Below are 57,671 nucleotides of genomic sequence, written 5' to 3' on the forward strand. Positions count from 1 at the left end.
ATCCATCCCAGTGCGGTTAGTAGTAAACTTATTAAAAAGGTTACGCCTAAACCGTGCTTCATAAATACGGCCAATGGCGGTAATAAAATATTTAAAATGATCGTCAACATAATTATTTTTTTATTGGTTATTTCAATCGAAATTACATAGAAATATCAGTCCAATAATTAGTTTTAACGAGTTCTTGGTAGGGGTTTAACAAAACATCATGCTTTGAATTTTCTATATCTGGCAAGCATAAAAACATAAATACTATAGCATACAAAACCGGCAGCTACTACCCCCATTAGCCACGAGCCATACTGTGATTCCTGTAAAAACGAAAATGCATCAGTAGTACCTTTCATGTTTGAAGTGTTTGAGGCTAAGGCTCCTCTTATAAAAATATAAGCTAGTACACCAAAAATAATTCCGCGAGCAATTAAGCCCAGATAACCGGTGTTTTTAATGGTTTTTCTTTTCTTTTCATCGCTAATAGAATCATAGCCAAAATCTTGTAAAAACTCTTTGGTTTTCGCTTTTTTAAATTGAAAGATACCGGCTATGGCCAGTCCGGCGCCAATTACTGCAAAAACTACCACCCCAAGCGTTCCCGTGAGTCCGCCTCCAGAACTTCCGCTAGAAGAACCGGCGTTTATCAGCGTCATAAAAGCATAAACAGATAAACCTAAATAAATAACAGCACTTATAAAATATGCTACTCGTTTACCTTTACCTTTTTTATCATCTCCAATATTTTCAGGGTCACTTAAAGACTGAATAAATCTCCAGGCTGCATAGCATAACAAGCCAAGTCCAATTAAAATAAGTAAAGCATTACCAAAAGGTTGCTTTTCCAAAAATTCAATTATCTGTAATTTACTTGATTTTTGCCCGCCCATATTAAAAGCGGCCATAAAGGTAAGTATTCCCGTAATCCCGTATACGGTGGCTTTTGCGACATAGCCAACACGAGCCATTTTTTTCAATTTAGAATCCATATCAAAAATTAAATTTTAAGGTTAGTTTCTTAAAATTAGGATTTTGATCTCAGACAGAAGAAAACTTGGGAAAAGTTTAAACTTTAAACCATTTCAAAAATTACCAATGCATAGAGGTAAAAACGCACAAAACGCAATAGCCCAAACATTAAATAACTGGGGAATTGAAATTTAATAATACCTGCAGCAATACTCGTCATTGCGAAAGGAATAGGTAATAAAGCTCCTACAATAATTAAGAATCCACCCCATTTTCGGGTGTTTTTAATATGTTGCGCCATTTTCACTTCAATAGCTTCGTGTACCGCAGGAATTTTGGTCATCCATCTTCCAATAAAGTAAGATATGACTCCGCCTAAATAGGATGCAAGGGCTAATAAAGAAAGGTATAAAATAGGACTGGCAGATTTACCAGACCAGGCGATGAATAATTCTGGTGGAATTAATCCAAGTAAAGATTCTGAAGCAAAGAAAACACTAATAATACCTAATGGAGAATAAGTTTCGGTAACGGTAACCAGCATTTGTTCTATGTCAAGAACATATCTATCTATAGCCCAAAGTGCAGCTACAAATAGAACGATAGGTAAAATTGCCTTCTTAACGCTTTTCCAGACAAAACTATAAAAACCGGTATAACTATAATACTGGTGTAGCAAGCGTATGCGCGACTTCTTTTTAGATTTCGCATCTTTCTTCATCAAATTCTCCTTTAGCAATTTACTCGATAATCGAGATTGAACGCTCCGAGGCTTACCTCGAAATCAAATTATATTTTTCAATAATAGTGCTTCGTGAGCTTGCTCCGAAGTGGTTTACTTACTAAGTGAGATATAAATGCCCCGACATTTATGCCGAATCGTTTAATTATCTCAACTTAACGTCTTATGGGATTACCCCAAAAATTATTTTTTATCGAGGTATTTCAATAAGATTTTATGCCGATATCATTCAAATATCAGGCCGCAATACTTTTAAAAGTTACGATCTAATTTTCTTCAGCATATTCATTGAATGCGTTTACGTATTCACGCAATTCAATTTCATTTACACGGTTGGAAGGGTCGGCCATAAGAGAAAGTAAATAATCCAGGCTTTCCTGCCCGGTTGTTTCCTCCTGTACCGGTGCTTCTTCTCCTTCTTCTACCGGATCATCCCCGGGGATGGCGATGTTAAAAGAATCGTAAGCATCTACGTGTTCATAGGTTAACCTGATTACTTTAGCCAATAAAGGCTGCCCTTCTTCTACTACAAGGGGTCTTAATTCTTTCAGGTCGTTTACCAAAGTGTTGGTAATAATTCCGTTGCGCATTAAATCACGCTGAATCTTATTGAGTAATTTTTGGGCTTTAATATTATTCAAGAGAAAATAAGTTAATCAGGTTATACTATTTTTTGCAAATGTACTGCTTTCGTGGTTTTATAAAACATTTTAACAAAGAAATTAAGTGCACATCAATTAGGTAATAAGCTTGAGCATTGTAATAAGGATTATTTAAACCGAAAAATATTGAGCGATAAACCCGCACTGGGAAGATCGATTAAAATTAACAATATCTTAGTTCTAAAGATTTCAGCAAAATTGCATTGTTTAGTAGCTTTAACTCAATCAAAAAAATAAGAAATACTATGAGTTCATTAAAAGGAAAAGTTGCATTTATAACCGGTGGAAGTAAAGGAATTGGTTACGGCGTGGCCCAATCGCTATTAGATTTGGGAATGAAGGTGGCCATTACAAGCAGATCTAAAGAAGCTGCTGAAAAAGCCGCCAAAGAATTAAGCGCAACTGATGCCTTAGGTCTTGAAGCCGATGTGAGAAATTACGAAAGTCAGGAAAAAGCAGTAAAAGCTGCAGTAGATAAATTTGGACAACTTGATGTAATGGTGGCAAATGCCGGAATTGGGCATTTTGGATCTATAGACGAATTATCTCCAGAAAAATGGCAGGAAACGATAGATACCAATTTAACTGGAGTATTTTATAGCGTTAAATCGAGTTTAGCCGCGTTAGAAAAATCTAAAGGATACCTTATTACTATTTCCAGTCTTGCTGGAACTAACTTTTTTGCCGGTGGAGCTGCTTATAACGCCAGTAAATTTGGCTTAACAGGATTTACCCAGGCGGTGATGTTAGATCTTAGACAAAAAGGAATTAATGTGAGTACTATTATGCCGGGTTCTGTGGCCACTCATTTTAACGATCATACTCCAAATGCAGAAGATGCCTGGAAAATTCAACCGGAAGATATCGGTGAATTAGTGGTAGATCTTTTAAAAATGAATAAGCGTACACTACCAAGTAAAATAGAGGTAAGACCATCGCAACCACCTCAGAAATAATTTTTTAAATAACATAAATTGAGGCTGTTTGAAAAGTATAATTTTCGTCAAGCTGAACTTGGTTCAGCTTCTAATTTGTTTTAACTATAAACATTTTATATCCTGAAATAAATTCAGGATGACAATTTTAAGAACTTTCCAGACAGCCTCTTTTTTTATCTTCCCTTTTATCGTAATATTGCAATAAACAATTTGAAAAATGGGTCTTACAAAATCTGAAATATTCACTCCATCTCAAAATGAACTTGCGGGAATCGCTAAAGTTTTGGGTCACCCTGCAAGAATTGCCATTCTACAGGAAATTATAAAATCAAAATCCTGCATTTGCGGCGATTTGGTTCAGGAAGTTGGGTTGGCGCAACCTACAATTTCACAACATTTAAAAGAATTAAAGAATATTGGCTTAATAAAAGGTGATATTGAAGGAACACGGGTTTGCTATTGTATTAATACTGAAAAGTGGGCAGCCGTAAAACAGCTTTTTCATAGTTTTCTTGATACTCATATTCCAAACAAAGATGAGTGTTGCTAATTCGCTAAAAGCGCAACAGAACTGAGCAGAATTATTCTTCTGCAAAATTTCAAATCTTTTTACTTGATAAGCGAGATTGAATTCTGCGAGGCTTGCCTCGAAATCAAATTATATTTTTCAATAATAATGCTTCGTGAGCTTACTCCGAAGTAGTTTACTAAATAAAAATTATATCTAGTTATGGCTCGAAAAAAAATGGGTTTTCTTGATAAATTTCTAACCCTATGGATTTTCCTGGCGATGTTTATTGGGGTAGCTATTGGCTATTATATGCCACAAAGTGCCGGTATTATAGATTCTTATAGCGTTGGATCAACAAATATCCCCATTGCCGTGGGTTTAATTTTAATGATGTATCCGCCCTTAGCTAAAGTGAATTATAAATATTTACCTAAGATTTTTAAAAATGTAAAAATTCTTGGCGTATCCTTATTACTAAACTGGATTATAGGTCCCTTGTTAATGTTTTTCCTGGCTATAATTTTTCTTCAGGATCACCCCGAATATATGGTTGGTCTTATTTTAATTGGCCTTGCCCGTTGTATCGCTATGGTTTTAGTATGGAACGACCTCGCCGAGGGCAGCAGCGAATATGGAGCTGGTTTGGTTGCTTTAAACAGTATTTTCCAGGTGTTTTTTTATAGTTTTTATGCCTGGATTTTTATCACCGTTTTACCGCCATATTTTGGATTTGAAAGCGCTATTGTAGATATTTCCATTGGTACAATTGCTAAAAGCGTTGCTATTTATCTCGGTATTCCATTCCTGGCAGGCTATTTAAGTCGGTTTTTGCTGGTAAAAGCAAAAGGAGAGGCCTGGTATAAAGAAAAGTTTCTTCCGGCAATTTCACCGCTAACCCTTATTGCACTTTTATTTACAATTTTAGTGATGTTTAGCCTAAAAGGTGAAACCATCGTGGAAATCCCGATAGATATTGTTTTAATTGCTGTTCCGCTGGTAGTTTATTTTATTTTAATGTTTTTTATAAGCTTTTTTGTCTCTAAATATTTCGGTGCAGGATATAAGCAGAATGCTTCCATTTCATTTACTGCAACCGGGAATAATTTTGAACTTGCCATAGCGGTAGCGATTGCTGTCTTCGGAATTGATAGCGGGCAGGCTTTTGCCGGGGTTATTGGGCCACTGGTTGAAGTTCCGGTTTTAATTGGTTTGGTAAGTGTTGCGTTTTGGTTGAAACAGAAATATTATCCTAAAGAAAAATTAGCATAATGGCTGAAGTTTACGACGTAATAATAATTGGAGGTGGCCAAAGCGGACTCGCCTGTGGCTATTATTTAAGACGAACAAAACTGAAATATTTAATACTTGATGAGCAGGAAGAGTGCGGTGGTGCCTGGCAAAAAACCTGGGATTCTCTACGGCTTTTTTCTCCAGCAGATCAGTCTTCACTTCCAGGTTGGCTAATGCCTAAGAACGAAGATGGGTTTCCACCCAAAGATCACGTAATTAATTATTTGTGCAAGTACGAAGGACGTTATGATTTTCCTGTTAAGCGCCCGGTTCAAGTTGAAGATGTAGAAAAAGAATCAGGTGTTTTTAAGCTTAAAACTTCAGTAGGAGATTTTTCAGCAAAAACAGTGATTTCAGCAACCGGAACCTGGAAGGCGCCTTTTATTCCGAAGATAAAAGGAATAGATATTTTCCGCGGAAAACAAATTCATTCGGCTCAATATAACAATACAAATGATCTTGAGAATAAGAATGTGCTTATTGTTGGGGAAGGTAACTCCGGTGCACAAATTCTAGCTGAAGTTTCTAAAATAGCGGATACCAGTTGGGCCACTTTAAAAGACCCCGAGTATTTACCCGACGATGTAGATGGCAGAGTACTTTTTAATGTAGCTACGGCTAAATATAAAGCCGAAAAGGAAGGGAAGAAATTCGATCCCGCAGCCTATAATCTTGGAAATATTGTGATGGTGCCCACAGTGAAGGAAGCCAGGGAAAGGGGAGTGCTTAAAACCAAAGGGAGTTTCACCGAGTTTACTGAGAATGGCGTAATTTGGGAACATGGAACTAAAGAAAATTTTGACCTTATAATATGGTGTACCGGCTTTCATTATGCTACAGATCATTTAAATAATATAGTGGATCCAGATGCTAAGGGTAAAATTAAAACCGAAGGTACCAGAGCTAAAAATACTAACGGACTTTGGTTGGTAGGTTATGGCGGCTGGACAGGCTATGCTTCTGCTACTTTAATTGGCGTTGGCCGAAGTGCCCGGGCTACAATAAAAGAAATCACCGAATATCTAAAGGACTAAATTTCCCAATTTTTTAAGAGCTTTTATAATCTAATATTGATGCATGTTAGGCTATGCCGTTAAACCCATACTAAAAATCTAAAATTGCTGGGTGGTTACTATACTCTGCGCTAACTTTTGAGTAAAACCAAAAAAATTAGATATGAGTATTAAAGGAAAAACTATAATTATAACTGGAGCTTCTAGTGGAATTGGAGAAGCTACCGCTAAAAAATTATCTCAGGAAGGCGCTAATGTAGTATTAAGTGCACGCCGTGAAGATAGATTGAATTCTTTAAAAGATGAGATCGTAAAAAATGGCGGAATGGCTTTAGTTGTTCCTGCTGATGTTACCAAGAAAGAAGATTTTAAAAAGGTTGTTTCCTCAACTTTAGAAGAATTTGGAAGGATTGACGGAATTATAAATAACGCCGGTTTAATGCCACTTTCTTACGTTAAGAATTTACATACCGATGAGTGGGATAAGATGATTGATGTTAATATAAAAGGAGTAACTAATGGTGTTTCTGCAGTGCTACCAACAATGATGGAACAAAAAAGCGGGAATATAGTGAACATATCTTCTAGTGCAGCACACAAATATTATCCAGGTGGAGCTGTTTATTGCGCTACCAAAGCAGCGGTTAAAATGTTTACTGAAGGACTTAGAGCAGAATTAGCTCCTCATTACGGAATAAACGTAACTTCAATAGATCCAGGATTTGTATCTACAGAATTAACAGATACTATTACCGATGATGAGATCAAGAAAGATATGGAGCCAATGTTTAAAGAATTAACTCCATTGCAGGCAGAAGATATTGCTGAAGCAATCTATTATTCATTAAGTCAGCCGAAAAGAGCTAACATTAATGATGTATATATTATGCCAACAGATCAGGAGCAATAGATTAGCTTCCTTATTAAATAAAAAAGCGTGTTTGGAATTTTTCAAACACGCTTTTTTAATGTCTAATATTTAGAGGTTCTTTCTTAAATTTCAACCACCATTTTTCCGGTGTTTTTTCCTTCAAAAAGATCTAGAAATGCCTGCGGTGTTTCATCGAAACCTTTTACAATAGTTTCATCGTATTTAAGTTTTCCTTCATTTAACCATCCTGCTAATTCTTTAATTGAACTTTCAAATTCGTCAAAATGATTACGTACTAAAAAGCCTTGCATTAACGCACTTTTTTTAATCATAATTCCTTCAAGTCTCGGACCGGTAGGCATTCCCTTTTCATTATAAATAGAAATTGCACCACAATTAATAATTCGGGCAAAACGATTAATATTCATCATAACTGCGTCCAAGGTTTCACCACCTACATTATCGAAATAAACATCTACACCATCAGGACAATTTTTCTCAATCGCTTTTTGCATATTTTCCGTGGTCTTGTAATTGATGCCTTCATCGTAGCCGAATTTCTCCTTTATATGATCAATCTTTTCATCACTTCCGGCAATTCCAACAACCCTACAGCCTTTAATTTTTCCAATTTGTCCGGCTACACTTCCAACAGCACCGGCAGCCCCAGAAACCACGAGGGTTTCACCTTTTTCAGGTTTTCCAATATGTTTTAGCGCTAAATGAGCGGTTAGTCCGGTTAATCCTAAAATGCCCAGGTAGGCACTTGGTTTGGCCAGTTTGATGTCAATCTTATTCAAATTCTCACCCGTGTGAGTTTGAAAAAGTTCCCATTTCAACATTCCGCTTACAACATCTCCGGTCTTAAAATCCTTGTTTTTGCTTTCAATAACTTCAGCAACCAACATAGATTCTATGGGCTTGTTTAATTCAAATGGAGGAATATAAGATTCTTCATCCCGCATTCTTCCGCGTAAATAAGGATCTACCGAAATATATTTCGTCTGCAATAGAATTTCTCCATCTTTTGGTGAAGGTTTTTCAATTTCGGTGATTTCAAAATCTGAAAGGGCTGGTTTTCCTTTTGGGCGGTTTTTTAATAGTATGCTCTTATTCATCTTAAATCTGATTTATTTAATTTTTGAATCCTCTTTTCAGGTTTCAACATTTCATTTACTGTTCAAATTACTGCGAAGATTAGAACCCTGCAACTCACAATTATTAATTTAAACTTAAAATCATTTTTTAAGCTGATTACTTCTGAAAAACAGAAATGGATTAAACCGAAAAGAATAAGTTGGTGGCAAGATGCACAGTAATCTAATTTATGTTTCAAATGTTATCATTTCTTAAAGTATTGGTTTATAATCTATAATACACCGTAACTTTACCGAAAATTAAAGCATAAGATTTGCCCAATATTATCCCTAATTACTGGCAGGAATTCCTCAAATACCTAAGAAGCACCGACTTTTCTAAGGCTATGGTGCTTACGGTGGCAATAGGTTCTCCTGTAGGGATTTTTATTTGGTTGGGAAATTTTGAGATAGGTACCGTCCTGGCAATGGGCGCTTTGTTAAGTTCGCCCAGTGACATCCCCGGAAGCTTTAGACACAGGAATATTGGAGTAATTTTAGCGGCTTCACTTGCAGGAGTTGTCTCAATAATTATGGCTTATGCTTCGACGTACCTGTGGCTGGTTTTACCACTTTTAGGTCTGTTAATGTTCGGTATTGCCTATTTGGCGGTTTATGGTTTTAGAGCTTCCCTGGTGGCTTTTGCAGGTTTATTTGCCATTGTATTGAGTTTTGCGAATATTTCTACTGAAATTCTTCCCTGGGAAAGAGGCCTTCTTATTACAGGTGGTGGTTTGTGGTATTTGCTCTTAAGTAACCTTTGGACTTCCATAAATCCGAAACACCATACAGAGCAACTTTTAGCCGAATGCCTGGAGCTAACTGCCAAATACCTAAAAACAAGGGCGCATTTACTTACGGAAACCGCCGAAAGAGAAAAACTTCAGAAAGAGCTATTCTTATTACAAAGTGATCTTAACGAAAAGCACGAAAGTCTGCGGAATTTACTCATTACCGCAAGACGAGCTTCCGGGAATTCCAATTATGCGCGTAAAAGACTGCTGATTTTTATAGAATTGGTAGATATTTTAGAGTTGGCAATGGCCAATCCTGTAGATTATAAAAAAATGGATGAAGTCCTGGGGGAAGACCGGGAATTACTGGAACGCTTTAAAAAACTAATTAAAAGGATCGCTTTTCAGCTGGATGAAATTTCGGTAGTTATTGAGAAGAAAAAAGAATCTTCCACCAAAGAAATTCGGGAGTATTTAAGAGGGATTGAAGAAAACTTTAAAGAAGTGCGCGTGCTTATTTCTTCGGAAAATACCGAAAAGTCATTTTTGCTTCAAAATTTATTCGATTATTTAGAAAAACAGGGACAAAAGATCAATACCATAGTAAGGGTTTTACATAATTTAGATACTCGAGAACCGGGTTTATTAAAAAATAAGGAAGTTTCACAGTTTATCACTCCGCAGGATTATGATCCTAAACTACTCGTAGAGAACTTTAATTTTGGTTCTCCAATTTTTAAACATTCCCTAAGACTGGCCATTGTAGTTTTAATAGGTTTTAGCATCGGATTATATTTTTCATTTGAAAATGCTTATTGGATAATCCTCACTATCGTAGTGATTATGCGTCCTAATTACGGTCTAACCAAAGACCGCTCTAAACAAAGAATTGTAGGAACACTAATAGGCGCTGTAATCGCCCTGGGTATTGTTTTTGTAATTAAGAACCAGGTAGTTTATGGCATTCTTGGGCTGTTTTCCCTTACGCTAGCCTTCTCTTTGTTGCAGCGCAATTATCGTACAGCGGCGGTGTTTATTACGCTAAGTATTATTTTTATTTACTCGCTTCTAAAACCTGATGTTTTCAATGTAATTCAGTTTAGGGTTATAGATACCATTTTGGGTGCCGGCCTGGCTGCCCTGGGAAATCTTCTTCTTTGGCCGGCCTGGGAATCACAGCATATTAAAAGTGTGATTAAAGAAAGTATTAGCGCAAATAAAAAATACCTGGAAGAAATTGATAATTTTTACCACGAAAAAGGAGCTTTACCAACATCATATAAACTTTCCAGAAAAAAAGCATTTCTGGAAATGGGAAATTTAAGTGCTTCTTTTCAAAGGATGACGCAGGAACCAAAATTCAAGCAAAAAGAATTGGGTCAACTTTATAAAATTGTGGGTTTAAATCAAACTTTTCTTTCTGCTTTGGCATCTTTGGGAACTTTTATTCAAAACCATAAAACTACTGCTGCTTCCAAAAATTTCGAGATTTTTGTTTCTCATATTTGTACAAATCTTGAAAATGCTAAAAAAGGCCTTGAGGAAACTAAGGAGTTAAAAGACCTTGATCCTGCCCGAACAGAAAAGGCGGCTTCAGCTTTGCTTAAAACCTATAAAAAGCTACTTGCAGAAAGGGAAAATCAATTAAAAGAAGAGCCCGAAAATGATCAAAAAGACGTACAATTAAGATTGCAGGAAGCACAATTGGTAAGCAGCCAGGTACAATGGTTATTAGAAATTTCAGAAAATCTTCAAAAAACCATAGCTAAAACAAAATTCAGCTAAATGAGTAAACGCCAGTTAAAAAAATATCTCCAGGATTTAGACAAAGAACAATTAGAGGAACAAATCGTAGACCTTTATGAGCGCTTTAAGCCGGTAAAAGTTTTTTACGATTTTGTGTTTAATCCAAGGGAAGAAGAATTGATGCGGAAGTCTAAACTAAAGATTTCTAAAGAATATTTTCCTGAAACCCGGCGCAAACCAAAAGCCCGAAGATCTATTGCGCAAAAGGAAATCAAACATTTTAAGCAACTTGGTGTAGAACCGCATTTAACTGCAGATCTAATGCTTTTTAATATTGAAATTGCCCAAACTTTTGCCGAAGAAAAAAGCAATTTAAAAGAAGCTTTCTGTAAAAGTATATTCAAATCTTTTGAAGAAGCGGTGAAGTTTATTCTGAAAGAAGGAATTTTAGCAGAATTCAAGCTTAGAATTCTAAAAATTGCTGCCGAAGCCGAAAGCCAGAATTGGCCTAATGCTTACCGGTTTGAAAAAATTGAAATGCAATTTCAGGCTGCACCTTAATTGTGTACTTTTGAAGGAATGAGATTTTTCCTGCTTTTCTTTTTACTTATATTTTGCACTAACGCTTATGCCCAGCTAGGTTTTTGTGAAGGTAGTAAGGGCGATCCCATCTTTCACGAAGATTTTGAAGCTTCTTCAGAACTTCCTCCAGGCACTACCAATTATATCTATGTAAACCAGGATCCGCAGGATGGAGAGTATACGGTATCCAATCAAATTGGAAATTTTATTACTTCCTGGCATTCCAGTTTACCACCCAGCACGGTTTCCAACCGTAACGCATTAATTGTAAATGCTTCATTTAATTCCGGCCGTTTTTACCGAACCGAGATTTCCGGACTTTGCGAGCATACCACTTATGAGTTTTCAGCTTTTTTAATGAATGTTTACGATAGGTCCAGTATGGTTTGCGAAAATGGAGGAATTCCTATAAATGTTCGGTTTGAGATCTGGGACGAAACCGATTCCAATTTATTAAAAGAAGGAAACACAGGGAATATTCCCTCACTAAATTCTCCCGAATGGGAGCAATATGCGCTTACTTTTCAAACCGAAGTAGGGCAGGAGGCTGTGATTCTTAAAATGTTTAATAATGGAGAAGGAGGCTGCGGAAATGACCTGGCCATAGATGATATAATCTTTAGGTCTTGCGGAGATCTTACTACCGTGACTTCAGAAAATAGGAATAACAGATTAGACGTTTGTGCCGAAGACGCTCCGGTAAGTCTTAACCTTGAAGCTACACCAGATTTTTCGGTATACAATTCTCATGCTTACCAATGGCAGGAAAGTATTGATAATGAAAACTGGAGCGATATACCAGGTGAAAATGATGAAGTTTACAATACTTCAGCTTTAAATTCAACTCGATATTTTAGGGTAAAAGTTGCTGAAGATCCTGTGAATTTAAACACTAATTTATGCAGTTCTGTTTCAGAGATCTTTACCGTGAATATTCTAGAAACTCCTGAACCACCGGAAAGTGATGGCAATGTTAGTATTTGTAGCGAAGATGAAATTCCTGAATTAAATGTGCAAGTTGAAAAAAATGAAACCGCAAATTGGTATGATGAAAATAACAACCTTATTGCCGAAAATACCGATTCCTACTTGCCGGAAACACCAGGAATATATTATGTTGAAGCTATCAATGAAGGTTTTGATTGTGAACCCAGTTCACGTATAGCTATAATTTTTACTATAAATGAAAGTCCTCAGGTAGATGATGAAGTTTTACAGCTTTGTGATGGTGGAAATCTTATTCTCGATGCCGGTTTATCCAGACTTACTTATGAATGGTCTACCGGCGAGACTACAGAAAAAATTGAAATAGATACACCCGGGAATTATAGTGTGATTCTTACCACTGCCGAAGGTTGTTCTACCACGAAGAATTTTGAAGTTAAGCAGGTAGATATTGCGGCGATAGAAAGCGTAAATTCCGATTTGCGGAATATTATTGTAACCCCGGCTAACGAAGGGGATTTTGAATATTCTTTAGATGGGAGTTCTTATCAAACTTCCAATATATTCACAGCTGTTCCCGGTGGAATTTATACGATTTACATGCGTGATCTTTCTGCCTGTAATACGGTAACCAGGGAATTTCCGCATATCGTGATTCCAAAATTCATAACCCCCAATGGGGATGGTTATAATGATACTTTCAGCATCAACGGGCTTGAATATTTTCCTTCTTCAGAAATAAAAATTTTTGATCGCTATGGAAAATTATTAAAAGCGGGCGCAGGGGAAACTTTTAATTGGAATGGCACCTTAAAAAGTCGCGCTCTTCCCTCTAACGATTATTGGTATCACATTATAATTGAAGGCTTTAAAACCCTTAAAGGATCCTTTAGTTTAAAGCGTTGAGACTTTTGTAACATTCTTTATTCGTTGTGAGTTTAGGCTAATTAATAGCATCGCAGCAAATAAGAGAAGAATGATAGTGCTAAAATCGAAATTACCATCAATCATAAAACCAACCAGTAAAGGGCCTAAGGCGGTACTAATTACCATAAACATAGTAAAGACACTTCGTATGGCGCCCATTTTTTCGGTTCCGTAAATTTCGGCAATAAGGGATGTTTTAACCGTGCCTGCCATTCCCGTGGTAATTCCGGCAGTGATTAAAAATAGAAGCGCTCCAATAATACTATCCATTAATGCAAAAGGGATCAAACCTAATGTCATTGGGATAAGATAAACCCTGAACATTTTTTTCGCACTAAATTTATCAACCCAGGTTCCGCCGAGTAGTGAGAATAAAAATCTCGAAATCGCATAAACCGTGAAAAATGTAGCGTAGAGTTGTGGTGACCATCCTTTATCTTCAACAAAAACATATTGATAAAAGAAGATAGCCGTGTTGGTGAAACTCAGAATAAAACTGGCAGGCATCATAATTCCAAAGCGCTTATCGAAAACTACGCCTTTGTAATCTTTTAAAAGCGACCAGGTAGATGGTTTTCCTTCGGTAGAAAGTTGCTGGTCAAAATCCAGTAGATTAGTAAACTTCAATCTTATTAAATATAGTAGTAGTGCAACACCACTAACAATTGCAGCAATTCGCCAATCAAAAAAGGCGATAATAGAGGTAATAATTATTGGGAACACAGCTTCTCCCATAGAATAGCCTAGCGAGGAAATACTAAGCGCTTTTCCGCGGTTTTTATCAAAATACTTAGAGATAATGGTCATACTTATATGACTCATTAGCCCCTGGCCGCAAAGCCTAAGCCCGATCAAAGCCACAAAAAGTACCGCTATATGATAGGAAAGTCCCAGCAAAATACTGGATAGTCCCAGGCTCAAGACGGTAAAGGCCGTAACTTTTTTTACCGGTTTGTGATCTACGGTATGGCCTACACTTAACATAATTATTGAAGCCGCTACGGTACAACCGGCATATATGGCACCAAAGGTACCTTCGGTAATGGCAAAGGCTTGAACAATTTCGGGAACATACAGGGAAACAAGAAAGGTTTGGCCAAAACTTGATAAAAAGGTGAGCAACCATCCAAAACTGACTTTCTTAAAATTTCCGCGTAAAAAATTAAAATATTCCTTCAAAATGTACTTTTCAAATTTTCAAAGGTGCAAAGGTAAGCTTACAGGGAAATAATGTAATAGCCAGTAGCTGTAAATTCTTTAAAATATAAAAGCCACCCTTTTGAGGTGGCCTGGAATTTTTTCATTTAAAAATTAATCCAATTTATTTTTTGGATTTTTCGTGTTTGGCTGGTTGCTTTTTAGGTGCTGCCTGTTTTTTAGGCTCCTTCTTTGCATCTTCCATTTTGTGTTTTCCTGGCTGTGCCATTTTATTTAAAATTAATTGATTAATCTTATAAAGGTATGACTATAATGAACTGGTTTTTAGTTAATTGTGAAAATGTTAACTTGGCTTTAAATTTCTAAAAAATGATAAGCTAATAGAAATCATATAAGCTTATTGAAAGCATTTATAATAAATTAAATGCAATTTGATTTGCTATTGTTTACATTTGAAATAAAACAAGGAATATCATTCTAAAATTGCAGTTTTAAATGAGTCAGAGTGAAGTTATAGAGAAGATAAAAGCACAGAAAAACCTACCGAATTTAAAATTCAGTATAAAAGATAAAACCGAAGCTTTTACCAATAATCTTTTTTACACGTTGTTTGATGAAGAGACACCGGTAGAGGAAAATATTAAGAAATTAGGAAAAGACTTTGAAGAACTGGCAGATTTGGTTTGCTGGAAGCCAGAGACGCCCTGTAGAGATATTTGGCAGGATTATCTAGATATGTTACCCGGAATCTTAAAAAAACTCAATAAAGATGCTGAAGCGATCTCACAAAACGATCCTGCGGCAAATTCTATAGAAGAGGTTATTCTTTCCTACCCGGGATTTTTCGCCATTGCTATTTATCGTTTTAGCCACGAGTTTTATAAATTTGGGCTTCCACTTGTGCCGCGTCTAATGGCAGAGTGTGCCCACGGTCTTACCGGAACCGATATTAATCCCGGGGCGCAAATTGGCACTCCATTTTTTATAGATCATGCTACAGGAGTAGTTATTGGGGAAACTGCAGTTATAGAGGATAATGTAAAGATCTACCAGGGAGTTACACTTGGAGCACTTTACGTAGATCGCAACTTAAAAAATATTAAAAGGCATCCTACCATAGAAAAAAATGTGACAATCTACGCTAACGCCACTATTCTAGGTGGGGAAACAACTATAGGAGCCAATAGTATCATTGGAGGAAATGTGTGGTTAACGGCTTCTGTGCCAAAAAACTCTATGGTTTCCCACACTCCTCAAATCAATATAAAAAATACGAGTAAGTAATGAACGATTCGATATTAGATCTCATAGGAAATACACCTTTAGTAAAAGCGCAAACTTTAGTTGATAACCCAAAGGTTCAGCTTTATTTTAAACTGGAAGGCCAAAACCCCGGCGGAAGCGTAAAGGACCGCGCAGCTTATAATATGATTAAAAGCGCTTTAGATAGGGGAGATATCACTCAAGAAACCAAGCTTATTGAAGCTACCAGCGGAAATACAGGAATAGCCCTGGCTATGGTAGCCAGAATTTTTAAGCTTGATATTGAATTGGTAATGCCTGAAAATTCCACAATAGAGCGCGTTCAAACTATGCGTGCCTATGGCGCTAAAGTTACACTTACCGATGCCGAAGGAGGCATTGAAGGTGCCCGTGATTATGCTGAAGAAAAAATGGCTAGTGGCGATTATTTTATGATCAATCAGTTTAGTAATAACGATAACTGGCAGGCGCATTATAATACTACCGGCCCGGAGATTTGGAACGATACCAGGCATAAAGTAACTCACTTCGTTTCTTCCATGGGAACAACGGGGACCATTATGGGTACTTCTACGTTTTTGAAGGAAAAGAATAAAGAAATTCAAATTGTAGGGGTGCAACCAACCGATAATTCTCGAATTCCAGGAATTAGAAAATGGCCGGAAGCTTATTTACCTAAAATATTTACGCCAAAAAAGGTAGATCGTATTATGGAAGTAAGCGAAGATGAAGCTGTGATAATGACCAAGAAGCTTGCAACAGAAGAAGGCATATTTGCTGGAATGAGCAGTGGAGGCGCAACTGCCGCCGCTGTTAGATTATGTAACGAATTGGATGAAGGTATTGTGGTAAGTATAGTTTGCGACCGTGGAGACCGTTATTTATCATCTAATATTTTTGACTAAAAAAATACTCCGGGAGTTGTGTTTATCAACTTCCGGAGTAAAATAAAAACCCAGTTTTATTCTAAAGTAGCAACAGCCACACCTGAGGCGTTTCTGCTAATATTCATTTTTACATTTTTCTTATTTTTTCCATTTTCAAGTTTTACTTTGTAAAATTCCTTATCCACAGTCCATCCAGATTTTGAATAGGCTAAATGTTTGGTGCCTACAATTCTATATCCTTCATTAGCTTTTAAAACTTTTACAATAGATTTATTAGGAAGATTAACATCTATAAAGCGCTGACTACTGGAAGTAATTTCTCCATCTTCATTATAATTCACCCTTAAAGTCCCCTTATTGGTGACAAAGGTCACGGTGTATTTATTATAATCTTTGCCCTGGTTGGCTTCAATAAAATCTTCAATACTGAAGTTTTGTTTTGCATATTTCAAAGGGTTTGCGTGAAATTGCCCTATATAGTCTTCACTAACATTAAATGTTAGGGAATTTGAAGACTCATCAATTTCTAAAGATGTAGGATCATATTCCATCTTTAATTCGTCTAGCTTAATTACACCTTGTGCATAAACCATCCCCGCAATGGTAAAACATAATAAGCTTAAGATTAGCTTTTTCATAATAGTTTCATTTAAAGATTAATAAATAATTGAATACCAAAGATAATCTAGCATTACTCGAGGCAAAACTACTTAAGTAGCATTAAACCAGAGTTTAACGATTTTTAACTTATTTATTTAATTATTGATTGGTTGCCTTTTTGAGCAATAGTGGAAGGTTGATAACTTCTACTTCTTTTCTACCTATTTTTAGAATTCCTTCCTTTTTGAAATCCTGAAAATGCCTGTTTACGACTGCCCGGGTAGATCCTATTAAATTCGCAATTTCTTCATTAGAGAGGTCATTGATATACTCTAATTTCTGTGATTTATGATTAAGGTTTTTTAAAATAAGCTTCGCAAGCCGGGCTGGAATATCGAAAAAAGTATGATTAACAGCATAATCTTCTAAGCTTAAAAGTTGCTGACTTACGTAGGTAAGTAATCTCTCATTAAGCTTAGGATACATTTTTAACCACTTGCGCATGGTAATGGTAGGAGTAGAAAGCATTTTTACTTCCTCCAGAGATTCGTAATAGCTCTTATGGTTGCAGTTATCAACTAAAGATATTACATCAAAAAATTGATTTTGAATTAATAAGAATAGCGTGAATTCGCGGCCGGTATCTTTATCGGTTTGGAATACCTTTAAACGTCCCGAAATTATAATATGAAATTTGTGTCTTAACTGGTAGCAGTTGCTACAAGTGCGCGCCGGCCATTTCTCTTCAACAAAGTTTGAAGCAATTTCCGCCAGGATACTTTCATCAAAATCCTTAAAAAGAATATTATTGCTTATGGTATTATAACCAATTCCGTTTGCTCCTCCTTTCAGCTTCATAATCACGCAGTTTGAAAAAAATGGGACCTACCGAAGGGAGTGAAAATGAAACTTAAATTTAATCATTTTTGAGGTGCTTATTCGTATTTCTATCCTAAATATTTCTTTAAACCTAAGAAATCAGCTATTTTTGCAAACTTGCAGTTTTGAACAAAAATTATGGCGGTGGAAACCTTTGGAATAGAAGACAAAAAAGTTGATAAGGAACTTTATGACTATCAGCAAAAAGATATAGACAAAATCTTTAATGTGATAGATGAGCATCCTGAGCATTATAACCTGCTTTACCAATTGCCTACGGGTGGAGGTAAAACGGTTATATTTTCGCAAATGGTGCGGGAATATATTCAGCGAACTCAAAAGAAAGTACTTATCCTTACCCACAGGATAGAGTTGTGTAAGCAAACCTCTAATATGTTAGATGGTTTTGGAGTGCGCAATAAAATTATAAACTCTAAGGTAAAAGAATTACCAGACCAGGAAGACTATATGTGCTTTGTGGCCATGGTAGAGACCCTTAATAATCGGTTACACGACGAGAAACTGGAAATTAAGGATATTGGGTTAGTTATTATAGATGAGGCCCATTATAATTCATTTAGAAAATTATTTAAATTCTTTGAAAAGTGCTTTATTCTTGGCGTAACAGCTACGCCGCTTAGTTCTAATATCAAGTTGCCTATGAAAGATAATTACCGCGAATTAATCGTTGGTGATTCCATAGGTTCGCTTATTGAAAAAGGCTTTTTGGCCAGGGCAAATACATATAGTTATAATGTAGGTCTTACCAGTTTAAAAGTTGGAATGAATGGAGATTATACCGTAAAATCTTCTGAAGAATTATATTCCAATATTTCCATGCAGGAAAAACTGCTAAGCGCCTATTACGAGCGTTCTCGGGGGAAGAAAACACTAATATTCAATAACGGTATTAATACTTCTATAGAAGTTTATGAAACCTTTAGAAATGCCGGTTTACCTATTCGGCATTTAGATAATACTACCAGTAAACAGGATAGAAAAGATATCCTGAAATGGTTTAAGCATACGCCAGATGCCATTGTAACTTCGGTAAGTATTCTTACCACCGGTTTTGATGAACCTACGGTAGAAACCATTGTATTAAACAGGGCAACAAAATCACTAACCCTTTATTTTCAAATGATTGGACGTGGCTCAAGGGTTCTCCCCGGAAAATCTGAATTTAACGTGATAGATCTGGGTAATAACCTGGCTCGATTTGGAGAATGGAGTGCACCGGTAGATTGGAAGCAAATCTTTAGAGCTCCAGATTTCTATTTTGAAAACCTATTGAGTGATGAAGAAATAGAGCGGGAATTTAAATACGTGATGCCTCCGGAAATTAGAGAACAATTTTCTAATACCGAAGATGTAGATTTTGATGTGGAAAAAGCTTATGATAAAGTGATCAAAAAAGGATTAAGATCTAAAGCAGTTTTAGAATGGTCTATGGATCAACACGTAAAAATGTGCGTGGAGAATTCTGAAGATGTTTTTGATGCTCGTATCCTGGCAAAAGAACTTAAAGACGATATTTCTTCAAGAATTAAACAATACTCTTATTGCATTAGTAAAAGTACCAAGAATTATCGCGATTGGCTAGAAGAAGATTATTCCCGAAAATTAAGAATGGCTATCAATAAGGAATTCTAAGAATAATCTCCCCAAAATTATTTAACCGGTGCAATTGTAAAATTCACCGGTTTTTTTATGTGTACTCACCGTAGATTTTCATGGGATAACTGTTTTTCGTAACAGAAGTGCCTTTCTCTAATATTCTGTTAATCAAATTGCTTTAATTATAGGAATTATTTAACAGCCCTAAATTTTTAAACCGGCATTTATTTATCAATTTTAGAATAACCAATAAATAAATGATTATGAAAAATGAAGGTAGCAAAAAAGCTTCAGAAAATGAGAAGCTTAAGGATTTGGAAAGAAACCGGGAAATTAGCAAAGATCAGTTTCTAACCACTAACCAGGGAGTAAAAATTAACGACGATCAAAATTCACTTAAAGCAGGAGACCGTGGCGCTTCCTTGTTAGAAGATTTTATTCTTCGAGAAAAAATTACGCATTTTGACCATGAAAGAATTCCGGAAAGAATAGTACACGCTAGAGGTTCTGCTGCTCATGGTTACTTCCAGGTCTATGAATCTATGGAAAAATATACCAAGGCAGGCTTCTTACAGGATCCTTCTAAAAAAACACCGGTTTTTACCCGCTTTTCTACTGTGGCAGGATTTAGAGGTTCTACAGATTTAGCCAGGGATGTTCGCGGCTTTTCGGTTAAATTTTATACTGAAGAAGGAAACTACGATTTAGTTGGGAATAATATTCCAGTATTTTTTATACAGGATGCTATAAAATTTCCAGATCTTATTCACGCAGTAAAGCCAGAACCACATAACGAGATTCCGCAGGCTGCCTCAGCACACGATACCTTTTGGGATTTTATTTCTCTAATGCCGGAGTCTGCGCATATGATCATGTGGGCAATGTCAGATAGAGCTATTCCAAGGAGTTTAAGAATGATGGAAGGATTCGGGGTGCATACTTTTAGATTTGTGAATAAAGATGGAAAGGGAACCTTTGTAAAATTTCATTGGAAACCACTGCTGGGAACACACGGGGTGACCTGGGACGAAGCACAAAAGATTTCGGGTAACGATTCAGATTTCCATAGAAGAGATCTTTGGGATGCTATAGAAAGTGGGCAATTTCCAGAGTGGGAGCTTGGCGTACAATTAATTCCTGAAGAAGATGAACATAAATATGATTTTGACATTCTGGACGCAACAAAATTAGTCCCTGAAGAATTAGTGCCGGTTAAGAAAATAGGGAAAATGGTATTAAACCGAAACCCCGATAATTTCTTTGCGGAAACGGAACAGGTTGCTTTTCACCCGGGCCATATTGTTCCGGGAATAGATTTTAGCAACGACCCACTATTACAGGGGAGATTATTCTCTTATACGGATACACAATTAAAACGACTTGGCGGACCAAACTTTCACGAAATTCCAATTAACCGTCCAATCGCGCCGATGCATAATAACCAGCGCGACGGGCATATGAGACAGGAAATTAATAAAGGTCAAACCAGCTATCAGCCAAATTCATTACGAGGCGGCTGTCCTTTCCAGGCAAAAATAGCCGAAGGAGGTTTTGATAGTTATCCTGAAAAAATAGATGCAAAAAAGGTAAGAGAACGCAGTGAAAGCTTTAAAGATCATTTTAGCCAGGCAACTTTATTTTATAATAGTCAGACCGAAGTTGAGCAACAACATATTATAAATGCTTTCAGCTTCGAATTAGGAAAAGTGGGCGAAACCGAGGTGCAGGAAAGGATGCTGGGCCTATTGAATGAGGTAAATAAAGATTTAGCAAAAGAAGTAGCTTCCAACCTGGGAATTAAAGTGCCTAAGAAGAAAGAACAATTAAATCACGGAGTGCCCGCAGATTATGATCCGGAACGTTATGAACCAACTAAGAGTAATCCTTCTATAGAAAAAGATCCTGCATTAAGTATGATGCATAATGGCTTCGGAAATATTGCAACCCGCCAGGTAGCTTTTTTATGCGCCGATGGAGTAGATGATAACTCGGTAAACGATATGAAGAAAGCTTTGGAGAAGGAAGGTGCTATGGTAAATATTGTGGGTCCAAATTCTACCGAAGTAAAAACCGCAGGCGGAAAATCTTTAAAAGTAGATGCTGCTTTTAGAACCACAGCTTCGGTTGTTTTTGATGCCTTTTATGTACCTTCTGGTGAGAAAGCGCATAAAGCCTTGAAGAAGATTCCAAAGGCTATTCATTTCCTGAATGAAGGCTATAAACATTGCAAGCCAATTGCAGTTGCACAGGAAAATGGTTTACTGGAAGAAACCTATTTCTGGAAAGATCTGGATAAGAAAAACCTTGAAGAAGATGGTGTAATTGTAGGTGAAGGTAAATCGTCAGAATTTGTGAAAGCCATAGGAAAACACCGTTTCTGGAAGAGAGAAGAAAAGGATAGTATTCCTGCTTAAAATATCTCAAAAGCCACACTGGCTGAGATAAGTATTGAGACTGTTTGAAAAATTTAGTAAATCGTCATTCTGAACTTGTTTCAGAATCTAAGGTTTTAGATAATTAAAACTTGTTAGAAGCTGAAACAAGTTCAGCTTGACGAAAGTTAGACTTTTCAAACAGTCTCTTTTAATTTTTGTCTTTTCCGCCAAATAAACGTTTAAAGAAACCTTTCTTTTTCTTTTTTTCCTCTTTCTTTTGCTTTTTGGGTTCATCTTTATCTCCGCCACCAAATAAGCGTTTAAAGAAGCCATCTCTCTTTTCAGGATCACAATCCATCATTTCTTTAATTTCTGAAGAAACCGGTGAAAATCTCACCTGGGTTATTTCATTAAAAGCTGGATCGCTATTCATTTTTTGCATGAGTTTTGCGAAAACCGGTAGCGCTGAATTTGCTCCCTGCCCAACATAGGTATTTCTAAAACCAATTCTATGATCGTCAGACCCAACCCAGGTTACGGCCAATAGGTTAGGAGTAATACCTACAAACCAACCATCTTTATTATTTTGGGTTGTCCCGGTTTTTCCGGCGATATCATTTCTTAAACCATAAGTTGTTCGTAGCCTGGTAGCCGTACCTTCGTTTACCGTGGCGTTCATCATTTCTATCATGATCTTCCTGTTGGTCTCAGAAATAGAACGATCTTCTGAAATTTCAGGTTTGAATTCGGCTAAAATATTTCCTTCGCCATCCTCGATTTTTGTGATATAAAACGCGCTACTAGTTTTTCCTTCATTTACAAAAGGAGTATAGGCTTCGGTTAGTTCGGTTAAACTTAAGGAAGCTGTTCCCAAAGCGATTGACGGTACCTGCGGTAGCTCTGAATCAATTCCCATGGCTTTAGCCTGGTTTACCACATTTTCAATCCCGGTTTCCATGAGTACTTTTACCGCAATGGTATTCATAGATTTACTTAAGGCCTCTTTTAAGTTGTAATTCATATGAGGATCATCCTCATTACTACCTGAATTTGAAGGCGTCCAGCCATTGGCATAAGTCACTTCCCTGGCGGAAAAGTATTGACAGGGTTCAATGCCATTTTCCAGGGCGGCCGTATAAACAAATGGTTTAAAAGTAGAACCAACCTGGCGTTTACTTTGCGAAACATGGTCGTACTGAAAATATTCAAAATCTATCCCCCCAACCCAGGCTTGTACTGCGCCGGTTTGTGGTGTTACGGCCAGCATCCCGGCATTTAGGAATTTCAAATAGTGAGCAACACTGTCTTTGGTACTTACATTTTTTGTCTCAACTTTATCGTAATCAAATAATTCGGTAGGCTTTGTCTTATTAAGTTCTGCCATTATTTGACTATCGTTTTTCCCTTCTTTTTCGAGCCTTTTCCAGGCCGATGTTTTTTTAAGGGCATCTTTTACAATTTGCTGGTTGGTTAACCAGGGTGCAGCCTTTCCCCAGGCTGCTTCGTGTTGTTTTTGTAAGTTCTGTAGGTGTTCTTTTAGAGCTTCTTCAGCTAAAGTTTGCATTTTATAATTTAGGGTAGTGTGCACACTTAAACCATCTCTATAAATATTGAATTTTTTTCCGTCTTTATTTTTAAGTGTATCCAGGATTTGACTTACATCTTTTCTTACCTGTGCTCTAAAATATGGAGCTAAACCTTTATCATGACTGTAATTCTTATAATTAAGTACTAATTCTCTTTGCTTTGCTTCCTTAACTTCAGCTTCAGTTAAATATCCATATTTTCCCATTTGCTCCAGCACTACATCTCTTCGCAAGCGGCTTCTTTCAGGAAAAATTCTGGGGTTATACGAATGGGAAGCTTTTAATGTTCCTACTAAAACTGCGGCTTCTTCAAGATTGATCTCTGAAGTATGTTTTCCGAAGAACTTCATAGACGCGCTCTCTATTCCAAAGGTATTATCACTAAAAGGAACCGTGTTGAAATAAAGCCTGATAATATCTTCTTTTGAGTATACATCTTCCAGTCTTTTGGCAATAATTACTTCCTGGAATTTATTAACCACAATGCCTAACGGGCCGTAATCTTTTCTTCCGTAGATATTTTTAGCCAACTGAAGGCTAATGGTACTACCACCGCCGGCTGATTCGTCCTGAAGTAAAATAGATTTAAAAAACACTCTTAAAAGACTTCGATTATCTATTCCATCATGTTCAAAAAACCGGGCATCTTCAGTCGCTACAAGTGCATTAATTAAATGGGTTGGGAGTTCTTTATAGGTAATTGGCTGCCTATCGAAAACGTAAAACTTTCCAATAAGTTCACCGTTATTGGCTAAAACTTCGGTAGCCCTGTTTTGTTTAAGTTCTTTTAATTCGGTAGAGGAGGGGAGTTCGCCCCAGGCTCCAAAATAAATACTGGCAAAAAACAATACGAAGATGGTGAAAAGGCTTGCCAGCACTATTAAAGCCCATTTTAATTTGGGATTTCTTTTAATCTTGTTTAGCATAGTAGGTTTAATTGCTACAAATAAACAAATACCATGCAAATAGGATTATATATTTAAAGATTATTTAAGTTTTTTAAAGTTCAGACTTTCAGAGAAATTGAATTTTAAAGGACATAAAAAAAGCCGGTCACAAATTAAGTTGTCCCGGCTAAGTTTTATAAAACTTCATAGTGGATCTGTTTTAAGATTAACTAATAGGTTGATGGTTTAAGCACCAGTTGTTCCGTGTAAAGTTCTCCTGGAATTTACTACTCGGTTTCTTGCCATATAATTGGGCTTCCCGAGTACTTGCAAAGTTTCGATTTATATATTCATGAATTTTCATAATATTAAGTTTTAAAGTAGCGACGTTTGATATCCCGGTTGCTACGATTATTGGTTTTTACCTGATTTAAAAATGGACGGGTGGTCTGTAAAGTTTTCATGGTTTCTAATTTTTTTCAGATTATTTTAAATAGCGTCTTTTGCTGCTCCAGCTTTTCTTGGTGTTGTTTTTTTCCTGGTTAAAGAATGGTCTGCTGATGGTTTCGAAAGTTTTCATGGTTTCTAATTTTTTGAGATTATTTTAAATAGCGTCTTTTTCTGCTCCAGCTTTTTTTAGTGCTGTTTTTTTCCTGATTAAAGAATGGTCTGCTGATGTTTTCAAAAGTTTTCATAATTCATAAAGTTTAAAGGTTATATCTAATAGACTATATTGAATCTTGTTTGTTACAGTACTATGTTATAAATAGTACTAAATTAACTTGTTTTTAACAATTAAGTGGTTTTTGGCGCGATTTCCGGCAAGTTTATTAAGCTAATTTTTAAAGCAACCTGTTAATAATATTTAATTATGCTGGCAAACCTTGAGAATAAACCTATTTTAGAAATCTACTTTAGGATAGTTATGAAAATGAATAGAATTATTTTTGGGATTATAGCTGCAATCTTTATCCTGGCCGGACTTATTTACTGGACTTTTAAAGACAACAGTTATATATCTTTTGATGAGGATAATAAAACCTATACTATTGAAGAAAAATGGGAATTACCGTCTATACTTAATGAAATTTCGGGCTTAAGTTATTTAGGGAATAGTGAAATGGCCTGCATTCAGGATGAAGATGGTGTAATTTTTATTTTCAATTTAGAGAAATCAAAAATAACTTCCAGGATTGAGTTTGGTGGATCTGGCGATTACGAGGGAATAGCCGTGGCAGAAGATACGGCTTACGTACTTCGCAGCGATGGTAAAATTTATGAGATTAAAAACTTTAGAAGTGAAGCTCCTAAAATTGATACTTATCAGATTTCCGGATTAGACATAAATGAAACAGAAAGCCTGGAAATTGATGTAGCAAATAATCGTTTACTATTTGCGGTAAAAGAATATAATAATCGAAAAGATACTAAAGGAATTTATGCTTTTGATCTTTCTACTAAAAGCTTAAAAAAAGGAAGGTATTTCACTCTAGATGGTAGTGATGACGTTTACAGAAAATTAGTAGGAGGGAGGTCCTCTAGAATAATTAGGCCTTCTGCCATTAGATTTCATCCTAAAACCGGTGAATTATACGTTTTAGAAGGAAACCAGCCTAAATTGATCATTTTAGATGAGGAAGGTAATGAGGTTAAAATTCATATTTTAAATACCGAAACTTTTCCCCAACCTGAAGCTCTGGATTTTGATGAAAAGAATCGTTTGTATATCTCTAATGAAAGCCGAAGACAACCCGCGAATATTTTAAGAGTTAAATTAGAAAATAAATAGACTTTATGGCTGAATCTGTAGAAACTACTTCAGTAAAGAAAAGTAAAGCCCCGCTAATTGTATCAGGAATTATTATAGCTGCTCTGGTTGCAGCTTATTTTTTTGTTCCCGGTGTTCGGGAATTTTTTACTGAAGCCTGGGCTGTACTAACCAGCAATGACGAGGAAAGAATCACTAAATGGGTTTCAGATTTTGGATGGATGGGGCCAACTATGCTTATCCTGGCTATGGTTGCGCAAATGTTTTTAATTGTGATCCCATCGGTAGCATTAATGGTAGTTTCCATTTTGGCTTACGGACCTATTTTTGGAAGCCTAATCATTTTTGCCGCTATCTTCACAGCTTCAAGCGTAGGTTACTTTATTGGGCGCTACTTTGGTCCTGTGATCGTGGAGAAATTGATTGGGCCTTCAAACAAAATTAAAATTGAGGATTTTATTGAAGATTACGGCTTTTGGGCAGTTATTGTAACCCGGATAAATCCGTTTCTTTCTAATGATGCCATAAGTTTTGTGGGGGGAATTCTTAAAATGGGTTACTGGCGGTTTATTGGAGCCACGCTTGTAGGTATTGCCCCACTAACTATCTTTATAGCAATTATAGGAAAGAGTACAGATGGTTTAAAAACTGGGCTTCTATGGGGATCCTTAGTTAGTTTGGCTATTTTTATATTATACGTTTGGTGGGATAAAAAGAAACGTAAAAAATAGGAGAAAAGGGCAATCTGCGAAATCATAAATTATTTATCCCCTTCAAATTAAGTAATTTAATTTCTATCACTTATCTTTGTAGAAGTTTAAGCGGTATCCTTATAGGGATTCTTTACTTTCATTGAAGATAGATAGATGCCTTATCACTACCAGGAATCTCTTCAGGTAATTCCAAGCTTACTCACCTAATTATTAACTAAACATAACGAATGGGCAAATCGCAGCAGACATTCAGTAAGACTGAAAAAGAAAAAAAGAAAATAAAAAAAAGAAAAGAAAAGGAGCTTAAGAAGCAGGAGCGCAAGGAGAATTCTAACAAAGGAGGTAACTTTGAAGATATGATCGCGTATGTAGATGCTGATGGGAATCTTACAGATACTCCACCGGATCCTTCTCAAAAAGTTGAAGTTGAAGCCGAAAGTATAGAAATTGGCGTTCCGAAAAAAGAAGACATGCCAGAGGAAGATCCAGTGAGAAAAGGAAAAGTTTCCTTTTTTGATCATTCTAAAGGTTTTGGATTTATTATCGATTCAGAAAATAACGAAAAATATTTTGTTCACGTTACCGGTTTGATCGATGAGATCGATGAAAACGATAAGGTAAGTTTTGAACTGGAACGAGGAATGAAAGGAATGAATGCTGTTCGTGTAAAACAGCAATAATTCGCTAATCTCATACAAGGTTCGGTAATATGTTATTGCTGAACCTTTCTTTTTTTACAGGTGAACATTAAACAGAACAGACTCTTGTCAGTTTTTAAATTTCAACTTGATCTTACCTTACCCTAAAGAAATTCACATTATTTTATCGCCTAAACGGGTGCTTCCCTTTAAAGTCGATATAAGACTTTATTATTCTCAAATACATGCAAACTAAGAATTTACAGGAAATCCTTAACAAATTGGAGATTTCTCAGCTTAATGCTATGCAGCAAGAAGCTTATAAAACAATTGTAGAAAACCAAAATACGGTTTTACTATCACCTACCGGATCCGGAAAAACATTAGCATTTTTATTACCCTTGCTGGAAGATTTAGATCCAGATTTAGCAGAGGTGCAGGCTGTAATTTTAGTTCCTTCAAGAGAACTGGCTATTCAAATAGAGCAAGTTACCAGGGAAATGGGAGCTGGCTTTAAAGCGAATGCAGTGTATGGCGGAAGGGCTTTTTCTAAAGATAAATTAGAACTACAACACGCCCCGGCAATATTAATTGGCACCCCGGGAAGAATTGCCGATCATTTTAGAAGAGAAACCTTTGCTACAAAATACATCAAAACTCTTGTTTTAGACGAATTTGATAAATCTTTAGAAGTCGGTTTTGAGAATGAAATGAAAGAAATTATAGCAGCACTTTCAGGATTGGAAAAACGTATTCTTACGTCGGCTACACAAAATATCGAGGTGCCTGGGTTTGTTGGTTTAAGCAATCCTAAGAGTATTAATTATTTAAAAGGAGAACAACCTTCTTTAGAAGTTAAAACCATTGATGTAAATCCTAAAAAGAAACTGGAAAGCCTGGTTAATTTGCTATCGGGGAAAGCTAAAGGTTCGGGAATTATTTTTTGCAATTATAAGGATAGCATTGCCGAAGTGAGTGATTTTCTGAATAAAAACCGAATAGAACACGGTATATTTTCGGGAGGAATGGAGCAAAAAGATAGGGAAAGATCTCTTATCAAGTTCAGAAATGGGACTCATAGGTTGCTTATCGCTACAGATCTTGCAGCACGAGGTATAGATGTACCAGAAATTGATTTTATAATTCATTACCAATTACCTTTTAAAGCTTCAGAATTTACGCATAGAAACGGCCGTACCGCCAGAATGCATCAGGAAGGTATTGCCTATGTGCTTTCTGAAAGAAAAAAGCTTCCAGATTTTATTGAAACCAATGATTATAAAATTCAGGAATCAAAAAGCAATGAGGACAATGTTGAAAAAACTACTCTTTTTATTTCTGGAGGAAGAAAAGATAAAATTTCAAAAGGAGATATCGCCGGACTTTTTCTTAAGCAAGGAAATCTCAAAAAAGATGAATTAGGCCTTATTGAACTTAAGCAAGATTGCGCATTTGTAGCCGTTCCCGAGAAAAGAGCTGAAGAACTTATTGGCTTGCTCAATAATTCTAGGCTAAAAAAGAAAAAAGTAAGAGTGCGATATGTTTAAGCCTTATTTTATAATTTTCTTCTGAAGAACATTTGAATATGAAAAGCCAGCAACCAAATAATCCGCTTCACGGCGTAAAGCTTGCCGATATTCTTGAATTTCTGGTAAACCGTTATGGTTGGGAAGAAATGGGTAAAAGAATAAATATAAAATGTTTTACTCAGGATCCATCTATTAAATCCAGTTTAAAATTTTTACGAAAAACACCCTGGGCCAGGACCAAGGTAGAGCAATTGTATCTGGATTCGCTTTAGGAATGTGGATTCCCGTAAAATTTATTCAAGAATTCAGAATACCTTTGAGGATTGGATTTGAGAAAAATCAGGAGGGTGGTTTGATGAAAAAAGTTATAATTTGGATTAAGCTTAATTGGATAAAACTGCTAGTCGCTATTATTTCTGGCATAATTACCTATGAGTTGCTAGATTGGATCTATATCCAGAACCTCTAATTATATTGAAAAAATACCTTGAAAATAACCAGTCTACTATCCAATAAAAAGAAGTAGTTTTGCCGCTTATTTAAAATTAATAGTAATGAAGCGTGTAAATCAATATAAAAAGCTCTTTAATGTTGAAAAAGAGATAGATCTTAAACAACTTAAAAGCACTTACCGAAACCTGGTTAAAGAATGGCATCCCGATAAATTTAGAGAAACCGATGAAAAGCACGCCGAAGCTGAAGTAAAAAGTAAAGAAATTATTGATGGTTACCACTTTTTAGTAAGTATTGCCCCGCAAACTATAGAAGCTAACCTCGAGGAATATAACAGAACAATAAGCGAAGCGGGAATTGCCGACTATCAGCATAAAGGGAACCTCCTGGAAATATCTTTTACTAACGGTACTACCTACGAGTATTTTGGAGTAAACAAAAAACTTTTTATCAAATTCATAAGTTCAGATAAGCAGGTAAGATTTGCCAAAAGAAATATTTATAATTCTTTTCTATATAGAAAATCGAAAAAAGATCTTGAGCTACAAACTGCTTAAGAATAACTTTATAATTTATATGAGACCCACAGCTTTCAAACTGTGGGTTTTTTATTTCTTCGATATTTAAGATTTGGTTGCTTGAGGCTTGCTTATACCTTGTTAGTTTAGTTTTAATAATGAAATTGATAGAAGCTAAATCTTAGTCCTGCCTTAACATTTGTAAATTCTCAGGTCTTTTTTAAAAGCTGTATTTTTGATAAAATAAAGACGAAATATGGAGAAATCTGAATATAAAATAAAAATTGTAGGTGCCGGACTTAGCGGACTTATCGCTGCTAAAGTGCTGGAAGATCACGGGTACGCTCCAGAAATATATGAGGCTTCAGATAGTGTTGGAGGACGAATTAAAACCGATTTGGTAGAAGGCTACCAATTAGACCGGGGTTTCCAGGTTTTACTTAGTGCTTATCCAAAAGCATTGCAGTATCTAGATTATCAATCTTTAGAATTACAGGAGTTATTACCGGGCGCAGTTATTTATGAAAATGCCAAGCTTAAAACAATTGGAGATCCATTGCGGGCTTCATCTTTAATTATGCCTACAATTTTCTCAGGCATTGGCACCTTTTCAGATAAATTGAAGATCTTAAGTCTTTATACCGATCTTAAAAAGCTATCGGTTAACGATATTTTCGAAAGAAAGGAAACTACCACTTTAGCATATCTTCAGGAGAAAGGTTTTTCCGAAGAAATTATCAGTAAATTTTTTAAGCCTTTTTTTAGCGGAATCTATCTTGAACCTAATTTAGAAACCTCCAGTAGAATGTTTGAATTTGTTTTTAAAATGTTTGGAGAAGGTCTGGCGGTAATTCCGAAGAAAGGAATGGGAGAGATTTCTAAAAACCTGGCGAGACAATTAAAGAATACTAAAATCCACCTTAATACTCCTGTAAAACAAGTAAAAGAAGGCGAAATTATATTGGAGAACCAAGAAGTTATCCCTACAAATGCAACCATAATTGCTACTGAAGCCAGTGCCCTGGTAAGTAATTTGAAGAACCAGGAAACACAATGGAAATCCTGCCATAGTTTTTATTTTGAAACCGAAAAGCGAACTATAGAAAAGCCAATAATTGGTTTAATTTCAGATAAAGATGCTATGATCAATAACATCTTTTATCATACCAGCGTAGCAACAGAATCTCATGGGGAAAAGGAATTACTTTCAGTTACCGTAGTAAAACAAACCGATTTATCTGAGGCTGAATTACTAAAAAAAGTGGAGGAAGATTTAAAGAATTACTGTAGAGTAGGGGACGCTCGATTTTTAAAACACTATTTTATTAAAAAAGCGCTTCCAAAAATTAGTCCCCTACATTACGAAATAGATCCCACCGAAACCCAATTAACCGATACCATATTCCTGGCCGGAGATCAGCTTCTAAATTCTTCTCAGAATGCAGCGATGCTTTCTGGCGAACGTGCTGCTTTTGGATTAATCCAGGGTTTGAAGAAGTAAGTTAATCATTAGAGAACATGGATGCAACACTTAAGAAAATAGCTTTTGGGGGAGGTTGCCATTGGTGTACCGAAGCTATTTTTCAAAAAATTGTAGGTGTAGTAAAGGTAGAACAGGGTTATGTTGCATCTAAGGCTAACCATTTCGATTATTCTGAGGGTGTAATTGTTCATTACGATCGTGATAAAATTTCCCTGGAAAGTTTAATTGAAATTCATTTACATACACACCAAAGTACTTCAAACCACAGTATGCGTAATAAATATAGATCTGCTATTTATTACTTTGACGAAAACGATAAAATTGAAGCTTTGGAAACCTTAAAGAATTTGAAACCAGATTTCGAAAAAGAAATTATTACCAAAGTATTGCCCTTCATTTCTTTTAAAAGTTCTCGTGAAGAAATTCAGAATTATTATTTAAAAGGACCCGATAAACCTTTTTGTCAAAATTTTATAAGTCCTAAACTGGAGCTTTTAAAGAAAAAATTTTATACCTCATTAAAATAGGATAAAAAAATGGCTACCTAATATAAGTTAGATAGCCATTTCTTCTAAACTTTAAACAGATTCAGATTTAGCCTTCTGATTCATCTTCTGAAGTAGATTTAGCAATCATATCTTTTATAGCCTGGTGCTGTTTTTCTATATTATCGTGCTCAGACTTCATTTCTTTCTGCTCACTCATTATACGGTCGTGAGTTTTTTGCATTTCAGAAAGTTGCGTCTTTTTTGCATCACTAGACAATTCTCCAAAATTTTGACCAAGCTCATTATGGGACTCAATCATTTCTCTATGCGAAGCCAGCATAGCTCCGTGGTCTCTAATTTTGGCTTCAATACTGGTAAGTTTCTCCAATTGTGTAGAATCTTCCAGTTTTTCCAATCCACGTAATTGCTGCGAAACCTGGTTGTGTGCTGTTTTAAGCTCGTTATTTTTCGCAGTAAGCCTTTCGTGCGTACCAATTATGCTGTCATTTTGTTTTTTCAATTCTTCCTGTTGCTGAGCCAGTTCTTTAGTAGAACCATCATTACAACTGGTTAGCCCAATAGACACCAGGGCTAAAATCATAACATAAATTCTCATACTTCTCATTTTTAGTTTGTTTGGTTAGTCTAACTAAATTATAAAAACCAAATCCATATAATTTTAATTTGCTGTTAAATAAGGCCTTTATTGACAACTAAAGCTCAAAATGCACTGTCTTAAATAACATGAGCTTTAAAATAAAAGATATTAATATTTGCACTATAATTTATATTATGTAAAATAGAATAATTCATACTGAAGAATTCTTTTATTTCTGTCTATGTTTTATTATTCACTCTTTTTCTTTAAGCTTACCTATTTTGCCCTGGTAAGAAATAAATGATCTATGACTACTATTAACCCGGGTATTTACATCTCCTTCAGGATAAACCGTAATAGTAAAATTCAAGTCTTCAGTTTCCTGGTTGGTAGAAAATTTAATGATTTGTGCATCTTTCTTATCACTATTTACTTCGAGATCTTTTAATGGACCATTATAAATTATACCTCCTTCACCATTGTATCCGCCACCGGCAAAACGTTCTCCAAAAAATGGTAGAAACAAATTCACTGAATCCTTTTTGAATCTTATAAAATTAGGATTTCCAATTAGGTTAATTCGATTTCCAGACATCGGATTTACCCATTCATGTTGTATTTCAAATTTTCGACTATCAACTAATTGTTTCGTTTTAGTAACCTTAGCTGAATTCATACTGCTACCGCAGCCCTGGAATACAAATAATGATATTATAAGAATTAAATTAAATATGAAGCCTTTCATTAGTTTTATTATCAGTGTATTAAATAAAGTTACAATCTTTAAATTGAGTATGTTCTTAAAAGAAGTTTAAATTCTAATTTCGAAGCTTTGGAGCTCAAAGCTTTGATAAATAATTAGTGCTGCCCTGTTTCATTTTTCACGAACCTGTTACTAAAAATTAATCTTAAACCTTTGCTAAGAATCACTTAATTGTTTGTATAATCATTTAATAATAGGTTTCTTGGAGGTACAAAATAAAATTATTTATGGAAGCAATATATCAATTTGTAAAACTCGAAAAAAGCGAGGCCCTACAGGAATTCGCACAGAAAAAATTAGATAAACTGGAAGTGAAATACGATTTTATCGTTAAAGCCCAGGTTTATTTTAAAAAGGAAGAAGCACAGGATCCAAACGGATTCATTTGTAATATTAAATTAAGCGTTCCTGGCCCTCAAATTTTTGCAGAATCTAATAAAGATTCTTTTGAATCAGCCACGGCAGAATCAGTTAAAGATCTTGATAAGCAATTGGCCAAGAAGAAAAGCCAGATGAGAACACATTCTAATTAAGAAGTATTTTCGTTTTAATGCATAAAAAACCCTGATGGATCAACATCAGGGTTTTTTGTTTATAGCAATATTACGAAGTTTATTTTGTTTCGCTTTCTTCGGCATCCTTAGCCTGGCCTTCACCAAGCTCATTAGCTTCAATACGCTCTTTAAATTCGTTAATTATTCCGCCTTTCATTAAGATATTAATTTGCCTATCGCTCATACTATGCTTGGTCTCAAACTCTAATTTGTCACCATTGGCCTTTTTTACAATCACCTTAATGTTTTTTCGGTTTTTAATATTCTCTCTAAGATTTTTGAAGATCACCTGATCGTCCTGTTCTATTTTTTCAAAATCTTTAATATCGATGAACTCTAAGGGAAGAATTCCAAAGTTTACCAGGTTTTGCCATGCAATCCTTGCATAGCTGTTGGCAATCACCGCCACCTGGCCTAAATATTTTGGTGCAATAGCAGCGTGTTCCCTACTGGAACCTTGTGCATAATTATCTTTTGCCACAACTATATGCCCACCATGTTCTCCTTTAGCTTTCATTGCACGATCATAGAAGGTTTCGTCAATTACCGTGTAAGAGAATTTACTTATTTCCGGCAGGTTACTTCTAAAAGGCAACACCTCTGCTCCTGCTTTCAGAATCTCATCAGTAGAAATATTATCTCCCATTTTTAGCATTACAGGAACACTGTAATGATCTTGCATAGGTTCAATATATGGAAGCGATTTAATGTTAGGCCCTTTTTGAAGTTCAACTTTAGAACCGTCTTCTGGCGGAGCTACTAACATATCGTCTTTAATAATATGGAATTCAGGATATTCAAACTTCGGATATTTCATATCGTAAAGTTTCTCCAGATCTCGTGGATCTGTTATTTTTCCCGTTAAAGCCGAAGCTGCAGCAGTTTCCGGGCTACATAAGTGAACCTGGTCGTCCTTGGTTCCGGAACGGTCCGGGAAATTTCTTGGCATAGTACGTAAACTAATAGTGCCAGATGCCGGTGCCTGTCCCATACCTATACAACCCATACAGCCAGATTGGTGAAAACGTGCTCCTGCCTTTATTAAGTTAGCAAAAGCCCGGTTATCTATCATATTTTGAATTATTTGTCTTGAGGTTGGATTAACGTCAAAAGATACGTCACTACTCACCGCTTTATCTTCAACAATAGCTCCTGCCATCCAGAAATCTCTTAATCCCGGATTTGCTGAAGAACCAATAACCACCTGGCTAATGGGCTTACCTGCAACTTCACTTACCGGTACAACGTTCCCGGGGCTGGTTGGCAGTGCGATAAGGGGAACAAGATCATCTAAAACAATTTCTTCATGAAGATCGTATTCACAGCCTTCATCCGCTACTAATTCTCTCCAGTCATCCTCTCTTTTCTGGGATTTTAGAAATCTTTTTGTTTCTTCATCACTAGGGAACACAGTGGTGGTAGCACCAAGTTCAGCACCCATATTGGCAATCACGTGGCGATCCATAGCGCTTAAGTTTTTAAGGCCATCACCATAATATTCTATTACTTTTCCAACTCCGCCTTTTACATCGTGGCGGCGTAACATTTCAAGTATTACATCTTTAGCACTTACCCAATCTGGTAAATTCCCGGTAAGTTTTACGCCCCATACTTCAGGCATTTTTACAAAATAAGGCTGACCCGCAATTGCGGCCGCAACATCAAGTCCGCCGGTACCAATAGCGAGCATTCCTAAAGAACCTGCCGCCGGGGTGTGACTATCTGAACCAACCATGGTTTTTCCCGGCTTACCGAAGCGCTCCATATGTACAGGGTGGCTTACACCATTTCCTGGTCTACTATACCAGAGCCCGAATTTTTGTGCGGCTGAAAGTAAAAACAAATGGTCATCGGCATTTTTAAAATCGGTTTGCAGCAAGTTGTGATCTACGTACTGAACAGCAACTTCTGTTTGTGCTTTATCTAGTCCCATAGCTTCCAACTCCAGTTGCACCAGGGTTCCTGTAGCATCCTGAAGCAAAGCCTGATCTATTTTTATTCCAATTTCTTTTCCCGGAATCATTTCTCCCTTGAGTAAATGCTCCTTAATTAATTTTTGTGTTACGTTTAGTTTAGACATAGTTGGTTAATTTTAAGCTTTAAAATATTACAATTTCTATAGAAAGCAGGTGGGTTTAACAATATCTTATATCTTAAATGACAAACTGAAAAGCTTGCCATCTCTTCAATGCGCTGAAACAGGCGATAAAAAAAAGCCATAAATATAGAAGGTACTCCTTCCCTATTTATGGCAGTTTTCTAAAAAGCCGTTTGAAAAATAACCTTTGGAATATTCTGAACTCCTGGTTGTGAAATATTCTACCGGTTATTTTCGAAACAGCTTGTTATATTTTTATTTCTTACTTAGTGAATTTAAAATATCGGTTTGTTGACCTTCTTCAATATTAAAGCCCGGTTTTCCTTTTCTAGGGAATAAGTAAGCGAATTCTTCATCAAAAGCGCTCCAGCTTCCAGCCAAACCAAAATCGTCGTTAGATTTATCCATTTTTGGTCTTTTAAAAGTATTTAGATCAGAATCGTATGGAGAACCTTCAGCATCTTCGCCCGGGAATAACATTCCGTCATTAACTTCAGAATAAATAATAACCGAAGCTCCACCATTTCCTGGAAGATCAAATACTTTTAGACCAAAGTCTTTTAGTACACCTTTTCTTTCGGTGATATCTTTTGTTTTAAAACTGTCTTTAAAATTATTGCGTGGATGTGCAAAGATTGGGGCGCCGCCGGCATCTTCAGAAATTGTTTTTAAATCAGCGTAGGCGTCTTTTAAAATATGATCGCAGGTAATTAAAATACCTTTTATTTTATAGCCATCATTTACCAGTTTTTTTACCGCATCTTTGGTAGTTTCTTCAACTACATCAATAAGTAAAATATCCTGTCTATTTATATGTCTAATGGCATAACCCTGGTTAAAAACGCCATCTTTTTCTTTACCTTTTATAATAAAAGTATCCGGTATTAATTTTAAAAATTTACCGGTTTCACCTTTTTGAACAAATTCGGCACTTTGGCTGTGCAGCACTTCCATCTTATCAACAGTCTTCATAATCAAAATCGTTTTATAATTAGTTGTTTCAAGATACAAATAAGGTGAGGCTTTCACAATGCCGAAATCAGGTTTTAGGACATATTTAACGAGAGCGCATAGGCTGAATAATTTCCATGATGGGAAAGGCTAAATGGAATTTGCAGATTATCACCATGATAAGTTATAAATGGGATTCCCTGCCCGTTTTTACTAATGTTAAGAGAATCTAAGGGAATAAGATAATGTTCAGAAACCTTCTGCAATAGTAAGGAACTGGCATTTTTTTCTTCTGAAAAGTGTGAAAACTCGGAATTAACAGTATAACTTAGAATTTTATCCGGGAATAATTCTGAAGTTGTTTTAAAAGTTTCATCCTTAAAAGAAACCTCGCCCCTCGCCTTTCCTGAAGTTAATTGAACCTGAGAACAAACAAATTGCTTCGGATCATAAAACCGATGTAGTTTATATTGTCGTTGGACAGCTTTATAGACCGATTCTTTCATGCTCCATAAAAACCAAACATTTAATTCTTGATTATTACTTTTCTTTATAAACTCCTGCTCTTCTTCCGTGAATAATTTCTGAAGATAGCCTCGCCTTTCCCAGTTACTTTGAAGACGGGCTAAATTTAGGTCTATAACATCGTTACCTATCACGCTGAAGCCAGTTTACGCTCAATGATGTTTTTCGCATCGCCTACAGTCAACATTCCACTCATAGAATCGTTGTCTATTTCAATATCAAATTCGTCTTCCACATCTAAGATCACATCCACCAGGTTGGCCGAATTTACTTCCAGATCTTTAATGAAATCGGTTTCTTCATTAAAATTTTCTAAGCCTTCTTTTCTTTGAACATATGGAGTTACAATTTTTTTTAGGGAGTCTAGTATTTCTTTTTCTTTCATCTGTTTAAGAGTTAAGCTTTTAAGGGTGAATTTGTCACAGGTTTATAATTATTCCTGTGTATTGCCTTATTTGCGTCCAGCATCATGCTGGTTTCATTTATAAATAATTTTATTTGAAAGCTAATCTTGTATCTTTTTAAAAATAGCCACAGCATTTACATCGCCAAAACCAAAACTGGCTTTTGCCAGGATATTGATAGGTTTTTCCAAAGTTTTACGCGGAACTTTTTCTTCGGAAATCAGTGCTGAAATTTCAGGATTAAGATCTTCGCAATTCGTATTTCCGAAGATAAAATTTTTATCTATTTGCAGCACGCTGGCCACACATTCTATACTTCCCGAAGCTGCCAGGCAATGTCCCGTCATTCCTTTTAAAGAATTTATATACGGAAAATCATCATTTTTCAAGGCTTTTTTCCAATTTTCAATTTCCAGCGCATCCCTGGTCGTAGCAGTAAGATGCCCATTAATCAAATCAATTTCTTCTGCTGAAATCCCTGAAAATTGAATAGCATCTTTAATACACCTAATTACCGCTTCACTATTGGCGGCTGTCATACTTCCACCGCCACGTTGGCCACCACTATTTGTAGCTCCTCCTAAAACCTCACAATAAATTTTTGCGCCTCTAGCTTTAGCCGATTCGTAATCCTCCAGCACCAGTGCTCCTGCTCCACTTCCCGGCACAAAACCTGCAGCTGATGCACTCATTGGCCTGGAAGCTTCAGAGGGATTTTTATTATATTTTGAGGGTAAGATACGCATAGCATCAAAACCGCCCCACACATAAGGACCGTGGTCACTGCAACTGCCCACCAGCATTCGTTTCGCTTTCCCGGAGACAATTCTTTCAAAACCCATAAGTAGCGCTTCGGTACCCGTAGTGCAAGCAGACGAATTTGTAGTCACCTGATTGCCGCAACCTAAAATTCCGCCTAAATAAGCGCTAATCCCGCTAGCCATAGTTTGCATCACGCTGGTGCTACCTAATCTTCGAGTTTTACCGGCGTCTATTAAATGAATAGCTTCCCGGAATTTATCAACTCCTAAAATTCCGGTGCCAAAAATGACTCCGCTGTCCCAATCTGGTTGTTCGTTCTCTTCAATTTTAAGTCCCGCATCATTCCAGGCATCGGTTCCTGCAATTACTCCATACACAATCCCGCTGGAATTAAGTCCGCGTAATTGTAAGGGCGTAAAATATTTAGCTATTTTTTCTTCTGAAATTTGTGGTTTCCCAGCAATTTGACAACTGAACTTTAAACGTTCCAGTTCTTCTTCAAATCTAATCCCGCTTTCTCCTTTCCGAATCGCATCTTCAAAATTGGCCAAACCTACTGCGTTTGGTGCAACCACTCCCATTCCTGTTACAACTACTCGTTTTTTCATTAAAAAAGCTTTCTAAACAGTTTTACTCGATAATCGAGATTTAATTACTCCGTCCCGAAGCATCGGGATGCCCCTAAACTAAAAGTAAATTTCTAATTTAAATTTGTTTGGAAACGTCCTCAGTTAATTTGCTCTTTATCATACCGGCGATCTTTCCACGACAGATCAATTTCTCTGCTTTATCGTACATTCTTACTTCACATTTTAATTTATTGAATCTAAAGAACAACTTTTCTGAAACTACTTTTACCGTTTCTCCGGGAAAAACCGGGAGGTAAAAATCAACTTCCGAAGAACTTAAGGCAAGCTCAATTTCTTTTGATTCATTTACCTGATCTTGAAGCAGGAAAATTCCCAGGGAAACCACACCAATTTGCGCCATACATTCGGTTAAAATTACGCCGGGTGTTACGGGATTGTTTTTAAAATGGCCTTTATAGAAAAATGAATCTACCGGAAAGGTATAGCGACCTTCAGCAGATTTTTCGTTGATTTTCAGCAACTCATCTACAAATAGAAATGGTTTGGTGTACGGCAGTTTTTCGAGGATATTTTTATAATTCACGCAGTATTTATTTTAAATGTTCCCCGCCATTAACGGGAATAATGGTTCCAGTAATCCAACTGGCTTCGTCTTTACTCAATAAATAGACAACATTCGCAACATCTTTAGGAACTGTAAGCCTTTTAAACGGATTATGCTTTAAAGCGTGCACTCTCAGGGTTTCATTACCGGGAATCATTTGGAAAGAGCGGGTAACGGTAACGCCCGCCTGAATACAATTTGCCCTAATTCCGTGAGAAGCGAATTCCAGTGCAATACTTCTGGTTATAGCTTCCAGCGCAACTTTTGCCGCTGAAACCGCCGCGTAATTGGCCCAGGCTTTTTTATTGCCTTCGCTAGTAAACGAAATAATCCTGGCATCCTTTGCAAAAAGATTAGCTTTAAAAATAGCTTTTGTCCAATCGTACAGACTAATGGCCATAGCATCTATTGTGATCTGGAAATCTATATTTTCTAAAGTAGGTTCATCACCTGTCATTGGTTTTAGGTTTCCCTTAGAAATACTATGCACTAAAGTTCGAATCTTGCCTTCTTTGCCAAGTATTTTGGAAATTTCCTCAATGAGATTTATTCTTTTTTCAGCATTAGTAGCATCAACATTAAAACTTTCAAATTTTACATCTTGCTCTCTAATATCTTCAAAAGCTTCTTCTATTTCAGCAATATCAGCGCGTCTGTCTCTATGAATAATTATAATATTCATGCCGTGGTGCGCCAGCTTGCGAGCAGTTGCAAAGCCAAGACCTGTACTTCCGCCCAGAATAATTGCCCAATAATTGCGATCTTTAAAATCTGTTACCATTCCAATAAAATTCTTTGTGCCGAAAAGCCGGGTCCAAAACTTAACATTAAGCCCTGTTCGCCAGGTTTTGGCTGTTTTTTCATAAATTCCTGCAGTACATAAAGCACTGTGGCGCTGCTCATATTCCCATATTGACGCAGCACCTCGCGGGTATCATCTATATTCTTCCCTAAGTTACCAAAAAGATCTTCAACTGTTTGCACAATTTTTTTTCCACCAGGGTGAAAGATAAGATGATCTACCTTTTCAATATTAGAATTGAATTTTTTTAGAAATGGATGCACAATTTCGGGGAAATGAGATGCTATGGTTTGTGGAACGCTTTCGTCTAAGATCATTTTAAGGCCATGGTTGGTGAGATCAAAACCCATTAGATGCGTAGCTTCGTAAAAATGATACATTTCCTCACCTAAAATTTTAGGACCTGGAGCATTTTTTTCAGAAGATAATAAAACGCAAGCGGCGCCATCGCCAAAAATAGCGGCACTTACCATATTTGCCATAGAATAGTCGTCTAATTGGAAAGTAGCAGTAGGACTTTCTACCGCGATTACCGCGGCACGTTTTCCGGGATTAGCTTTTAGAAAATTTGCGGCATAAATTATTCCTGAAATTCCAGCGGCACAGCCCATTTCTGTAACTGGAAGGCGTGTAATATCCTGTCTCATTTCTAAAGAATTGATAAGGTAAGCATCCAGGGAAGGAATCATAATTCCGGTACAACTTACGGTGATGATAAAATCTACCGAATTTGCTTCCCAGTCATTTTTCTGTAAAGCTTTTTGAAGTACATTTTTGCCTAATTTCTTTACTTCCCTCACATAAATATTATTCTTGTCTTCAAAGGAGGTGGCCGTAAAAACCTCTTCGGGCTTCATAATAGAATAACGTTTATCTACTGCAGCGCCTTCAAAGATCTTCAGTACTTTTCTGCGATAACGATCTTCCTGACCTTCAAGCCAGTTTTCTACCAGGGGAAGAATATCTTTGGTTTCCCGGGAATATTCCGGTAATTCTTTTTCAACGCCTACAATTTTTATATTCATATTTTTTCTTTCTGAATAATCCACTGGTAGCGAAATGCCCACTTCCAGTTAATTTGATGTTTTGTTTGAGGAATTTTTTCTGCAAAACTTTTCAATTCTTCTTTCTTAAATCCGCGTAAAATAGAGATAAGCCCGTCTTTACGAGCAATTTCATTATTGATAAACACCGCGCAAAATGCCTGGAACAACCTGTAGGCTGCTTTAGAACGATGCAAATCGTTAACAATCACGCCTATTCTGGATTGCTGATTAAATAGTTTTAATAATTCTAAGATCTCTTTATTTTTAAAATGATGCAGGGTTAAGGTACATAAGATAATGTCGCAAGTAAAATCTTTGAATTCTTCACTAAAGATATCTAAAGCTAAAAAATCTATTTCCGGGTAATTTGAAGATAATTTTTTACCAATCTCAATCGCGTGAGTATTTGCATCAATGCCGGTAAGTTTAATCTTATAAGCATTTTTTCTACCCCATTTTGCAATTTCCCTTAGTACAGCGCCATTCCCACAACCAACATCGGCAATATGTATTTCTTTCGTTTTTGGTTGATCTTCAATAATCGCTTTAACCGCATCTAAGGTGATCTTATTTCCGCCCAGCCATTTATTGATATTGTCAAGATCCCGTAACGTCTTATCGAGTTCCTGGCCTTTCAGGTCAAAATCGTCCATAATTTCAACCGCGTTGGTTCTTTTTGAAGTATTTATACTCATATTATGGGTTTCCCGTGAGTTTTACTGATGATTTTCCCTAACAAGTACGGAAATTTTTTTACCAGATTTTGTGAAGTTGACGCTAAAATTGGATTTATTAGTATTGTTTGAAGCATTCGGCCAGTTTTCAACCTTTTGCTGAAATTGGCATTCCAGTTCTCCCGATATTCATTTTCAAGATTTTTTCGGTCTATATTTTTTCCTTTGAAATTATTCAGAATTGCTTCCGAAGCGATTTTACCACTATGAATTGCCATTGCCATGCCATTACCACAAAGCGGATGAATTAGTCCCGCAGCATCACCCAGCATTAAAATATGATTTTTAATCGAGGATTTTTCCTGAAATGAAATTTGGGCGATACTTAGATCTTTTTCAAAGATCGGTTTTGCATTTTTAAAAAAACCTTTTAAATACGCATTCTGGAATAATACTTTTTCTTTGAAATCTTCGGTATTTTTATACTTTTTAAAACTCTTATAGGAAACCATATAACAGGCATTCACAGCACCCGTTTCCGTTTTTGACAATCCGCAATAACCTCCTTTAATGTTATGGAGTGCTACCAGATTTTCTGGGAAATCAGGAAACTCGTAATGCCCTTTAACGGCAAGCCAGGAAGATTTCTCCTGGATAAAATCACGTTTAAGGCTTTTATCCAGATTAGATCTTTTTCCAAAAGCGCCCAATACAATATTTGCAGTAAGTTCTTTTCCGGAAGATAGCGTTAGATTGAATTCATGATCTTTAAAGTTGATATTTTCAACAGAATCTAATATAGTTTCAGCACTGCTTTCTTCAGCTTTATTGAAAAGATAGTGGTCTAAAGTATAGCGGCTTAATCCCAGGCCACCAAGATTTAAAGGCGTTTCAATAGATTTAGCATTTTGGGTACTGTAAAGCAGGTTATTAATTTTTACCGGCTTCAAATCTTTTTCAAGATTAATATTAAGTGAATTAAAATAAGGCAGGACTTCGTTAGATAGGTATTCACCGCAAACCTTATGGCGTGGATAGGCTTTTTTTTCAATAACCAGGACGTTTTTTCCTTTTTGGGAAAGATGAATGGCAGCCGTTAAACCCGCCAGGCCTGCACCCACTATAATTACTTGAAAATCTGCCATTGGTTGAAGATAAATAAAAGCATAAAAAAATCCCGGAAATTTCCGGGATTTAATACTTGTTTGAGAACTTAAATACTAATTCTGTTCTTCGGCCTTTCTTCTGGCTTCTTCTTTCATCTCTTCATTAGCAACAATTGCTAATTCAACTCTTCTGTTCTTAGCACGACCTTCGGCAGTTGAATTATCGTATTTTGGTTGAGATTCACCATACCATTTGGTATTGAACCTGCCACTGCTTAATCCCTGGCTTGTTAAATAATTGGTTACAGCCTGGGCTCTATTTTTAGAAAGGGTAAGGTTATAAGTTTCACTTCCTGTGTTGTCGGTATGACCTTCTACAAGAATGTTAGAATCTGGATATTCTTTAAAAATATCGGCTAATTTATTTAGTGTAGCCTGAGATTTTAAATTGATGTTGTATTTCTCGGTATCAAAATATACACCGCTACTTTCATCAAAAGTAACATTAATCCCTTCCCCTACTCGTTCTACTTCGGCACCGGGAATTTCCTGCTCTATTTCCTTGGCTTGCTTATCCATTCTATCGCCAATTATAGCGCCGGCAGCACCACCTACAACTCCGCCAATAATGGCGCCAAGTGCAGTATTCCCATCGCCGGTATTATTTCCAACAACACCGCCAATAACGGCTCCACCGGTTGAACCAATAACGGCTCCTTTTTGTTTATTATTCGCATTTTTTGTGGCTTCACAACCAAAAAGTAAGGTAGCCGCAAAAAGTACCGCAAACATTCTATTTATAGTAGTCTTCATAGTAAATTGATTTATTTAAAGTTTAGAAAAATTCATTCTAATCACAAACGGAGAGCCTTCTAGCATTACAGATTGCTCCCATACCATCTGGTTTTCTGAAAGTGATTTCAAATTCATACGGAAACCCTGGTTTCCTGTAGTTGAGTTATAATCTTCATCAGTTGGTTTTAATAAGAAATCATAGATTCCCTCAGGAGTATTTTCCTCGTCTATAGACCAGATAAAATAACGCTGACCCTGGCTGCAATTAGTACCCTGAACGGAGTACGCACCACGATTATTGTTGGAAACGAAATTCCAGGTACTATTTTCAAAGCAAGAGGCATTCGCGTCGTTTAATAAGGTTACATCAAACTCACCAGAACTGTTAGGGTAAGTTACACTGGTAAGTGTCCAGTTTCCATTAAAGGTCTTCCTGGCTTCTTTTGCGGTTTTACTTGGCCCACAAGCCGCTAAAAGTACGGCTACAAAGCCAAGTATAAATATTTTTTTCATTGTTAATTATTTGGGTTATACGCAAAAACCCAATGTTTGCCGATTATGATCTGGCGCAATACATTGGATTTTTATTTTATAATTTAATTTGTTTTATCTTCTGAATAATCGGCTTACTAGAGAAATCACCAATAGTACAAGGAAAATGTAGAATATAATTTTAGCAATATCAGCAAAACCTTCTGCAATTCCACCAAATCCAAAGATGGCAGCTACCAAAGCAATGATTAGGAAAATAACGATTAAACGTATCATAATATTAGATTTTTTGATTAGTTATGATCTAAATTACAGTAGGTCTTGAACCGAGACAAAAGATTATTAATACTTTAACAGCGCGACTGTTAAGAAATCTTAAAATCATTAATTTTTCAGCTATTTATTATTAATAGTCTATTAATTGCTGTATTTTCTCTTTCAATTTTGTCTTCGGAAGATAGCCCTCTTCAAGGGCTGCCGCAAAAGGAATTGGGGTTTCAGCACTGCCCAAACGCATAACCGGCGCATCTAAATACTCAAAGCATTCCTCTGAAATAATTGCTGAAATTTCTGAAGCCAAACTACCAAAAGTTGAATCTTCGGTAAGTATTAATACCTTTCCTGTTTTTTTAGCCGAATTTATTATAGCTTCTTTATCTAATGGTTGAAGGCTGCGCAGATCAATTAAGTCTACATTTTGCAACTCCATTTCATTAATGGTGTCCAATGCCCAGTGAACTCCGGCGCCATAAGTGATAATTGTAAGTTTTTCCCCTTCCTTTAATATTGAAGCTTTACCTAGTGGTAAGGTATAATAGTCTACCGGAACTTCCTGGCGAATACTTCTATACAATGCCTTGTGCTCAAAAAACAAGATTGGATTGGGATCATTAAAAGAGGTGTTTAAAAGACCTTTAGCGTCGTACGGAAAGGCTGGGTAAACAACTTTTAATCCCGGAACTTTAGTAAACCAGGCTTCATTTGTTTGACTATGAAAAGGTCCTGCTCCTACCCCGGCGCCGCAGGGCATTCTTATAACCACATCGGCATTTTGATTCCATCTATAGTTGCTTTTAGCCAGGTAATTTACAATGGGATTAAAACCGGAACTCACAAAATCCCCAAACTGCATTTCTACCATGGCCTTCATTCCACTAATGGAAAGTCCCATCGCCGTTCCAACAATGGCCGATTCACATATAGGCGTATTTCTTACCCTTTCTTTACCAAATTCCGATATAAGGCCTTCAGTAATTTTAAAAACGCCGCCATATTCTGCAATGTCCTGTCCCATTAAAACCAGGGAATTATGCCGTTGCATAGATTGTTTTACAGCCTGGGCAATAGCGTCTATAAATCGAATATTTTCAGTATTAGTATCAGGATTAACTTCCTGATATATAAACTCCTGGTAAACATCATTTAACTCTTTAGTTTTAATAAACTCTGTAGGAGTTTCTTCATTGGCTTCTTTTAAATTAAGGTCTATTTCAGCCTTGATCTCATCCTTAAAATGAATTTCCTGATCTTCGCTAAGAATATTTTCATCCTTTAAAAATTGCCTAAAATTTTCTACGGGATCTTTTTGCTCCCAGAATTCCATTAATTCTTCAGGTACGTATTTAGTGCCACTTGCTTCTTCATGGCCACGCATTCTAAAGGTCTTAAACTCTAATAAAACGGGCCGTGGATTTTCTCTTATACTTTCAGCAATTTCAGAAACCTTAGCGTAAACTTCGATAATATTATTTCCATCTATAATATGGGATTCCATTCCATATCCTTTCGCTCTATCGGCCAGATCTTTACAGCGATATTGCTCGTTGGTAGGTGTTGAAAGCCCGTAGCCGTTATTTTCTATGCAAAAAATAACCGGTAAATCCCAAACCGAAGCAATATTAAGCGCCTCGTGAAAATCACCTTCACTGGTGCCGCCTTCCCCGGTAAATACCGCGGTAAGCTTATTTTCTTGCTTTAGTTTATGTGCCAGAGCAATACCATCGGCTACACCCAACTGAGGGCCCAAATGAGAGATCATGCCAACAATTTTATATTCCTGGGTTCCAAAGTGAAAACTCCTATCACGTCCTTTCGTAAAGCCGTTTTGCTTTCCCTGCCATTGGGAGAAAAGTCGGTTTAAAGGAACATTTCTCGTTGTAAACACACCCAGGTTTCGGTGCATTGGTAGAATATATTCATTGGGATTTAATGCTTTTGTCACTCCTACCGAAATAGCTTCCTGGCCTATTCCGCTAAACCATTTTGAGATTTTTCCCTGTCTGAGTAAAATGAGCATTTTCTCCTCAATTAATCGAGGCTTTAAAAGAGCTACATATAGATCTAATAACTGAGCAGGAGAAAGATTTTCTCGCTCAAATTTTATAGGTGACTGTACTGAAGAATTTGGCTGCATAACAATATTTGTTTATCAAATGTAACCAAAAATATAAATGCTAAGAAATATAAAAAGCCTCGGCAGCTCCCGTATTTTTATTTAACTTTGTGTGTTAATTTATCAAAAAACAAAGCATATTATGGCGATGAATAATATTCCCAGCGTAGATCTTGCTGATTTTATTTCTGGAGATCCAAAACGAAAACAAAAATTCGTTGATGAAATTGGGAAGGCTTATGAGGAAATTGGTTTTGTAGCTTTAAAAAACCACTTCTTAGATACTGACCTGGAAGAAAATTTATATAAAGAAGTAAAAACTTTTTTCGATCTTCCATTAGAGGTGAAGAAAAAATACGAAATTGAAGGCCTTGCCGGGCAACGTGGATATATCTCCTTTGGTAAGGAACACGCCAAAGGTAAAAAGGAAGGTGATCTTAAAGAATTCTGGCACTTTGGGCAGGAACCTGCAGCAGATGCAAATCTTACCGAAGAATATCCTGAAAACGTACAGGTAGCTGAACTGAAAGACTTCAATAAGGTTGGAATGGAAGCTTACCGAATGTTGGAAAAAACCGGTATTTATGTTTTAAGAGCTTTAGCTTTATACATTGGCCTGGAAGAGCATTACTTTGATCATTGGGCCAGCAATGGAAATAGTATCTTAAGACCTATCCACTACCCTCCAATAACCGAGGAGCCTAAAGGCGCGGTTAGAGCAGGTGCTCACGGAGATATTAATCTTATCACCTTACTAATGGGTGCTTCTACAGGAGGTTTACAGGTTTTAAGAAAAGATGGCGAATGGATTGATGCTGTACCGCAGGAAGATGAGTTGGTAATAAATGTGGGAGATATGTTAGAAAGACATACCAACAATAAATTACGCTCTACCATTCACCGTGTGATCAACCCACCGAAGGATCAATGGGACAAGCCGAGATATTCTATCCCTTTCTTTATGCATCCTAGAAGTGAAATGCGTTTAGATTGTTTAGAGGAATGTATAGATGAAGAGAACCCAAAACAATACGAAGATATTACCGCCGGTGATTTTCTACATCAACGTTTGGTAGAAATCGGACTTCTAAAAAAATAAGTTATGGCGAAGAAAAAACTCGGACTTGATGATTTGGGTGGTTTTGTTTTTTCTACAAATGATGATTTTGATGGAAACGAGCACCAAGAAACCGATGAAACTTTAGCTCCCGAAGACCAGTACTTAGAAGCTCATTTTAGCAGTAAAGGACGTGGTGGAAAGACCGTGACCATTATTAAAGGTTTCCAGGGAACTAATGATGATTTAGTTATTCTGGGCAAGAAACTGAAGAAAAAATGCGGTGTTGGTGGTTCAGCTAAAGATGGTGAGATAATTATCCAGGGAGACGATCGTGAAAAAATTATGGAACTTCTCAAAAAAGATGGATATAACGTAAAACGAGTAGGTGGTTAATAGCTACCTACTTTAAATTCTCCCTATGACTAATAAGACTTTACATATTGTAAACGGTGATAGTTTGACCGAACAGGTTGAAGGACTTAATCTCCCGGGTGAAATTATTGTGTGGCGAGAATTGCTATGCGAAGGCCCATGTACTAAAGAGGTAGGATCTTCCCAATTCATTAAACAGCGTGAAAATTTTTTAAAGGAAGCTTACGATATTTCTGCAGAAAATTATCAGGATCGCTTTGTTTCTCAGCTTAAAAAATTAAAAGCAGCCAAGGATTACGATCACGTTGTACTCTGGTTTGAATTCGATCTATTTTGCCATATAAATATGCTGGCGGCTATAAGTTTTTACCTTGAGCATAAACAGGAAGTGCCTTTTTACCTGGTATGCAGCAAGCGTCTTAAAGGGGAAGATGAATTTTTGCCGCTTTCCAGCCTTTCAGAAAAAAACTTATTGAACCATTTTAAGCATAAAATTGAGCTAAAAAAAGAAGATCTGGAAATAGCGAGTTTGGTTTGGGAACTTTATTGTGGTAGTGATCCTATGAAACTCAAGAAACAAATAAAGAAAACATCCAATTTTGAATATCTCTCGAGTTGTATAAGGGCACATATAGAGCGATTTCCCAATAGCAGAACAGGAATTAATTCCCTGGAAAAAAACGTGCTTAAATTAGTCGAAAATCAGAATATTACCTCTATTAATCAGTTGTTGGGTTATGCCTTACAATATCAGGGTTATTATGGATATAGCGATTCCCAGATGGAAAGAGTGCTAGACAAATTGAAGATTTTCTATACTATGGAAAATGATAAGCTCATCCTAACCCAAAATGGTATCGATGTTCTTGAGAAGAAGAAGAATTTTTACCGGGATCTTATAAATGATGAGTATTATGGAGGAGCAAAAATTTACGATTTTTTATACGACTCAGATTCACACAAGGTTTTAAAACTATAATATGCCAATAAAAGCTTCAGAATTTATTCAAAACCCCAATGGTAGCGTTTACCATTTAAACTTATTGCCAGAACATCTTGCCAGTACGGTTATTACCGTAGGCGATCCAGATCGTGTAGAAAGAATTACCAGGCATTTTGATAAAGTTGAACTTAAGGTAAGAAAAAGAGAATTTCATACCCAAACTGGATATTATAAGGGAAAACGCATTAGTGTAATTTCTTCGGGAATAGGACCTGACAATATTGACATTGTAATAAACGAGCTAGATGCCCTGGTAAACATAGATTTTAAAACCCGGGAATTAAAAAAGGAAACTACAAGCCTGGATATTATTAGAATTGGCACCAGCGGCTCTATTCAGGAGGAAATTCCGGTAGATTCTTTCTTAATTAGTGAAAGTGCTATTGGTTTTGACGGACTTTTACATTTCTATGATAGTGAGCATATTCAGAATAAAGAATTTGCTGAGGAATTCATCAAACATTTAGACTGGTTTAAGCAAAAAGCAGCGCCTTACGTGGTAGATGCCAGTGAAAACCTAATTAATGTAATGGAAGGTTCCGGCGTTTATAAAGGTGTGACAGGAACAAATATTGGGTTTTATGGTCCCCAGGGTAGAATTTTACGCTTAGCGCTGCAGGATGATAAAATGAATGATAAAATGGCTTCATTTTCTTTTAATAATAAAAAGCTCACTAATCTTGAAATGGAAACTTCAGCCATTTACGGTTTATCTAAATTACTGGGTCATAACGCACTTTCTATGAATGCTATAATTGCCAATCGCGCTGCAGGAACTTTCTCAAAAGACCCTAAAAAAGTGGTAGATGAGCTAATTAAATACACTTTGGAGCAATTGGTGAAATAGAATATTCCAGGCTTTTTTAAGTTGAAGAAATTAGGATTGGAATGCATTATACTTAATATCTTTAAAACCTCGCTAAGCGCGCATTTAACACAAAATTAAAGGCAAACCTCTACCCTTATTTGTATTTTTGATTAAACCACTAATCAATAATGCAGGAACCACAAGAAATTCCATTAAGGCATAGAGACCTTAACTGGTTGAGTTTTAACGCAAGAGTCTTACAGGAGGCTGAAGATAAGATCAATCCGCTTTACGAGCGGATTCGTTTTTTGGCCATTTTTTCATCTAATTTAGACGAATATTTTAGGGTAAGGGTGGCGCAGCTTCGGCAAATGAAGCGTGTAGAGAAAAGTATTCGCAAAAAACTCGCTTTAAAACCAACAAGAACCACCAAGGAAATTCTTGAAGAGGTTAAACTTCAGCAACATAAATTTGGAGAAATCTATCAGAAACAAATTCTGCCAGAACTTGCTAAAAATGGAATTTATTTAATAGATGCCGATCATTTCAATAAAGTTCAAAAAGATTTTGCGGCTAACTTTTTTCAGCAGAAAATAAAAGAGCATATCACACCAGAAATAATTGATCTTGAAGAAGAAAATGAATTATTCCTGGAAAATGCCGAATTATACCTGGTGGTAAGTTTTACTAATAAAGAAAAGCTTGGTATCGTAAATATTCCCGTAGAAACCTGCGGAAGATTTGTTAAACTGGAAGGTGATGGTGAAGAGAACTCAATCACCTATTTAGACGAAATTATTAGAAGCCAGGTAAGTGATATTTTCAAAGATCAAAATATAGAAGGTGTTTATGAAATTAAACTTTCGCGAGATGCCGAGCTTTATATTGAAGATATTTATGAAGGAGTTTTAGCTGAAAAAATTTATGATTCCCTGGCGCAAAGAACCGATGGCCAGCCTACCCGTTTGTTATATGATGCTAAAATGCCAGATTTTCTTCATAAGAAAATAAGAAAACTCCTGAAGCTTGGAAAAATAGATATGATGCCCGGTGGAAAATATCATAATTTCAATGATTTCTTTTCCTTCCCGGATCCTACAAATAATCCCGAGCTGCACTACAAAGAAATGCCGGAAATTGAACATAAAGTTTTGGCTAATTCTAAGAATTATTTCGAGACAATTTCAGAAAAGGATCAGGCAGTTCATTTTCCATATATGTCTTTTGCCTATGTAGAAAAATTTTTGGAACAAGCGGTTGAGGATAAAGATGTAACTGCAATTAAAATTTCTCTTTACCGTGTGGCAGATGAATCTAGATTAACCAGTTTGCTGCTAAAAGCTTTAGAGAACGGAAAACAAGTTACCGTGTTCGTAGAAGCAAAAGCCAGGTTTGATGAAGAAAACAATATAATTTGGGGACGTAAATTTGAAGAAAAGGGTGCCAATGTAATTTACTCCTACCCAAAAATTAAGGTCCACTCTAAAATTATGTTGGTACAACGCATGGAAGGGGAAGATCTGGTTAATTACTCTTATATAGGTACCGGTAATTTTAATAGTGAAACTTCAAAAATATACTGTGATCACGCAATTTTTACTTCTAACAAACAAATAGCGAAAGAATTATCCCGCCTATTCAAAGTATTGGAGGGAGAATTGATCATTCCGCGGGAAAAGAACTTATTGATTTCACCTTTTTCCACCCGTCAGGAATTTATTAAACTCATTTATAACGAGATTGATAACGCGAGAGAAGGCAAAAAGGCGAAGATCACCGCTAAAATGAATAGTCTTGAAGATCCCGAAATGATCGATTTACTTTACAAAGCCAGCAATGCCGGTGTGGAAATAAGATTATTGGTTCGCGGATTTACTTGTTTAATTCCCGGAATTGAAGGTTTAAGTGAAAAAATTTATATTACCAGTATTGTTGATCGCTTTTTAGAGCACGGCAGAATTTACATTTTTGAAAATGGAGGCGATGAAAAGATGTATTATGGTAGTGCAGATTGGATGTCACGTAATCTATCCCGGCGTATAGAGGTGCTCTCCCCTATTCTGGATAAAGATGTTGCACAGGAATTTAAAGAAATTCTGGATATTCAGCTGAAGGATAACGTAAAAGCGAGGATTCAGGATGCCGATGAAAAGAATGAATATGTGCAAAAAGGAGAAAACGAAAAATCGGTGCGGTCACAGTATGAGATTTATAATTATTTAAAGGAAAAACATAGCTTATGAAAACAATAAAAGTAGGTGGCGTACCCGAACATTTTAATCTTCCTTGGCATTTATGCATTGAAGAAAAACTTTTTGAGGATAAAGATCTAAACGTGATTTGGAAAGATTTTCCGGGCGGAACGGGCGCAATGAACAAAGCCTTACGTTCAGGAGAAATTGATGTTGCGGTAATTTTAACTGAAGGAATTATAAAAGATATTATTTCCGGAAACGAAAGCAAGATCATTCAAACTTATATTGGTACTCCTTTAGTTTGGGGAATTCATGTGGCTGCCGGTTCAAAATATAATTCGGTTGAAGAACTTAAAAATACAAAGGCGGCAATAAGTAGAAAAGGAAGTGGGTCTCACCTTATGTCTTACGTAAATGCACAAAATCATGAATGGGATACCAATGATCTTAAATTTGAAATAGTAAAGGATCTGGATGGTGCTGTAAAATCTTTAAAAGAAGATGAGGCTCAATACTTTATGTGGGAGCATTTTACCACAAAACCATTGGTAGATAAACGCGTATTTAGAAGATTGGCAGATTGCCCAACGCCCTGGCCTTGTTTTGTTATCGCAGCAAGAAACGAAACTTTAAAAAATGAACCAGAGCGAATCAGGAAAATGTTGGAAGTTTTAAATAAAGAGTCAAAACGCTTTAAGGACCTTCCAAAAATGGCTGAAAAATTAGCCGAAAGGTATGATCAGCGATTAGAAGATATTCAAAAATGGCTGGAAATCACTTCCTGGAGTCAGGAGCAATTATCTGAAGAAGAGATAGAAAAAGTACAGGATAAACTACTAGAACTTAATTTAATTTCAAAAAAACAGCCTTTTTCCGAATTTATTCATAATTTGTAGCCATTATTCATCAATCATCCCCCATTAAATGAAAAATTTATTTTTACCATTATTTCTATTTATTTCTACATTAACTTTTGCACAAGACAGCATAGCAGAACAAAATCAAACTCCCGACAAAAGAGATATCACTCAAAACGAATTAAGCATTGGCGCGCTTAATCTAGTTGCTTTCGGTGCTATAGATCTTACTTATGAGCGTATTCTTGACAAAAATTCCAGTTGGGCCATCGAGGCCTTTATCCAGGCTCTAAACAAAGACAGGGAAGCCGTGGATGATGCTTTTTATAAAGATTTTTCGCTTACTGGGAAATATAAGTATTTCTTTAGCGATAAATATGCCCGCGGATTTTATGTTCACGGTTTCGGAATGCTTTCCAGCGGTGAATATGATTCCTATGTGTACGATTCAAATGATGGTTATGGTTCCTATGAATATCAAGATTACACCGATTTCGCACTTGGATTTGGTGTGGGTGGCAAATTTGTTTCTACCGGTGGTTTCTTCTTAGATCTAGGCGCAGGAATAGGTAGAAATTTGTTTACCGAAAAATCTCCAACTATTGTGGGCCAGTTTAATGTAAATCTTGGATTCAGATTCTAATATTACCAGTCTATAGGCTCTTTTCCGTTTTCCTTTAAATAAGTATTTGCTTTGCTAAAATGCTTATTACCGAACCAATATCCACGATTTGCACTTAAAGGAGAAGGATGCCCACTGGTTAAAATAAGATGTTTAGAGGAGTCAATTTTGGCTCCTTTCTTTTTCGCATAGCCACCCCAAAGCAAGAAGACCACGTTTTCTTTTTCTGAAGAAATAATTTCTATAACCCTATCGGTAAATTGCTCCCAACCTTTCTTTTGGTGCGATCCCGCCTGGTGAGCCCTAACCGTTAAAGTTGCATTTAATAATAAAACACCCTGATTCGCCCAGCGTTCCAGATTTCCAGAATTTGGAACCGGCTTTCCTAGATCATGCTCTATTTCCTTAAAGATATTTTGCAGTGAAGGTGGGGATTGAATACCATCATTAACCGAGAATGAAAGTCCGTTAGCCTGTCCCACACCGTGGTAAGGATCCTGACCTAAAATTACCACTTTAGTATTTGAAAATGTGGAATGATCAAATGCTGAAAATATATCACTTCCCTTCGGATAGCAGGTGTTTGCGTTGTATTCCACTTTTACAAATTCTGTAAGATTTTTAAAATAATCTTTTTCAAATTCATCAGCCAGTTCTTTTTTCCAGCTGGGGTGTATCGCTACCTTCATTTTATTAAGTAAATTTGCAGAACCTCAAAAGTAGGGAAATTTATTTATGATTAAAATTGCATCCAAAAGCCTTATAGACCTTGAATTTCCAGTTGTTTGCCAGCAAATTTCAGACTTGTGCATCACTGGGCCCGGCAAGGAAAAAGCTTTAAAACTTCAGCCTTATAAAACGGGAAATGAAACACTTTTCGGACTTCACCAAACCAATGAATATTTAAGTTCTAAAACCAGGGAAAGCCGAATCCCAAATCACGGTTTTGAAACCATTAAAAACGAGCTGCGCACGCTAGAAATTGAAGATTCGATTCTGGAAGTTAGTAGCTTCAGGAAAATTTCCAGCCTTTCAGAAACGGTAAATACACATATTAAGTTTTTCAGGAAATTTGAGGAGTATTATCCCAGTTTATACAAAACCACTTCAGAGGTAGAATATACCAAGGAAATTGTAGATAATATTGGCCGTGTGATCGATAAATTTGGGGATTTAAAAGATGATGCCTCTCCCCTATTGCAATCGGTTAGACGTTCTATAAATTCGGTAAAGGGCCAGATAAATTCCAGTTTTGCCAAAGCGCTTACCACCTATCATTCTTACGGATATCTAGATGAAATTCGGGAAAGTGTAGTAGAAAATGTGAGGGTTTTAGCGGTAAGCGCAATGCATCGCCGTAAAGTTAAAGGCGGAATTTTAGGCAACTCAAAAACCGGTAGCATCGTTTATATTCAACCGGAAGCGACTTATCAATATACCCGAGAACTTAATAATCTGGAGTATGAGGAAAAAGAGGAAATAAAACGAATTCTAAAGGAACTCACCAATAGAATAAGACCGTTTAAACCTCTTTTAATAGATTATCAGAATTTGCTTTGCGAAATAGATGTGATTGCAGCAAAAGCGAAATATGCTGAAATGACCAATGGTTTGCTGCCTACGATCACGAAAGAACGGGAACTTCAGCTAAAAGATGCCTATCACCCGCTGCTCTATTTAAGTAATAAAAAGAAAGGCGATAAAACTTATCCGCAAAGTATTGAGCTGGCAAAAGACAATAGGATTATTGTTATCTCTGGTCCCAACGCCGGCGGTAAAAGTATCACTTTAAAAACCGTTGGTTTATTACAGGTTATGCTGCAAAGCGGGATTTTAGTGCCGGTGCACGAATACAGTAGAATGTGTCTCTTTGAAAAAATACTTACTGATATTGGAGATAATCAATCTATAGAAAACCATTTGAGTACGTATAGCTACCGACTCAAGAATATGAATTATTTTCTTCGGAAATGTGATGATAGAACACTCTTTCTTATCGATGAGTTTGGAACGGGAAGTGATCCAGAACTTGGTGGTGCTTTAGCCGAAACTTTCCTGGAGGTTTTTTATGAAAAGGAATCCTTCGGAATCTTAACTACTCATTATGCAAACTTAAAAAAGCTGGCTAACGAGATGCCGAATATGAGCAATGCCAATATGCTTTTTGATTCCAGTAGCCTGGAGCCAATTTATAAACTCCAGGTTGGGGAAGCCGGTAGCTCATTTACTTTTGAAGTCGCTCAAAAGAATGGCATTCCCTATAGCCTGATTAATCGCTCGCGTAAGAAAGTTGAAAAAGGAAAAATACGCTTTGACAGAAGTATTGCAAAGCTCCAAAAAGAACGTTCCAAACTTCAGAAAACAACAGATTCTTTAAAGACAAAGGAATTAAAGGCAGCGCAGGAAAAAGATAAACTTGAAGAAACCAATAGCAGGATTCAGCAGAAATTGGAAAGCTACCAGGAATTATATGATAGTAACCAACGTCTCATTTATATGGGACAAAAGGTGAATGAGCTTAGCGAGAAATATTTTGAGAATAAAAAGAAAAAAGAGCTAATTGGCGAATTTCTAAAGTTTGTAGAAATAGAAAATTCCAAGCGTAAAAAAGAGTCTGCAAAGCAGCGCAAGATTCAGAAAGAAAAAGAGAAAAAGGTACAGCAAGAAGTTAAAAAAGAGGTTTCGGTTATACGGAAAAAGAAAAAGGAAGAAAAGGCCAAAATCACTGAGAAAGAAAGACAGGAAGCGAATAAACCAAAGATTAATCCGAAGATCGGTGATAGAGTTAGATTAGAAGATAGCCGTTCTGTAGGGACCTTAGATAAAATAGAAAAAGGAAAAGCCACGGTAAACTATGGGATGTTTACCACGCAGGTAGATGTAGAGAAACTGGAACTGGTGCAGGCAATGAAAAAGAAATAAGATGGAATTACCAAAAGATAAAAAAATTATTCTTTTTGATGGCGTGTGTAATCTTTGCAACGGCGCGGTTACCTTTATCATTAAGCACGACAAAAAAGATACTTTCCGTTTTGCTTCCTTACAGAGTGAAATTGGTAAAAAGCTGGTAGCAGAACGCGGGATGGATCCAGAAGAATTAGATTCAATAATCTTAATCGATCCCGGAGTGGCTTATTTCCAAAAATCTACCGCTGCCCTGGAGATTTCCAGGGAACTTTCGGGCGGATATTCTCTTCTTAAAAACTTCCTTTTTATACCGGAAGGATTACGCGACGGTATCTACAATTTTGTAGCCAATAACCGATATAAATGGTATGGCAAAAAAGAATCCTGTATGATCCCAACGCCAGAGTTAAAATCTAAATTTCTGGATTAAGCTTTTTCTTTCTCCTCCACTTTATTTGGCGTATCATCTTCATTCTGATCAGGATGGTAATCATCATCCCATTCTTTTACGTTTGGTGGCCCCATCTTGTTAACAGATTTAGCGACCATAAGTGAAACGGCTGCATCACCGGTTACGTTTACTGTAGTTCGGCACATATCTAAAGGCCTGTCTACCGCAAAAATAAGTGCCAATCCTGCTTCAGGAATTCCGGCTTGGGCAAGAACAATTACCAGCATTACCATTCCCGCTCCAGGCACCGCTGCAGAGCCAATAGAGGCTAAAGTGGCCGTAGCGATAATTCCCAGTTGTGCACCAATACTAAGGTCCATACCAAAGGCCTGAGCAATAAA

General features: G+C 36.5%; 57 protein-coding genes (2 of these 57 cut by a window edge). 30 read left to right on the forward strand and 27 right to left on the reverse strand.

The genetic code is table 11. From position 1 onward, the window contains the following. The 4 genes from B5440_RS05805 to B5440_RS05820 form a co-directional block, all read right to left on the reverse strand. Nucleotides 1–116, reverse strand: partial view of a YqaE/Pmp3 family membrane protein gene (locus tag B5440_RS05805; RefSeq protein ID WP_057483226.1) — the 5' portion only. 43 nt of this gene lie to the left of the window's left edge; the window shows 116 of its 159 coding nt (coding positions 1–116); its start codon is at nucleotides 114–116; its stop codon lies beyond the left edge, outside the window. 90 nt (nucleotides 117–206) lie between these two features. Further along, entirely contained in the window at nucleotides 207–980 is a 774-nt protein-coding gene (locus tag B5440_RS05810; protein ID WP_070055288.1) for a DUF1206 domain-containing protein, read from the reverse strand. Nucleotides 981–1,063: 83 nt separating this feature from the next. Then, nucleotides 1,064–1,681 (reverse strand): YqaA family protein, encoded by a 618-nt coding sequence (locus tag B5440_RS05815; RefSeq protein WP_070055287.1) that lies wholly within the window; start codon nucleotides 1,679–1,681, stop codon nucleotides 1,064–1,066. 287 nt (nucleotides 1,682–1,968) lie between these two features. Then, nucleotides 1,969–2,343, reverse strand: a complete 375-nt coding sequence (locus B5440_RS05820; protein ID WP_070055286.1) for a hypothetical protein — start codon at nucleotides 2,341–2,343, stop codon at nucleotides 1,969–1,971. Nucleotides 2,344–2,609: 266 nt separating this feature from the next. On the opposite strand from B5440_RS05820, the gene B5440_RS05825 reads away from it, so the two are divergent. The 5 genes from B5440_RS05825 (at nucleotide 2,610) to B5440_RS05845 (ending at nucleotide 7,026) form a co-directional block, all read left to right on the forward strand. Next, nucleotides 2,610–3,320, forward strand: coding sequence for an SDR family oxidoreductase (locus tag B5440_RS05825; protein WP_070055285.1), 711 nt, complete (start codon nucleotides 2,610–2,612; stop codon nucleotides 3,318–3,320). A 199-nt stretch (nucleotides 3,321–3,519) separates the two neighbouring features. Continuing rightward, nucleotides 3,520–3,852: an ArsR/SmtB family transcription factor gene (locus B5440_RS05830; RefSeq protein WP_070055284.1), complete on the forward strand. Its 333-nt coding sequence runs from the start codon at nucleotides 3,520–3,522 to the stop codon at nucleotides 3,850–3,852. A 180-nt stretch (nucleotides 3,853–4,032) separates the two neighbouring features. Beyond that, nucleotides 4,033–5,082, forward strand: a complete 1,050-nt coding sequence (gene arsB, locus B5440_RS05835) for an ACR3 family arsenite efflux transporter (RefSeq protein ID WP_070055283.1) — start codon at nucleotides 4,033–4,035, stop codon at nucleotides 5,080–5,082. Next, a complete protein-coding gene (locus tag B5440_RS05840) occupies nucleotides 5,082–6,137 on the forward strand; it encodes an ArsO family NAD(P)H-dependent flavin-containing monooxygenase (RefSeq protein WP_070055282.1) in 1,056 nt (351 codons plus the stop codon). The genes arsB and B5440_RS05840 overlap by 1 nt, the downstream gene beginning before the upstream one ends. Before the next feature lie 142 nt (nucleotides 6,138–6,279). After that, on the forward strand, nucleotides 6,280–7,026 hold the full coding sequence (locus B5440_RS05845) for an SDR family oxidoreductase (RefSeq protein ID WP_070055281.1): 747 nt from the start codon (nucleotides 6,280–6,282) through the stop codon (nucleotides 7,024–7,026). Nucleotides 7,027–7,109: 83 nt separating this feature from the next. Here B5440_RS05845 and B5440_RS05850 read toward each other — a convergent pair whose 3' ends face one another. Further along, on the reverse strand, nucleotides 7,110–8,105 hold the full coding sequence (locus B5440_RS05850) for an NADP-dependent oxidoreductase (RefSeq protein ID WP_070055280.1): 996 nt from the start codon (nucleotides 8,103–8,105) through the stop codon (nucleotides 7,110–7,112). Between the two features lie 293 nt (nucleotides 8,106–8,398). Here B5440_RS05850 and B5440_RS05855 point away from each other — a divergent pair, with 293 nt between their 5' ends. The 3 genes from B5440_RS05855 to B5440_RS05865 are packed head-to-tail and all read left to right on the forward strand — an operon-like array spanning nucleotide 8,399 to nucleotide 13,036. After that, nucleotides 8,399–10,642, forward strand: coding sequence for an FUSC family protein (locus tag B5440_RS05855; RefSeq protein WP_232756046.1), 2,244 nt, complete (start codon nucleotides 8,399–8,401; stop codon nucleotides 10,640–10,642). Further along, the gene (locus tag B5440_RS05860; protein WP_070055279.1) at nucleotides 10,643–11,164 is read left to right on the forward strand and encodes a DUF6155 family protein; all 522 of its coding nucleotides are present in this window, start codon (nucleotides 10,643–10,645) and stop codon (nucleotides 11,162–11,164) included. 18 nt (nucleotides 11,165–11,182) lie between these two features. Continuing rightward, nucleotides 11,183–13,036 (forward strand): T9SS type B sorting domain-containing protein, encoded by a 1,854-nt coding sequence (locus tag B5440_RS05865; RefSeq protein ID WP_070055339.1) that lies wholly within the window; start codon nucleotides 11,183–11,185, stop codon nucleotides 13,034–13,036. On the opposite strand, the gene B5440_RS05870 is transcribed toward B5440_RS05865, so the two are convergent. Further along, on the reverse strand, nucleotides 13,025–14,236 hold the full coding sequence (locus tag B5440_RS05870; protein ID WP_070055278.1) for an MFS transporter: 1,212 nt from the start codon (nucleotides 14,234–14,236) through the stop codon (nucleotides 13,025–13,027). The two genes, B5440_RS05865 and B5440_RS05870, sit on opposite strands and share 12 nt — an antisense overlap. A gap of 474 nt (nucleotides 14,237–14,710) precedes the next feature. Here B5440_RS05870 and epsC point away from each other — a divergent pair, with 474 nt between their 5' ends. Together epsC and cysM are read left to right on the forward strand one after the other, a co-directional pair. After that, nucleotides 14,711–15,499, forward strand: coding sequence for a serine O-acetyltransferase EpsC (epsC, locus tag B5440_RS05875; RefSeq protein ID WP_070055277.1), 789 nt, complete (start codon nucleotides 14,711–14,713; stop codon nucleotides 15,497–15,499). Further along, entirely contained in the window at nucleotides 15,499–16,383 is an 885-nt protein-coding gene (gene cysM / locus B5440_RS05880) for a cysteine synthase CysM (RefSeq protein WP_070055276.1), read from the forward strand. The genes epsC and cysM overlap by 1 nt, the downstream gene beginning before the upstream one ends. Nucleotides 16,384–16,439: 56 nt before the next feature. On the opposite strand, the gene B5440_RS05885 is transcribed toward cysM, so the two are convergent. Together B5440_RS05885 and B5440_RS05890 are read right to left on the reverse strand one after the other, a co-directional pair. Then, nucleotides 16,440–17,003, reverse strand: a complete 564-nt coding sequence (locus B5440_RS05885) for a hypothetical protein (RefSeq protein ID WP_070055275.1) — start codon at nucleotides 17,001–17,003, stop codon at nucleotides 16,440–16,442. Nucleotides 17,004–17,124: 121 nt separating this feature from the next. Then, on the reverse strand, nucleotides 17,125–17,823 hold the full coding sequence (locus tag B5440_RS05890) for a Crp/Fnr family transcriptional regulator (protein WP_079711083.1): 699 nt from the start codon (nucleotides 17,821–17,823) through the stop codon (nucleotides 17,125–17,127). A gap of 159 nt (nucleotides 17,824–17,982) precedes the next feature. Here B5440_RS05890 and B5440_RS05895 point away from each other — a divergent pair, with 159 nt between their 5' ends. Further along, nucleotides 17,983–19,497, forward strand: a complete 1,515-nt coding sequence (locus B5440_RS05895) for a DEAD/DEAH box helicase (RefSeq protein WP_070055274.1) — start codon at nucleotides 17,983–17,985, stop codon at nucleotides 19,495–19,497. 227 nt (nucleotides 19,498–19,724) lie between these two features. Beyond that, entirely contained in the window at nucleotides 19,725–21,875 is a 2,151-nt protein-coding gene (katE, locus tag B5440_RS05900) for a catalase HPII (protein WP_070055337.1), read from the forward strand. Nucleotides 21,876–22,044: 169 nt separating this feature from the next. On the opposite strand, the gene B5440_RS05905 is transcribed toward katE, so the two are convergent. After that, a complete protein-coding gene (locus B5440_RS05905; RefSeq protein WP_070055273.1) occupies nucleotides 22,045–24,348 on the reverse strand; it encodes a transglycosylase domain-containing protein in 2,304 nt (767 codons plus the stop codon). Nucleotides 24,349–25,180: 832 nt separating this feature from the next. On the opposite strand from B5440_RS05905, the gene B5440_RS05910 reads away from it, so the two are divergent. The 8 genes from B5440_RS05910 (at nucleotide 25,181) to B5440_RS05950 (ending at nucleotide 31,938) form a co-directional block, all read left to right on the forward strand. Continuing rightward, complete coding sequence (locus tag B5440_RS05910; protein ID WP_079711084.1) at nucleotides 25,181–26,098, forward strand: SdiA-regulated domain-containing protein; 918 nt, start codon at nucleotides 25,181–25,183, stop codon at nucleotides 26,096–26,098. A gap of 5 nt (nucleotides 26,099–26,103) precedes the next feature. After that, on the forward strand, nucleotides 26,104–26,808 hold the full coding sequence (locus tag B5440_RS05915; RefSeq protein WP_070055272.1) for a TVP38/TMEM64 family protein: 705 nt from the start codon (nucleotides 26,104–26,106) through the stop codon (nucleotides 26,806–26,808). A gap of 209 nt (nucleotides 26,809–27,017) precedes the next feature. Continuing rightward, nucleotides 27,018–27,470 carry a cold-shock protein gene (locus B5440_RS05920; RefSeq protein WP_070055271.1) on the forward strand — a complete coding sequence of 151 codons (453 nt, stop codon included), beginning with the start codon at nucleotides 27,018–27,020 and terminating at the stop codon, nucleotides 27,468–27,470. 203 nt (nucleotides 27,471–27,673) lie between these two features. Next, on the forward strand, nucleotides 27,674–28,975 hold the full coding sequence (locus tag B5440_RS05925; RefSeq protein ID WP_070055270.1) for a DEAD/DEAH box helicase: 1,302 nt from the start codon (nucleotides 27,674–27,676) through the stop codon (nucleotides 28,973–28,975). Between the two features lie 38 nt (nucleotides 28,976–29,013). Continuing rightward, the gene (locus tag B5440_RS05930) at nucleotides 29,014–29,229 is read left to right on the forward strand and encodes a VF530 family protein (protein WP_070055269.1); all 216 of its coding nucleotides are present in this window, start codon (nucleotides 29,014–29,016) and stop codon (nucleotides 29,227–29,229) included. Between the two features lie 282 nt (nucleotides 29,230–29,511). Next, nucleotides 29,512–29,967, forward strand: a complete 456-nt coding sequence (locus B5440_RS05940; RefSeq protein WP_070055267.1) for a KTSC domain-containing protein — start codon at nucleotides 29,512–29,514, stop codon at nucleotides 29,965–29,967. Between the two features lie 217 nt (nucleotides 29,968–30,184). After that, nucleotides 30,185–31,429: an NAD(P)/FAD-dependent oxidoreductase gene (locus tag B5440_RS05945; RefSeq protein ID WP_070055266.1), complete on the forward strand. Its 1,245-nt coding sequence runs from the start codon at nucleotides 30,185–30,187 to the stop codon at nucleotides 31,427–31,429. A 17-nt stretch (nucleotides 31,430–31,446) separates the two neighbouring features. Then, entirely contained in the window at nucleotides 31,447–31,938 is a 492-nt protein-coding gene (locus B5440_RS05950; RefSeq protein ID WP_070055265.1) for a peptide-methionine (S)-S-oxide reductase, read from the forward strand. Between the two features lie 67 nt (nucleotides 31,939–32,005). On the opposite strand, the gene B5440_RS05955 is transcribed toward B5440_RS05950, so the two are convergent. Beyond that, the gene (locus B5440_RS05955; RefSeq protein ID WP_141728147.1) at nucleotides 32,006–32,515 is read right to left on the reverse strand and encodes a hypothetical protein; all 510 of its coding nucleotides are present in this window, start codon (nucleotides 32,513–32,515) and stop codon (nucleotides 32,006–32,008) included. 235 nt (nucleotides 32,516–32,750) lie between these two features. Next, nucleotides 32,751–33,242 (reverse strand): DUF4251 domain-containing protein, encoded by a 492-nt coding sequence (locus tag B5440_RS05960; protein ID WP_079711085.1) that lies wholly within the window; start codon nucleotides 33,240–33,242, stop codon nucleotides 32,751–32,753. Nucleotides 33,243–33,487: 245 nt separating this feature from the next. Between B5440_RS05960 and hpf the strand changes: the two genes are divergently transcribed. Further along, nucleotides 33,488–33,793 (forward strand): ribosome hibernation-promoting factor, HPF/YfiA family, encoded by a 306-nt coding sequence (gene hpf, locus B5440_RS05965; RefSeq protein ID WP_070055262.1) that lies wholly within the window; start codon nucleotides 33,488–33,490, stop codon nucleotides 33,791–33,793. Between the two features lie 79 nt (nucleotides 33,794–33,872). Here hpf and B5440_RS05970 read toward each other — a convergent pair whose 3' ends face one another. From B5440_RS05970 to B5440_RS06035, 14 genes are all read right to left on the reverse strand, one after another. Further along, nucleotides 33,873–35,894 carry an aconitate hydratase gene (locus tag B5440_RS05970; protein WP_070055261.1) on the reverse strand — a complete coding sequence of 674 codons (2,022 nt, stop codon included), beginning with the start codon at nucleotides 35,892–35,894 and terminating at the stop codon, nucleotides 33,873–33,875. 273 nt (nucleotides 35,895–36,167) lie between these two features. Beyond that, nucleotides 36,168–36,884, reverse strand: coding sequence for an MBL fold metallo-hydrolase (locus tag B5440_RS05975; RefSeq protein ID WP_070055260.1), 717 nt, complete (start codon nucleotides 36,882–36,884; stop codon nucleotides 36,168–36,170). A gap of 74 nt (nucleotides 36,885–36,958) precedes the next feature. After that, the gene (locus B5440_RS05980) at nucleotides 36,959–37,522 is read right to left on the reverse strand and encodes a 4'-phosphopantetheinyl transferase family protein (RefSeq protein WP_070055259.1); all 564 of its coding nucleotides are present in this window, start codon (nucleotides 37,520–37,522) and stop codon (nucleotides 36,959–36,961) included. Beyond that, on the reverse strand, nucleotides 37,519–37,773 hold the full coding sequence (locus B5440_RS05985; RefSeq protein WP_070055258.1) for an acyl carrier protein: 255 nt from the start codon (nucleotides 37,771–37,773) through the stop codon (nucleotides 37,519–37,521). Before B5440_RS05985 ends, B5440_RS05980 begins: the two co-directional genes overlap by 4 nt. A 120-nt stretch (nucleotides 37,774–37,893) precedes the next feature. Further along, nucleotides 37,894–39,162, reverse strand: a complete 1,269-nt coding sequence (locus tag B5440_RS05990) for a beta-ketoacyl-[acyl-carrier-protein] synthase family protein (protein ID WP_070055257.1) — start codon at nucleotides 39,160–39,162, stop codon at nucleotides 37,894–37,896. Nucleotides 39,163–39,259: 97 nt separating this feature from the next. Further along, nucleotides 39,260–39,727 (reverse strand): 3-hydroxyacyl-ACP dehydratase FabZ family protein, encoded by a 468-nt coding sequence (locus B5440_RS05995; protein WP_070055256.1) that lies wholly within the window; start codon nucleotides 39,725–39,727, stop codon nucleotides 39,260–39,262. A 7-nt stretch (nucleotides 39,728–39,734) separates the two neighbouring features. Beyond that, nucleotides 39,735–40,529, reverse strand: a complete 795-nt coding sequence (locus B5440_RS06000; protein WP_070055255.1) for an enoyl-ACP reductase FabI — start codon at nucleotides 40,527–40,529, stop codon at nucleotides 39,735–39,737. Beyond that, entirely contained in the window at nucleotides 40,523–41,575 is a 1,053-nt protein-coding gene (locus B5440_RS06005; RefSeq protein ID WP_070055335.1) for a type III polyketide synthase, read from the reverse strand. Before B5440_RS06005 ends, B5440_RS06000 begins: the two co-directional genes overlap by 7 nt. Beyond that, nucleotides 41,572–42,291, reverse strand: coding sequence for a methyltransferase domain-containing protein (locus B5440_RS06010; RefSeq protein WP_070055254.1), 720 nt, complete (start codon nucleotides 42,289–42,291; stop codon nucleotides 41,572–41,574). Before B5440_RS06010 ends, B5440_RS06005 begins: the two co-directional genes overlap by 4 nt. Next, nucleotides 42,288–43,415, reverse strand: coding sequence for an NAD(P)/FAD-dependent oxidoreductase (locus tag B5440_RS06015; protein WP_070055253.1), 1,128 nt, complete (start codon nucleotides 43,413–43,415; stop codon nucleotides 42,288–42,290). The genes B5440_RS06010 and B5440_RS06015 overlap by 4 nt, the downstream gene beginning before the upstream one ends. A gap of 75 nt (nucleotides 43,416–43,490) precedes the next feature. Next, entirely contained in the window at nucleotides 43,491–44,189 is a 699-nt protein-coding gene (locus B5440_RS06020) for a YiaD family glycine zipper/OmpA-like lipoprotein (protein ID WP_070055252.1), read from the reverse strand. A gap of 15 nt (nucleotides 44,190–44,204) precedes the next feature. Continuing rightward, nucleotides 44,205–44,684 carry a lipocalin family protein gene (locus B5440_RS06025; protein WP_070055251.1) on the reverse strand — a complete coding sequence of 160 codons (480 nt, stop codon included), beginning with the start codon at nucleotides 44,682–44,684 and terminating at the stop codon, nucleotides 44,205–44,207. A 93-nt stretch (nucleotides 44,685–44,777) separates the two neighbouring features. Next, nucleotides 44,778–44,939 (reverse strand): DUF1328 domain-containing protein, encoded by a 162-nt coding sequence (locus B5440_RS06030; protein WP_070055250.1) that lies wholly within the window; start codon nucleotides 44,937–44,939, stop codon nucleotides 44,778–44,780. Nucleotides 44,940–45,069: 130 nt separating this feature from the next. Beyond that, on the reverse strand, nucleotides 45,070–47,076 hold the full coding sequence (locus B5440_RS06035) for an alpha-ketoacid dehydrogenase subunit alpha/beta (protein WP_070055249.1): 2,007 nt from the start codon (nucleotides 47,074–47,076) through the stop codon (nucleotides 45,070–45,072). 127 nt (nucleotides 47,077–47,203) lie between these two features. Between B5440_RS06035 and B5440_RS06040 the strand changes: the two genes are divergently transcribed. The 7 genes from B5440_RS06040 (at nucleotide 47,204) to B5440_RS06070 (ending at nucleotide 53,993) form a co-directional block, all read left to right on the forward strand. Continuing rightward, the gene (locus tag B5440_RS06040; protein WP_070055334.1) at nucleotides 47,204–48,154 is read left to right on the forward strand and encodes an isopenicillin N synthase family dioxygenase; all 951 of its coding nucleotides are present in this window, start codon (nucleotides 47,204–47,206) and stop codon (nucleotides 48,152–48,154) included. A 3-nt stretch (nucleotides 48,155–48,157) separates the two neighbouring features. After that, nucleotides 48,158–48,508 (forward strand): translation initiation factor, encoded by a 351-nt coding sequence (locus B5440_RS06045; RefSeq protein WP_070055248.1) that lies wholly within the window; start codon nucleotides 48,158–48,160, stop codon nucleotides 48,506–48,508. 25 nt (nucleotides 48,509–48,533) lie between these two features. Then, nucleotides 48,534–49,466, forward strand: a complete 933-nt coding sequence (locus B5440_RS06050) for a DUF1835 domain-containing protein (RefSeq protein ID WP_070055247.1) — start codon at nucleotides 48,534–48,536, stop codon at nucleotides 49,464–49,466. A 1-nt stretch (nucleotide 49,467) separates the two neighbouring features. Continuing rightward, nucleotides 49,468–50,337, forward strand: coding sequence for a nucleoside phosphorylase (locus B5440_RS06055; RefSeq protein WP_070055246.1), 870 nt, complete (start codon nucleotides 49,468–49,470; stop codon nucleotides 50,335–50,337). Between the two features lie 149 nt (nucleotides 50,338–50,486). Further along, nucleotides 50,487–52,541 carry a polyphosphate kinase 1 gene (gene ppk1 / locus B5440_RS06060; RefSeq protein ID WP_070055245.1) on the forward strand — a complete coding sequence of 685 codons (2,055 nt, stop codon included), beginning with the start codon at nucleotides 50,487–50,489 and terminating at the stop codon, nucleotides 52,539–52,541. Beyond that, nucleotides 52,538–53,389, forward strand: a complete 852-nt coding sequence (locus tag B5440_RS06065) for a substrate-binding domain-containing protein (protein ID WP_070055244.1) — start codon at nucleotides 52,538–52,540, stop codon at nucleotides 53,387–53,389. The genes ppk1 and B5440_RS06065 overlap by 4 nt, the downstream gene beginning before the upstream one ends. A 28-nt stretch (nucleotides 53,390–53,417) precedes the next feature. Further along, nucleotides 53,418–53,993: a hypothetical protein gene (locus tag B5440_RS06070; RefSeq protein WP_070055243.1), complete on the forward strand. Its 576-nt coding sequence runs from the start codon at nucleotides 53,418–53,420 to the stop codon at nucleotides 53,991–53,993. Nucleotides 53,994–53,995: 2 nt separating this feature from the next. On the opposite strand, the gene B5440_RS06075 is transcribed toward B5440_RS06070, so the two are convergent. Next, nucleotides 53,996–54,661: a uracil-DNA glycosylase gene (locus B5440_RS06075; RefSeq protein ID WP_070055242.1), complete on the reverse strand. Its 666-nt coding sequence runs from the start codon at nucleotides 54,659–54,661 to the stop codon at nucleotides 53,996–53,998. Between the two features lie 46 nt (nucleotides 54,662–54,707). On the opposite strand from B5440_RS06075, the gene B5440_RS06080 reads away from it, so the two are divergent. Continuing rightward, nucleotides 54,708–56,894 carry an endonuclease MutS2 gene (locus B5440_RS06080; RefSeq protein ID WP_070055241.1) on the forward strand — a complete coding sequence of 729 codons (2,187 nt, stop codon included), beginning with the start codon at nucleotides 54,708–54,710 and terminating at the stop codon, nucleotides 56,892–56,894. A gap of 1 nt (nucleotide 56,895) precedes the next feature. After that, a complete protein-coding gene (locus B5440_RS06085; RefSeq protein ID WP_070055240.1) occupies nucleotides 56,896–57,309 on the forward strand; it encodes a thiol-disulfide oxidoreductase DCC family protein in 414 nt (137 codons plus the stop codon). Here the strand turns inward: B5440_RS06085 and B5440_RS06090 are convergent. Next, nucleotides 57,306–57,671, reverse strand: partial view of a dicarboxylate/amino acid:cation symporter gene (locus B5440_RS06090; RefSeq protein WP_070055239.1) — the end only. The gene runs 987 nt beyond the window's last position; the window shows 366 of its 1,353 coding nt (coding positions 988–1,353); its start codon lies beyond the right edge, outside the window; the stop codon is at nucleotides 57,306–57,308. The genes B5440_RS06085 and B5440_RS06090 overlap by 4 nt on opposite strands.

The organism is Salegentibacter salarius (genome assembly GCF_900168265.1).
GTDB classification, from domain to species: Bacteria; Bacteroidota; Bacteroidia; order Flavobacteriales; family Flavobacteriaceae; genus Salegentibacter; species Salegentibacter salarius.

Coding starts and splice junctions, on each gene's coding strand:
- B5440_RS05810 (WP_070055288.1), bottom strand. CDS start 980: ATGGATTCTAAATTGAAAAAAATGGCTCGTGTTGGCTATGTCGCAAAA.
- B5440_RS05815 (WP_070055287.1), bottom strand. CDS start 1,681: ATGAAGAAAGATGCGAAATCTAAAAAGAAGTCGCGCATACGCTTGCTA.
- B5440_RS05825 (WP_070055285.1), top strand. CDS start 2,610: ATGAGTTCATTAAAAGGAAAAGTTGCATTTATAACCGGTGGAAGTAAA.
- B5440_RS05830 (WP_070055284.1), top strand. CDS start 3,520: ATGGGTCTTACAAAATCTGAAATATTCACTCCATCTCAAAATGAACTT.
- arsB (WP_070055283.1), top strand. CDS start 4,033: ATGGCTCGAAAAAAAATGGGTTTTCTTGATAAATTTCTAACCCTATGG.
- B5440_RS05840 (WP_070055282.1), top strand. CDS start 5,082: ATGGCTGAAGTTTACGACGTAATAATAATTGGAGGTGGCCAAAGCGGA.
- B5440_RS05845 (WP_070055281.1), top strand. CDS start 6,280: ATGAGTATTAAAGGAAAAACTATAATTATAACTGGAGCTTCTAGTGGA.
- B5440_RS05850 (WP_070055280.1), bottom strand. CDS start 8,105: ATGAATAAGAGCATACTATTAAAAAACCGCCCAAAAGGAAAACCAGCC.
- B5440_RS05860 (WP_070055279.1), top strand. CDS start 10,643: ATGAGTAAACGCCAGTTAAAAAAATATCTCCAGGATTTAGACAAAGAA.
- B5440_RS05865 (WP_070055339.1), top strand. CDS start 11,183: ATGAGATTTTTCCTGCTTTTCTTTTTACTTATATTTTGCACTAACGCT.
- epsC (WP_070055277.1), top strand. CDS start 14,711: ATGAGTCAGAGTGAAGTTATAGAGAAGATAAAAGCACAGAAAAACCTA.
- cysM (WP_070055276.1), top strand. CDS start 15,499: ATGAACGATTCGATATTAGATCTCATAGGAAATACACCTTTAGTAAAA.
- B5440_RS05885 (WP_070055275.1), bottom strand. CDS start 17,003: ATGAAAAAGCTAATCTTAAGCTTATTATGTTTTACCATTGCGGGGATG.
- B5440_RS05890 (WP_079711083.1), bottom strand. CDS start 17,823: ATGAAGCTGAAAGGAGGAGCAAACGGAATTGGTTATAATACCATAAGC.
- B5440_RS05895 (WP_070055274.1), top strand. CDS start 17,983: ATGGCGGTGGAAACCTTTGGAATAGAAGACAAAAAAGTTGATAAGGAA.
- katE (WP_070055337.1), top strand. CDS start 19,725: ATGAAAAATGAAGGTAGCAAAAAAGCTTCAGAAAATGAGAAGCTTAAG.
- B5440_RS05905 (WP_070055273.1), bottom strand. CDS start 24,348: ATGCTAAACAAGATTAAAAGAAATCCCAAATTAAAATGGGCTTTAATA.
- B5440_RS05910 (WP_079711084.1), top strand. CDS start 25,181: ATGCTGGCAAACCTTGAGAATAAACCTATTTTAGAAATCTACTTTAGG.
- B5440_RS05915 (WP_070055272.1), top strand. CDS start 26,104: ATGGCTGAATCTGTAGAAACTACTTCAGTAAAGAAAAGTAAAGCCCCG.
- B5440_RS05920 (WP_070055271.1), top strand. CDS start 27,018: ATGGGCAAATCGCAGCAGACATTCAGTAAGACTGAAAAAGAAAAAAAG.
- B5440_RS05925 (WP_070055270.1), top strand. CDS start 27,674: ATGCAAACTAAGAATTTACAGGAAATCCTTAACAAATTGGAGATTTCT.
- B5440_RS05930 (WP_070055269.1), top strand. CDS start 29,014: ATGAAAAGCCAGCAACCAAATAATCCGCTTCACGGCGTAAAGCTTGCC.
- B5440_RS05940 (WP_070055267.1), top strand. CDS start 29,512: ATGAAGCGTGTAAATCAATATAAAAAGCTCTTTAATGTTGAAAAAGAG.
- B5440_RS05945 (WP_070055266.1), top strand. CDS start 30,185: ATGGAGAAATCTGAATATAAAATAAAAATTGTAGGTGCCGGACTTAGC.
- B5440_RS05950 (WP_070055265.1), top strand. CDS start 31,447: ATGGATGCAACACTTAAGAAAATAGCTTTTGGGGGAGGTTGCCATTGG.
- B5440_RS05955 (WP_141728147.1), bottom strand. CDS start 32,515: ATGAGAATTTATGTTATGATTTTAGCCCTGGTGTCTATTGGGCTAACC.
- B5440_RS05960 (WP_079711085.1), bottom strand. CDS start 33,242: ATGAAAGGCTTCATATTTAATTTAATTCTTATAATATCATTATTTGTA.
- hpf (WP_070055262.1), top strand. CDS start 33,488: ATGGAAGCAATATATCAATTTGTAAAACTCGAAAAAAGCGAGGCCCTA.
- B5440_RS05970 (WP_070055261.1), bottom strand. CDS start 35,894: ATGTCTAAACTAAACGTAACACAAAAATTAATTAAGGAGCATTTACTC.
- B5440_RS05975 (WP_070055260.1), bottom strand. CDS start 36,884: ATGAAGACTGTTGATAAGATGGAAGTGCTGCACAGCCAAAGTGCCGAA.
- B5440_RS05985 (WP_070055258.1), bottom strand. CDS start 37,773: ATGAAAGAAAAAGAAATACTAGACTCCCTAAAAAAAATTGTAACTCCA.
- B5440_RS05990 (WP_070055257.1), bottom strand. CDS start 39,162: ATGAAAAAACGAGTAGTTGTAACAGGAATGGGAGTGGTTGCACCAAAC.
- B5440_RS06000 (WP_070055255.1), bottom strand. CDS start 40,529: ATGGTAACAGATTTTAAAGATCGCAATTATTGGGCAATTATTCTGGGC.
- B5440_RS06005 (WP_070055335.1), bottom strand. CDS start 41,575: ATGAATATAAAAATTGTAGGCGTTGAAAAAGAATTACCGGAATATTCC.
- B5440_RS06010 (WP_070055254.1), bottom strand. CDS start 42,291: ATGAGTATAAATACTTCAAAAAGAACCAACGCGGTTGAAATTATGGAC.
- B5440_RS06015 (WP_070055253.1), bottom strand. CDS start 43,415: ATGGCAGATTTTCAAGTAATTATAGTGGGTGCAGGCCTGGCGGGTTTA.
- B5440_RS06020 (WP_070055252.1), bottom strand. CDS start 44,189: ATGAAGACTACTATAAATAGAATGTTTGCGGTACTTTTTGCGGCTACC.
- B5440_RS06025 (WP_070055251.1), bottom strand. CDS start 44,684: ATGAAAAAAATATTTATACTTGGCTTTGTAGCCGTACTTTTAGCGGCT.
- B5440_RS06030 (WP_070055250.1), bottom strand. CDS start 44,939: ATGATACGTTTAATCGTTATTTTCCTAATCATTGCTTTGGTAGCTGCC.
- B5440_RS06035 (WP_070055249.1), bottom strand. CDS start 47,076: ATGCAGCCAAATTCTTCAGTACAGTCACCTATAAAATTTGAGCGAGAA.
- B5440_RS06040 (WP_070055334.1), top strand. CDS start 47,204: ATGAATAATATTCCCAGCGTAGATCTTGCTGATTTTATTTCTGGAGAT.
- B5440_RS06045 (WP_070055248.1), top strand. CDS start 48,158: ATGGCGAAGAAAAAACTCGGACTTGATGATTTGGGTGGTTTTGTTTTT.
- B5440_RS06050 (WP_070055247.1), top strand. CDS start 48,534: ATGACTAATAAGACTTTACATATTGTAAACGGTGATAGTTTGACCGAA.
- B5440_RS06055 (WP_070055246.1), top strand. CDS start 49,468: ATGCCAATAAAAGCTTCAGAATTTATTCAAAACCCCAATGGTAGCGTT.
- ppk1 (WP_070055245.1), top strand. CDS start 50,487: ATGCAGGAACCACAAGAAATTCCATTAAGGCATAGAGACCTTAACTGG.
- B5440_RS06065 (WP_070055244.1), top strand. CDS start 52,538: ATGAAAACAATAAAAGTAGGTGGCGTACCCGAACATTTTAATCTTCCT.
- B5440_RS06070 (WP_070055243.1), top strand. CDS start 53,418: ATGAAAAATTTATTTTTACCATTATTTCTATTTATTTCTACATTAACT.
- B5440_RS06075 (WP_070055242.1), bottom strand. CDS start 54,661: ATGAAGGTAGCGATACACCCCAGCTGGAAAAAAGAACTGGCTGATGAA.
- B5440_RS06080 (WP_070055241.1), top strand. CDS start 54,708: ATGATTAAAATTGCATCCAAAAGCCTTATAGACCTTGAATTTCCAGTT.
- B5440_RS06085 (WP_070055240.1), top strand. CDS start 56,896: ATGGAATTACCAAAAGATAAAAAAATTATTCTTTTTGATGGCGTGTGT.